At 73.8% G+C, this 55,385-nt stretch carries 50 protein-coding genes and 1 tRNA gene (2 of these 51 only partly in view); 19 read left to right on the plus strand and 32 right to left on the minus strand.

The features are described 5' to 3' along the window. A protein-coding gene (locus ACIO9K_RS03540) for an immune inhibitor A domain-containing protein (protein WP_400326738.1) crosses the window boundary here: on the plus strand, positions 1-181 show its 3' portion. The gene continues 2,177 nt to the left of window position 1, outside the view; only the last 181 of its 2,358 coding nucleotides appear in the window; its start codon lies off the left edge, out of view; it ends in the stop codon at positions 179-181. 99 nt (positions 182-280) lie between these two features. Here ACIO9K_RS03540 and ACIO9K_RS03545 read toward each other — a convergent pair whose 3' ends face one another. Continuing rightward, positions 281-1,474 carry a threonine aldolase family protein gene (locus tag ACIO9K_RS03545; protein ID WP_400326741.1) on the minus strand — a complete coding sequence of 398 codons (1,194 nt, stop codon included), beginning with the start codon at positions 1,472-1,474 and terminating at the stop codon, positions 281-283. A 373-nt stretch (positions 1,475-1,847) separates the two neighbouring features. On the opposite strand from ACIO9K_RS03545, the gene ACIO9K_RS03550 reads away from it, so the two are divergent. Continuing rightward, positions 1,848-2,780 (plus strand): M23 family metallopeptidase, encoded by a 933-nt coding sequence (locus tag ACIO9K_RS03550; protein ID WP_400326744.1) that lies wholly within the window; start codon positions 1,848-1,850, stop codon positions 2,778-2,780. Positions 2,781-2,816: 36 nt separating this feature from the next. Here the strand turns inward: ACIO9K_RS03550 and ACIO9K_RS03555 are convergent, their stop codons facing one another. Further along, positions 2,817-3,452 carry a TetR/AcrR family transcriptional regulator gene (locus tag ACIO9K_RS03555; protein ID WP_400326747.1) on the minus strand — a complete coding sequence of 212 codons (636 nt, stop codon included), beginning with the start codon at positions 3,450-3,452 and terminating at the stop codon, positions 2,817-2,819. Positions 3,453-3,671: 219 nt separating this feature from the next. On the opposite strand from ACIO9K_RS03555, the gene ACIO9K_RS03560 reads away from it, so the two are divergent. Next, a complete protein-coding gene (locus tag ACIO9K_RS03560) occupies positions 3,672-5,273 on the plus strand; it encodes an MDR family MFS transporter (protein WP_363617784.1) in 1,602 nt (533 codons plus the stop codon). Positions 5,274-5,344: 71 nt separating this feature from the next. On the opposite strand, the gene ACIO9K_RS03565 is transcribed toward ACIO9K_RS03560, so the two are convergent. Next, positions 5,345-6,292, minus strand: a complete 948-nt coding sequence (locus tag ACIO9K_RS03565; protein ID WP_400326750.1) for an A/G-specific adenine glycosylase — start codon at positions 6,290-6,292, stop codon at positions 5,345-5,347. Between the two features lie 194 nt (positions 6,293-6,486). Here ACIO9K_RS03565 and ACIO9K_RS03570 point away from each other — a divergent pair, with 194 nt between their 5' ends. After that, on the plus strand, positions 6,487-7,377 hold the full coding sequence (locus ACIO9K_RS03570; protein ID WP_400326753.1) for a hypothetical protein: 891 nt from the start codon (positions 6,487-6,489) through the stop codon (positions 7,375-7,377). Positions 7,378-7,568: 191 nt separating this feature from the next. Here ACIO9K_RS03570 and disA read toward each other — a convergent pair whose 3' ends face one another. Next, positions 7,569-8,627, minus strand: coding sequence for a DNA integrity scanning diadenylate cyclase DisA (gene disA, locus ACIO9K_RS03575; RefSeq protein WP_063351299.1), 1,059 nt, complete (start codon positions 8,625-8,627; stop codon positions 7,569-7,571). 201 nt (positions 8,628-8,828) lie between these two features. Then, positions 8,829-10,328 carry a DNA repair protein RadA gene (gene radA / locus ACIO9K_RS03580; RefSeq protein WP_363617780.1) on the minus strand — a complete coding sequence of 500 codons (1,500 nt, stop codon included), beginning with the start codon at positions 10,326-10,328 and terminating at the stop codon, positions 8,829-8,831. Positions 10,329-10,478: 150 nt separating this feature from the next. On the opposite strand from radA, the gene ACIO9K_RS03585 reads away from it, so the two are divergent. Beyond that, positions 10,479-12,350 (plus strand): hypothetical protein, encoded by a 1,872-nt coding sequence (locus ACIO9K_RS03585; protein WP_400326756.1) that lies wholly within the window; start codon positions 10,479-10,481, stop codon positions 12,348-12,350. 45 nt (positions 12,351-12,395) lie between these two features. Here ACIO9K_RS03585 and ACIO9K_RS03590 read toward each other — a convergent pair whose 3' ends face one another. The 4 genes from ACIO9K_RS03590 to ACIO9K_RS03605 all read right to left on the minus strand — a co-directional run bounded on the left by ACIO9K_RS03590 (position 12,396) and on the right by ACIO9K_RS03605 (position 18,212). After that, positions 12,396-13,730, minus strand: a complete 1,335-nt coding sequence (locus tag ACIO9K_RS03590) for a DUF1254 domain-containing protein (RefSeq protein WP_363582171.1) — start codon at positions 13,728-13,730, stop codon at positions 12,396-12,398. A gap of 83 nt (positions 13,731-13,813) precedes the next feature. After that, a complete protein-coding gene (locus ACIO9K_RS03595) occupies positions 13,814-15,163 on the minus strand; it encodes a DUF1254 domain-containing protein (protein ID WP_363617776.1) in 1,350 nt (449 codons plus the stop codon). A 306-nt stretch (positions 15,164-15,469) separates the two neighbouring features. Then, complete coding sequence (locus tag ACIO9K_RS03600) at positions 15,470-16,519, minus strand: family 2 encapsulin nanocompartment cargo protein polyprenyl transferase (protein WP_363617774.1); 1,050 nt, start codon at positions 16,517-16,519, stop codon at positions 15,470-15,472. Positions 16,520-16,790: 271 nt separating this feature from the next. Continuing rightward, positions 16,791-18,212: a family 2B encapsulin nanocompartment shell protein gene (locus ACIO9K_RS03605; RefSeq protein WP_400326761.1), complete on the minus strand. Its 1,422-nt coding sequence runs from the start codon at positions 18,210-18,212 to the stop codon at positions 16,791-16,793. A 378-nt stretch (positions 18,213-18,590) separates the two neighbouring features. Between ACIO9K_RS03605 and ACIO9K_RS03610 the strand changes: the two genes are divergently transcribed. After that, positions 18,591-19,679 carry an ATP-grasp domain-containing protein gene (locus ACIO9K_RS03610; protein ID WP_400326763.1) on the plus strand — a complete coding sequence of 363 codons (1,089 nt, stop codon included), beginning with the start codon at positions 18,591-18,593 and terminating at the stop codon, positions 19,677-19,679. Between the two features lie 83 nt (positions 19,680-19,762). On the opposite strand, the gene ACIO9K_RS03615 is transcribed toward ACIO9K_RS03610, so the two are convergent. From ACIO9K_RS03615 to ACIO9K_RS03625, 3 genes are all read right to left on the minus strand, one after another. Beyond that, on the minus strand, positions 19,763-20,308 hold the full coding sequence (locus ACIO9K_RS03615; protein ID WP_363617768.1) for a methylated-DNA--[protein]-cysteine S-methyltransferase: 546 nt from the start codon (positions 20,306-20,308) through the stop codon (positions 19,763-19,765). Between the two features lie 162 nt (positions 20,309-20,470). Then, positions 20,471-20,704 carry a hypothetical protein gene (locus ACIO9K_RS03620; protein WP_363582182.1) on the minus strand — a complete coding sequence of 78 codons (234 nt, stop codon included), beginning with the start codon at positions 20,702-20,704 and terminating at the stop codon, positions 20,471-20,473. Between the two features lie 211 nt (positions 20,705-20,915). Further along, positions 20,916-22,244 (minus strand): MFS transporter, encoded by a 1,329-nt coding sequence (locus ACIO9K_RS03625; protein WP_400326766.1) that lies wholly within the window; start codon positions 22,242-22,244, stop codon positions 20,916-20,918. A 202-nt stretch (positions 22,245-22,446) separates the two neighbouring features. On the opposite strand from ACIO9K_RS03625, the gene ACIO9K_RS03630 reads away from it, so the two are divergent. The 3 genes from ACIO9K_RS03630 to ACIO9K_RS03640 are packed head-to-tail and all read left to right on the plus strand — an operon-like array spanning position 22,447 to position 27,087. Then, positions 22,447-23,319 (plus strand): hypothetical protein, encoded by an 873-nt coding sequence (locus ACIO9K_RS03630; protein WP_400326769.1) that lies wholly within the window; start codon positions 22,447-22,449, stop codon positions 23,317-23,319. Continuing rightward, positions 23,316-26,450 (plus strand): trypsin-like peptidase domain-containing protein, encoded by a 3,135-nt coding sequence (locus ACIO9K_RS03635; RefSeq protein ID WP_400326772.1) that lies wholly within the window; start codon positions 23,316-23,318, stop codon positions 26,448-26,450. Before ACIO9K_RS03630 ends, ACIO9K_RS03635 begins: the two co-directional genes overlap by 4 nt. A gap of 43 nt (positions 26,451-26,493) precedes the next feature. Next, positions 26,494-27,087, plus strand: coding sequence for an NUDIX hydrolase (locus ACIO9K_RS03640; RefSeq protein WP_400326775.1), 594 nt, complete (start codon positions 26,494-26,496; stop codon positions 27,085-27,087). On the opposite strand, the gene ACIO9K_RS03645 is transcribed toward ACIO9K_RS03640, so the two are convergent. Next, positions 27,077-28,300, minus strand: coding sequence for a hypothetical protein (locus ACIO9K_RS03645; RefSeq protein WP_400326778.1), 1,224 nt, complete (start codon positions 28,298-28,300; stop codon positions 27,077-27,079). The two genes, ACIO9K_RS03640 and ACIO9K_RS03645, sit on opposite strands and share 11 nt — an antisense overlap. Before the next feature lie 124 nt (positions 28,301-28,424). On the opposite strand from ACIO9K_RS03645, the gene ACIO9K_RS03650 reads away from it, so the two are divergent. Next, the gene (locus ACIO9K_RS03650; RefSeq protein ID WP_400326781.1) at positions 28,425-28,838 is read left to right on the plus strand and encodes a CU044_2847 family protein; all 414 of its coding nucleotides are present in this window, start codon (positions 28,425-28,427) and stop codon (positions 28,836-28,838) included. A gap of 96 nt (positions 28,839-28,934) precedes the next feature. Here the strand turns inward: ACIO9K_RS03650 and ACIO9K_RS03655 are convergent. Continuing rightward, a tRNA-Thr gene (locus ACIO9K_RS03655) sits at positions 28,935-29,011 on the minus strand. Between the two features lie 283 nt (positions 29,012-29,294). Between ACIO9K_RS03655 and ACIO9K_RS03660 the strand changes: the two genes are divergently transcribed. The 3 genes from ACIO9K_RS03660 (at position 29,295) to ACIO9K_RS03670 (ending at position 31,931) form a co-directional block, all read left to right on the plus strand. After that, positions 29,295-30,386 carry a sn-glycerol-3-phosphate ABC transporter ATP-binding protein UgpC gene (locus ACIO9K_RS03660; protein ID WP_363582337.1) on the plus strand — a complete coding sequence of 364 codons (1,092 nt, stop codon included), beginning with the start codon at positions 29,295-29,297 and terminating at the stop codon, positions 30,384-30,386. Between the two features lie 195 nt (positions 30,387-30,581). Beyond that, positions 30,582-31,031: a hypothetical protein gene (locus ACIO9K_RS03665; RefSeq protein WP_363582339.1), complete on the plus strand. Its 450-nt coding sequence runs from the start codon at positions 30,582-30,584 to the stop codon at positions 31,029-31,031. A gap of 108 nt (positions 31,032-31,139) precedes the next feature. Then, positions 31,140-31,931 carry a nucleotidyltransferase family protein gene (locus ACIO9K_RS03670; protein ID WP_363617738.1) on the plus strand — a complete coding sequence of 264 codons (792 nt, stop codon included), beginning with the start codon at positions 31,140-31,142 and terminating at the stop codon, positions 31,929-31,931. Between the two features lie 119 nt (positions 31,932-32,050). Here the strand turns inward: ACIO9K_RS03670 and ACIO9K_RS03675 are convergent, their stop codons facing one another. From ACIO9K_RS03675 to ACIO9K_RS03705, 7 genes are all read right to left on the minus strand, one after another. Next, a complete protein-coding gene (locus ACIO9K_RS03675; protein ID WP_363617736.1) occupies positions 32,051-33,649 on the minus strand; it encodes a DoxX family membrane protein in 1,599 nt (532 codons plus the stop codon). Positions 33,650-33,901: 252 nt separating this feature from the next. Beyond that, on the minus strand, positions 33,902-34,894 hold the full coding sequence (rlmB, locus tag ACIO9K_RS03680; RefSeq protein WP_350878370.1) for a 23S rRNA (guanosine(2251)-2'-O)-methyltransferase RlmB: 993 nt from the start codon (positions 34,892-34,894) through the stop codon (positions 33,902-33,904). Between the two features lie 135 nt (positions 34,895-35,029). After that, a complete protein-coding gene (gene cysS / locus ACIO9K_RS03685) occupies positions 35,030-36,439 on the minus strand; it encodes a cysteine--tRNA ligase (protein ID WP_363582347.1) in 1,410 nt (469 codons plus the stop codon). A 94-nt stretch (positions 36,440-36,533) separates the two neighbouring features. Continuing rightward, complete coding sequence (locus ACIO9K_RS03690) at positions 36,534-36,926, minus strand: PPOX class F420-dependent oxidoreductase (protein WP_063348796.1); 393 nt, start codon at positions 36,924-36,926, stop codon at positions 36,534-36,536. 146 nt (positions 36,927-37,072) lie between these two features. Further along, entirely contained in the window at positions 37,073-37,594 is a 522-nt protein-coding gene (ispF, locus tag ACIO9K_RS03695) for a 2-C-methyl-D-erythritol 2,4-cyclodiphosphate synthase (RefSeq protein ID WP_363617734.1), read from the minus strand. Further along, a complete protein-coding gene (gene ispD, locus ACIO9K_RS03700; protein ID WP_363582488.1) occupies positions 37,584-38,339 on the minus strand; it encodes a 2-C-methyl-D-erythritol 4-phosphate cytidylyltransferase in 756 nt (251 codons plus the stop codon). Before ispD ends, ispF begins: the two co-directional genes overlap by 11 nt. Before the next feature lie 282 nt (positions 38,340-38,621). Then, the gene (locus tag ACIO9K_RS03705) at positions 38,622-39,104 is read right to left on the minus strand and encodes a CarD family transcriptional regulator (protein ID WP_030244332.1); all 483 of its coding nucleotides are present in this window, start codon (positions 39,102-39,104) and stop codon (positions 38,622-38,624) included. Positions 39,105-39,532: 428 nt separating this feature from the next. Between ACIO9K_RS03705 and ACIO9K_RS03710 the strand changes: the two genes are divergently transcribed. Further along, the gene (locus ACIO9K_RS03710; protein ID WP_363617732.1) at positions 39,533-40,201 is read left to right on the plus strand and encodes a DUF461 domain-containing protein; all 669 of its coding nucleotides are present in this window, start codon (positions 39,533-39,535) and stop codon (positions 40,199-40,201) included. A gap of 109 nt (positions 40,202-40,310) precedes the next feature. On the opposite strand, the gene ACIO9K_RS03715 is transcribed toward ACIO9K_RS03710, so the two are convergent. Then, positions 40,311-41,006 carry a response regulator transcription factor gene (locus tag ACIO9K_RS03715; RefSeq protein WP_030061050.1) on the minus strand — a complete coding sequence of 232 codons (696 nt, stop codon included), beginning with the start codon at positions 41,004-41,006 and terminating at the stop codon, positions 40,311-40,313. A gap of 2 nt (positions 41,007-41,008) precedes the next feature. Next, the gene (locus ACIO9K_RS03720) at positions 41,009-42,430 is read right to left on the minus strand and encodes an ATP-binding protein (RefSeq protein WP_363617730.1); all 1,422 of its coding nucleotides are present in this window, start codon (positions 42,428-42,430) and stop codon (positions 41,009-41,011) included. A gap of 307 nt (positions 42,431-42,737) precedes the next feature. On the opposite strand from ACIO9K_RS03720, the gene phoU reads away from it, so the two are divergent. Together phoU and ACIO9K_RS03730 are read left to right on the plus strand one after the other, a co-directional pair. Further along, the gene (gene phoU, locus ACIO9K_RS03725; RefSeq protein ID WP_350878362.1) at positions 42,738-43,418 is read left to right on the plus strand and encodes a phosphate signaling complex protein PhoU; all 681 of its coding nucleotides are present in this window, start codon (positions 42,738-42,740) and stop codon (positions 43,416-43,418) included. A gap of 284 nt (positions 43,419-43,702) precedes the next feature. Then, positions 43,703-43,882, plus strand: a complete 180-nt coding sequence (locus ACIO9K_RS03730; RefSeq protein WP_063348791.1) for a hypothetical protein — start codon at positions 43,703-43,705, stop codon at positions 43,880-43,882. A gap of 114 nt (positions 43,883-43,996) precedes the next feature. On the opposite strand, the gene ACIO9K_RS03735 is transcribed toward ACIO9K_RS03730, so the two are convergent. Both ACIO9K_RS03735 and ACIO9K_RS03740 read right to left on the minus strand, forming a co-directional pair. After that, positions 43,997-44,587: a lytic polysaccharide monooxygenase gene (locus ACIO9K_RS03735; RefSeq protein ID WP_400326793.1), complete on the minus strand. Its 591-nt coding sequence runs from the start codon at positions 44,585-44,587 to the stop codon at positions 43,997-43,999. A 282-nt stretch (positions 44,588-44,869) separates the two neighbouring features. Next, entirely contained in the window at positions 44,870-45,628 is a 759-nt protein-coding gene (locus ACIO9K_RS03740; protein WP_063348789.1) for a phosphoglyceromutase, read from the minus strand. Between the two features lie 149 nt (positions 45,629-45,777). On the opposite strand from ACIO9K_RS03740, the gene ACIO9K_RS03745 reads away from it, so the two are divergent. Then, the gene (locus tag ACIO9K_RS03745; RefSeq protein ID WP_400326797.1) at positions 45,778-47,151 is read left to right on the plus strand and encodes an MDR family MFS transporter; all 1,374 of its coding nucleotides are present in this window, start codon (positions 45,778-45,780) and stop codon (positions 47,149-47,151) included. Positions 47,152-47,173: 22 nt separating this feature from the next. On the opposite strand, the gene ACIO9K_RS03750 is transcribed toward ACIO9K_RS03745, so the two are convergent. Both ACIO9K_RS03750 and mshA read right to left on the minus strand, forming a co-directional pair. Further along, complete coding sequence (locus tag ACIO9K_RS03750) at positions 47,174-47,686, minus strand: YbjN domain-containing protein (RefSeq protein WP_363582360.1); 513 nt, start codon at positions 47,684-47,686, stop codon at positions 47,174-47,176. A 109-nt stretch (positions 47,687-47,795) separates the two neighbouring features. After that, positions 47,796-49,166 carry a D-inositol-3-phosphate glycosyltransferase gene (mshA, locus tag ACIO9K_RS03755; RefSeq protein WP_400327496.1) on the minus strand — a complete coding sequence of 457 codons (1,371 nt, stop codon included), beginning with the start codon at positions 49,164-49,166 and terminating at the stop codon, positions 47,796-47,798. A gap of 218 nt (positions 49,167-49,384) precedes the next feature. Here mshA and ACIO9K_RS03760 point away from each other — a divergent pair, with 218 nt between their 5' ends. Both ACIO9K_RS03760 and ACIO9K_RS03765 read left to right on the plus strand, forming a co-directional pair. Then, a complete protein-coding gene (locus tag ACIO9K_RS03760) occupies positions 49,385-50,215 on the plus strand; it encodes a hypothetical protein (protein ID WP_063348785.1) in 831 nt (276 codons plus the stop codon). Between the two features lie 454 nt (positions 50,216-50,669). Further along, positions 50,670-52,166 (plus strand): SpoIIE family protein phosphatase, encoded by a 1,497-nt coding sequence (locus ACIO9K_RS03765; RefSeq protein WP_363582366.1) that lies wholly within the window; start codon positions 50,670-50,672, stop codon positions 52,164-52,166. Positions 52,167-52,255: 89 nt separating this feature from the next. On the opposite strand, the gene ACIO9K_RS03770 is transcribed toward ACIO9K_RS03765, so the two are convergent. From ACIO9K_RS03770 to ACIO9K_RS03790, 5 genes are all read right to left on the minus strand, one after another. Beyond that, positions 52,256-52,606: a DUF2516 family protein gene (locus ACIO9K_RS03770; protein WP_063348783.1), complete on the minus strand. Its 351-nt coding sequence runs from the start codon at positions 52,604-52,606 to the stop codon at positions 52,256-52,258. Between the two features lie 122 nt (positions 52,607-52,728). After that, positions 52,729-53,307 carry a hypothetical protein gene (locus ACIO9K_RS03775; protein ID WP_400326802.1) on the minus strand — a complete coding sequence of 193 codons (579 nt, stop codon included), beginning with the start codon at positions 53,305-53,307 and terminating at the stop codon, positions 52,729-52,731. A 2-nt stretch (positions 53,308-53,309) separates the two neighbouring features. Then, positions 53,310-53,774 carry a helix-turn-helix domain-containing protein gene (locus tag ACIO9K_RS03780; RefSeq protein ID WP_400326805.1) on the minus strand — a complete coding sequence of 155 codons (465 nt, stop codon included), beginning with the start codon at positions 53,772-53,774 and terminating at the stop codon, positions 53,310-53,312. Between the two features lie 69 nt (positions 53,775-53,843). After that, a complete protein-coding gene (locus ACIO9K_RS03785) occupies positions 53,844-54,959 on the minus strand; it encodes a MerR family transcriptional regulator (protein WP_400326808.1) in 1,116 nt (371 codons plus the stop codon). Positions 54,960-54,993: 34 nt separating this feature from the next. Next, positions 54,994-55,385 carry the 3' end of an RNA polymerase sigma-70 factor gene (locus tag ACIO9K_RS03790; protein WP_400327498.1) on the minus strand. The gene runs 448 nt beyond the window's last position, so 392 of the gene's 840 nt are visible here — the last part of the coding sequence; the start codon falls outside the window, past its right edge; its stop codon occupies positions 54,994-54,996.

Genomic DNA, 55,385 nt, shown 5'->3' on the forward strand with positions numbered 1-55,385 from the left:
CGAGACGATCGTCCCGAAGGCCAAGGGTGTCGACGAGTTCTCGGACCTGAAGTCGTGGTGGTCCAAGGACAACCCGTACAGCGGCGTGGACGTCCCGAAGACCGGTACCAGCATCGAGGTCGAGAACGAGTCCTCGAACTACCTGGAGACCTGGATCCGGGTCCGCCCGGTCGACAACTGATCGGTCGAGCAGTAGCGATCAGCCTGTGACCAGGCGGTTCTGACCCACCACGTCCGGCCCGTCCCCGCATCGCGCGGGGGCGGGCCGGACGCTTTCCGGTCAGGCCCCGCCGCGGCTCCCGCCGGCCCCGGCGCCCCGGGCCGGCAGCCGGTCCAGGAAGGCGGCGGCCGCCTCGGCGACGTCCGCCGCCGTCCAGTCGAGCGCGGACGCCGACACCGTGACCTCGGTCATCGCCAGGCCCGGCAGGTCCCGCTCGCGCCAGCCGCCGAACAGGGCGACCCCGGTCTCCTCGGCCAGCCCCAGCCCGGCCTCGTCCAACTCCCCGGCCGCGTACGGCAGCCAGAGCTGGAACTGGTGGGTGTGCGGCGGGGCCGGGTGCACCCGGGCGCCGGGGACCGCCGCGAAGGCGGCGTCCAGCGCCTCGGCGACCACCTTGGCGTGCGTCACGTACCGCTCCAGCAGCGGGAGCCGGGCGTCCAGCCCGGCCAGCGCGGCGAGAGCCGCCGGCCACTGCTGGTAGAGCTGGCCGCCGTACCGGTGCCGCCAGGCCCTGGCGGTGCGGACGAAGCCCCGCGAACCGGCCAGCGCGGCGCCGCTGATGCCGCCGAGCGTCTTGTAGAAGGACACGTAGACCGAGTCGGCCAGCGCGACGATCTCCGGCAGCGGGTGCCCGAGGTGGAACACCGACTCCCAGATCCGGGCACCGTCCAGGTGCAGGGCCGCGCCGCACTCCTCCCGGACGACCCCGGCCAGCGCCGCCAGCTCCGCCCAGTCGGGCAGCACGAAGCCGGCCTCGCGCAGCGGCAGCTCCAGGCTGAGCGCGGCGTACGGCTCGTCGAAGGAGCGCAGTTCCTCGACGGTGGGCTGGCGCGGGGCCATGGTCGGCCAGACGCTGCGCAGGCCGGTCAGCACGCCGAGCGCGTGCCGCTCGTGCTGGTCGGTGTGGGCCAGCGGGTGGGTCGCGACGGTGCGCAGCCCGGCCGCCTCGGCGTGGATCCGCAGGGCGACCTGCTGGGCCATGGTGCCGGTGGGGAAGAAGGCCGCGTCCTCGGTGCCGAGCAGGTCGGCGACCGTGCGTTCGAGGGTGCGGACCACGCCGTCGCCGTACTGGTCCGGGCGGTTGTCCAGGTCGTGGCCGCCGCCCTCCCCCGCGAGGGCGGCGAGGCGTTCGCGCATGCTCTGCGGCCGGTCGCCGGACAGGATCCGCTCGCAGCCGCGCAGGGCGGCGAAGCGGCGGTCCGGCAGGCTCGGGCGGTCATTGCCGTCGAGGTCTTCGCTCCTGTTGCCATACATGCGTCGATGGTCCCCCAGCGGGCCCGCCAGGTCAGCGGGGCGGACGGCGGAAAGGGGTGCGCGGCCGACCCAAACCCCGGACGGGCATGGCGCTGGTCACACCGGCCGGGCTCCCGTCGGGCGCGGTACGACCGGCGGTAGTAGTCCGGCCGCGGACGCGGGCGACGCACCGCAGGCCGGTGGTAGACGATCGGATCTCATGATCATTACTCCGTCAGCTTGAATCTCCGGCGCAACGCTGACTACACGCCGTAGTACGTCACGCCGTTTGGGACTCCGCTCGGTGACCGTTACACCTGAGTGGTCCCCCGCTCAGCACGCGCCCGAACGGGCACTTCGTGCTGCCCTCGTCCACCGTGAGGTACGGCTACCGATGTCCTCTGTCCCGCCCGTGGGGCCGGTCCTGCGCCGGCTCGCCGCCCGAACGGCGGCCCAGGCGGCGGCCTGGCAGCCCCGGCTCGGCCATGCCGCCCGCACCCATGCCGCGCCGCTGCTCGCGCTCGCCGCGCCCCGGCACCCGCTGCCCGGCGGGCACCCGCAGGCCGAACGGGAGCGCGCGGTGGTCGCCGCCGGGGCGGCCGCGGTGCTGCTCGCCGGCGCACTGCTGGTGGCCGCGCCCGGCAGCGCCTCGGCGCAGACCGTCCGGCCCACCACGCCCGGCAGCTCGGCCTTCACCGCGCCGCAGGCCGCCGTGCCCAGCCCGGGGCTGGTCCAGGTGGCCGGGCCGAGCCCGTACCGGCTGCCGAACGACGGCGACTCGGCGCAGGAGTTCGTGGCGGTGGCCGCCAACCTGCTGCCGGTGGAGCCGCCGGTCGCCGACGCGCCGGCCGAGGCCGCCGCGCCGGAGCCCGAGGCCGCGCCCGCACCGGAGCCCGCTCCGGCCCCGGCTCCGGCTCCGGAGTGGTCGGCCCCGGTGCCGGACGCGCCGACCAGCAACCCGTACGGGGTGGCCAACTCCGAGTACGCCGCCGGGTACCACACCGGGGTGGACTTCGCGGTCGACCCGGGCACGCCGCTGCTGGCGGTCGGGAACGCGACCGTGGTGTCGGCCGGCTGGGACGGCTCGTACGGCAAGGAGGTCGTGCTGCGGCTGGAGGACGGGCACTACGCGCAGTACGCGCACCTGTCCTCGCTCGGGGTCTCGCCGGGGGAGCGGGTGTCGGCGGGCGAGCAGATCGGGCGGTCCGGGAGCACCGGCAACTCGACCGGGCCCCACCTGCACTTCGAGATCCGCACCAGCAACCGCTACGGCGCGGTGGTGAACCCGATCGCGTACCTCGCGGGGCACGGCGTCACCGCGTTCTGAGCCCGGCCCCAGCCACCGGTCCGCCCGCCCGTCCGCTCAGGAGTGGGCGGGGGCCGGGTGGCCGATCCGGCCGCCGATCTCCAGCGCGACCTCCCGGGCCGCCCCGATCGCCTCATCCAGGGTGGCCGCCGGCGGCGAGGACTCGCCCCACACGTTGTCGCCGTGGTCGCAGTCCGCGGCGTCCTGCTTGAGCAGGAACATCGCCGAGTGGACGGTGAACAGCGACATCGTGGCGCGCAGCCGCTCCCGGAAGTCGGCGTCCGGCCCGTGCACCAGCTGGATCATCGTGATCATGCGGTCCTTGAACGCCAGCCCGGCCGCGGACTCGCGCAGCGCGGGCTGGTTCTCGTGGAAGAAGCGCAGCAGCGGCGCCCGCTCGGCCATCCCGTCGGCGAAGCGGCGGATCAGCTCGTCGCGCATCTCCGGGCTCCAGGACTGCTGCCGGCCCCACGCGATGGTCTCGTCGATCGGCGCGGCCATCCGCTCCACGATGCCCAGGACGATGTCGTCCTTGGTCTTGAAGTGGTAGTAGAGCGCGGCCTTGGTGACACCGAGGCGGTCGGCGATCTCGCGCAGCGAGGTCTGCTCGTAGCCCTGCTCGGAGAAGAGCTCCAGGGACACCTCGATGATGCGGGACCGCGTGTCGCTGCGGGGGCTGTGCGGAGTGCCCATGGCCTGCCTCATGAGTGCGTCGGTGACTGCTGCGGACCCCGGTGGCGTCCGCCCCGGGCCCATTCTCCCTGCCCAGGCAGCCGGGCGGGAAACTGGCTTGACGACCGGCTAGTAAACAACTTACCGTGCCGACGGTCCACAAACTAGCCGGGCGTCAAGTAAGTGAATCACTGCGCGGCCTCCGCCCGTCCGAAACACCCCTCCGGGAGACACCACCTCATGTCACAGTCCAAGACCACCGGCCCGGTACCGGAGGAGAAGTCAGCCGAGGAGGAGCAGCCGCGGTCACCCCGCGAGATCCGCCTCGTCATGGTCGGCCTGGTCGTCACCATGCTGCTGGCCATGCTCGACAACCTGATCGTCGGCACCGCGATGCCGACCATCGTCGGCGACCTCGGCGGCGCCGAGCACCGGTCCTGGGTGGTCACCGCCTACACCCTGACCACCGCCGCCTCCACCCCGATCTGGGGCAAGCTCGGCGACATGTACGGCCGCAAGGGCAGCTTCCTCACCTCGATCGTGATCTTCCTGGTGGGCTCGGCTCTGTCCGGTCTGTCGCAGAACATGACCGAGCTGATCGGCTTCCGCGCCGTGCAGGGCCTGGGCGCCGGCGGTCTGATGGTCGGCGTCATGTCGATCATGGGCGCGCTCGTCCCGCCGCGCGACCGCGGCAAGTACCAGGGCATGTTCGCCGCGGTGATGGCCCTCGCCACCGTCGGTGGCCCGCTGGTCGGCGGCTTCATCACCGACCACCTGAGCTGGCACTGGACCTTCTACATCAACCTGCCGCTCGGCGTGGTCGCGCTCGCCGTGGTCATCGTCACCCTGAAGCTGCCGAAGGTCCGCAACACGGCCCGGATCGACTACCTGGGCGCGATATTGCTCACCACCGGCATCACCTCGCTGGTGCTGATGACCACCTGGGGCGGCCAGCAGTACGCCTGGGGCTCCAATGAGATCCTCGGCCTGATCGCGCTCTCCGTCGCCTCGCTGATCGGCTTCTGCTACGTGGAGCAGCGCGTCGAGGAGCCGATGCTGCCGCTGGCCCTGTTCAAGAACCTGAACTTCACCCTGGTCTCGATCATCGGCTTCATCGTCGGCTTCGTGATGTTCGGCTCGACCTTCTTCCTGCCGTTCTACCAGCAGATCGTCCAGGGTGCCTCGGCGACCAACTCCGGTCTGCTGCTGATGCCGTTGATGTTCGGCATGCTGGTGGTCTCGCTGGTGGTCGGCCAGGCCGTCACCAGGACCGGGAAGTACCGGATCTACCCGATCATCGGCACCATCGTGATGACCGGTGGCATGATCCTGCTCTCCACCATGGGCGTCGGGACCAGCAGCTTCACCTCGGCCTGCTGGATGGTCGTGCTCGGCGCCGGCATGGGCTTCCTGATGCAGATCACCATGCTGGTCGCCCAGAACAGCGTCGAGCTCAAGGACATGGGCGTGGCCAGCTCCACCGCCACCCTGTTCCGCACCATCGGCGGCTCCTTCGGTGTCGCGCTGTTCGGCGCGCTGTTCAACAACCGGGTGAAGGACACCATGACCGCGCGGCTGGGCGAGCAGGCCTCGGCCGGCGGCGGGGCCAAGGACCCGGGCGAGATGAGCCCGGCCGAACTGCGCAAGCTGCCGGAGCACGTCCAGGACGCCTTCCACCACGCGGTGTCCAACGGCACTCACACCGTCTTCCTGTGGGGCGCCGGGTTGGCCGTGGTCGCGATCGCCGCCGCGGTGTTCATGCGCGAGGTGCCGCTGCGCGGCACCGGCACGGGCAAGGCGGACAAGTCCGCCGAGGCCTCGCTGGAGGCGGCGGCCGTCTGACCGCCCTCCCGCCGACACGACGGCGCCCCCGGAGGACTCCTCCGGGGGCGCCGTCCCGCGTTCGTGGCCGACTACTGGGGAAGCCGGTAGACGCCCTGCTCGACGGGCTCCACCAGGCCGTCCGCGACCAGGCCGTCCAGCGCCCGGGCCCGCTGCACCGCGTCCGGCCAGACCGCGTCCAGCCGGGCCTGCGGCACCGAGCCGTGCGACTCCCGCAGCACCGCGAGCAGCTTGCCGCGCACCTGCCGGTCCGTCCCCTCGTAGGTCTGGCCGCGCCGGGCCGGGCCCTCGTACGGCGGGCGGCCGGCCCGCTGCCAGGCGCAGTGGGCGAACAGCGGGCAGCCCCCGCACTCCGGGCCGCGCGCGGTGCAGACCAGCGCGCCCAGCTCCATCACGCCGACCGCCCAGGTGGCCGCGGTCTCGGCGTCGTCGGGCAGCAGCGCCGTCGCCGTCCGGCGCTCGGCGGCCGTGGTGGCCTGGGCCGGGTACTCGACGCCGGACACCGCGCGGGCGAACACCCGGCGGACGTTGGTGTCCAGCACCACGTGCCGCTGGCGGAAGGCGAAGGAGGCGACCGCGGCGGCCGTGTACTCCCCCACCCCGGGCAGCGAGAGCAGGGTGGCGTGGTCGTCCGGCACCTCGCCGCCGTGCTCCTCGGTGATCGCCACCGCGGCCGCGTGCAGCCGCAGCGCGCGGCGCGGGTAGCCGAGCCGGCCCCACATCCGGACCGCCTCGCCGGGCGCCTCGGCCGCGAGGTCGGCCGGGGTGGGCCAGCGGGTCAGCCACGCCTCCCAGGCGGGCAGCACCCGCTTCACCGGAGTCTGCTGGAGCATGAACTCGCTCACCATGATCGCCCAGGGCGTCGCCTCGGGCGTCCGCCAGGGGAGGTCGCGCTTGTCGGCCTCGTACCAGTCGAGGACGGTCGCGTGCAGCAGCGGCAGGGGCATCGAAAGCCGGACGGCGTCCGGCGCGGCGCCTGCCGGGGGGATGGGGGCGGGGGTGACGGTGATGGCAGCCATGGCCCTTCGATCCTCCCATGTCGACGGGCGCGACCGAAGCGGAGAAAAGAACTCCGGATATCCCTGCGGATCTCCCGGAGAACCACCGCTTCGAAGCTCCCTCGAACGGCGCAAATGGCGGATCATGTGAAGGAAGGGGCGACTGTGCGGTGTTGGTGCGTCAAGCGGCACACACAGTCTCGTAGAGTTTGGGCGTGCCCTCTCTGCGTCAACCCGTGGGACCGCTGCCGGCCTCGATCTACTGGCGTCGGCGCGTCGTCGTGCTCGTCGCCGTCGTGGCGGTCGCCGCCCTGATCGCCTGGCTGATGATCGATCAGGACGGGGGCGGTGACGGCGGCTCATCGAGCAAGGCCGCGCAGGCCGTTCCGTCCCAGAGCCAGACCCCCGCCCAGTCCATCACGCCCGGCGCGTCCCCGAGCGGCCCCGCGGCGCGCCCCGGCGGCGGCAGCGGCGGCAACGCGAGCGGCGGCCCGGTGGCCGGCTCCGGCGGCGGCGAGGTCAGCCTCAGCACCGGCGGCACCGGCGGCGGCGCCAACCCGGCTCCTGCCACCGGCGGGGGCACGGGTGGCGGTGCGGCGGCGGGCGGCGCCGCGGCCGGCGGTTCCGGCGGCTCGGGCGGCTCGGGCGGCTCGGGCGGCGGCGCCCCGGTGGTGAACACGCCCGAGGTGATGGCGCTTCCGGTCTGCGTCTCCTCGCAGGTCACCCTGGAGCTGGCCAGCGCGCAGAACTCGTACCAGCCCAAGGACAAGCCGCGGCTCTCGCTCACCGTGAAGAACGCCTCCGGCGCCAACTGCCGGGTGGACCTGGGCCGGACGGCCTCCGCGATCACCGTGACCGCCAGCAACGGCGACCGGGTCTGGTCCTCCGGCGACTGCCCGTCCGACCGCGGCAGCAGCTGGGTGCAGATCCCGGCCAACAACGGCCTGACCGAGACCTTCACCTGGGACCGCAGCCGCAGCAAGCCGCAGTGCGCCACCGCCGACCCGGCGCCCCCCGCGGCGGGCACCTACCTGGTGGTCGCCGACCTCACCGGGCTCTCCGGCGGCCAGGTCTCGGCGCGCTCCTCGATCCGCCTGGACAGCTGAGCCCCCCTCGACTCGACTCGACTCGAAGCCCCCGGCCGACGCGGCCGGGGGCTTCGGCGTCTCACGGGCCGGCCCGGGTGCGCCGGCCGGGGTGCGCCGGCCGGGGATGGCTCGGCGGGGTGCGCGACGGCCCCCGGGGCGTTCCCCGGGGGCCGTGCACGGCGGTGCGTCAGGCCGGACGTGGCGCCGGGTCAGACGTAGCGCTCCAGGATGGACGATTCGGCGAGCCGGGACAGGCCCTCGCGGACCGAGCGGGCCCGGGTCTCGCCGACGCCCTCGACCGTCTGCAGGTCGTCGATGCTGGCGGCGAGCAGCTTCTGCAGGCCGCCGAAGTGCTCGACCAGGCGCTCTATCACCGTGTTGGGCAGGCGCGGGATCTTCGCCAGCAGCCGGTAGCCGCGCGGCGAGACCGCCGAGTCCAGCGACTCCGGGGAGCCCGAGTAGCCGAGCGCCTTGGCGACCGTCTGAAGGTCCAGCAGCTCGGCGTGGGTGAGCGCCTCCAGGTCGGCCAGCACCTCGTTGACCGTCCGGCCCTTCTTGGCGGCCCGCTCCGGGAAGTAGTCCCGGGCGACCAGTTCGCGCTCCGGCTCCACGCCCGCGATCAGCTCGTCCAGCTGGAGCGAGAGCAGCCGGCCGTCGATGCCGAGCTCCAGCACGTAGCCGGCGATCTCGGTGGCGATCAGCCGGACCATCTCCAGCCGCTGGGCGACGGCGGTGACGTCCCGGACCGTCACCAGGTCCTCGATCTCCAGCGCGGACAGCGTGCCGGCCACCTCGTCCAGCCGCAGCTTGTAGCGCTCCAGGGTGGCCAGCGCCTGGTTGGCGCGGGACAGGACGGTGGTGGAGTCCTCCAGCACCCGGCGGGTGCCGTTGACGTACATCGCGATCAGCCGCATCGAGTGCGAGACCGCCACCACCGGGAAGCCGGTCTGCCGGTTGACCCGCTCCGCGGTGCGGTGGCGGGTGCCGGTCTCGTCGGTGGGGATGGTGGAGTCCGGCATCAGGTGCACGCCGGCCCGGACGATCTTGGTGATGTCCTTGTCCAGCACCACCGCGCCGTCCAGCTTGCACAACTCGCGCAGCCGGGTCGCGGTGAACTCGACGTCCAGGACGAAGCCGCCGGTGCAGATCGACTCGACCGTCTTGTCGAAACCGAGCACGATCAGGCCGCCGGTGTTGGCCCGGAGCACCCGCTCCAGGCCGTCGCGCAGCCCCGTGCCGGGTGCGATGGCACTGAGGGAGGCCCGCAGCAGGGCCTCCTCACGGGAGGCCTTGTCCGCCCCCCGGTCGCTGGCTGCCACGTGACTCCTCCGGTCGACCCCGTGCCGCGCGCCTCGCGCCGTGCGCCGGTCCGCGGTCTGTTGCTCTGTCGCTCAGTACCGCTCGGTACTGCCTTCTGGCCAATGAGACTGGGGAAAGTCTAACTGCGTGCGGCATCGACAGGGCTTGGGTCAGCGCAGTTCGTCGGAGTCGAGCGGCTCCCAGCCCTCCATCAGCTCCTCCGGGTGCGCGACGACCCGGGCCGCGCGCGGGGCCGGCGGCGCCGACGGTGCCTCAGCACGCGGCTTGGCGGCGGCCCGGCGGCGGCCCGGGATGGCCCGCAGCGCCTCGCCGATGTCGGCCACCTCAACCACCTTCATGCCCGGCGGCACCTTGCCCGGATCCGGTGGGACGAGGGCGTGCGTGAAGCCCAGCCGGTGCGCCTCGGCCAGCCGCCGCTGCACCCCCGTCACCCGCCGTACCTCGCCCGCCAGGCCGACCTCGCCGATCGCCACCAGGTTGCTGGGCAGCGGGGTGTCCGAGGAGGAGCTGGCCACCGCGAGCGCGATCGCGAGGTCGGCGGACGGCTCGCTCAGCTTCACCCCGCCCACCGTCGCGGTGTAGATGTCCTGCTTGCCGAGCTTCACCCCGCCGTGCCGCTCCACCACGGCCAGGATCATCGCGATCCGGGGCGACTCCAGGCCCGAGGTGGTGCGCCGCGGGGACGGGATCTGCGAATCCACCATCAGCGCCTGCACCTCCGCCACCAGCGGGCGCTTGCCCTCCAGGGTGACGGTGAGGCAGGTGCCCGGGACGGGCTTGTCACGCCTGGTCAGGAAGAGGCCGGACGGATCGGCCAGGCCGACGATGCCCTCGTCGTGCAGCTCGAAGCAGCCCACCTCGTCGGTGGCGCCGTAGCGGTTCTTGATCCCGCGGATGAGCCGCAGCCGGGCGTGCCGGTCCCCCTCGAAGCTGAGCACCACGTCCACCAGGTGCTCCAGCAGGCGCGGGCCCGCGATCTGGCCGTCCTTGGTGACGTGGCCGACCAGCAGCGTCGCCATGCCGCGCTCCTTGGACACCCGGATCAGCGCGCCCGCCACCTCGCGGACCTGGGCCGGACCGCCGGGGGCGCCGTCCAGCTCGGCGGAGGCGATGGTCTGCACCGAGTCCAGGATCAGCAGACCGGGGTTGACCGCGTCGATGTGCCCGAGCACCGCGCCGAGGTCGGACTCGGCGGCGAGGTAGAGGTGCTCGGAGAGCGCGTTGATCCGGTCGGCGCGCAGCCGGACCTGACCGGCCGACTCCTCGCCGGTGACGTAGAGCGTGCGGTGCCGGTCGGTGGCGGCCTTGGCCGCCACGTCCAGCAGCAGGGTGGACTTGCCGACGCCGGGCTCGCCGGCCAGCAGGACGACCGCGCCGGGGACCAGCCCGCCACCGAGCACCCTGTCCAGCTCCGGCACGCCCGTCGAGCGGGCCGTCGCGACCTGGCCGTCCACCTGGCCGATCGGACGGGCCGGCGAGCTGACCGGGCCCGCGGCCGTCGTCCGGATCGGCACCGCGCCGTACTCCTCGACCGTGCCCCAGGCGTTGCACTCCGGGCAGCGGCCGACCCACTTGGGCAGCTGGTTGCCGCACTCGGTGCAGCGGTACGCCGGGCGCGGCTTGGCGGTGGTCTTGGTACGGGCAGCCATGCGGCCCACCGTAGCGCCTGGGTCCGACAACGCCTTGCTCCACCGGAGCCGGGCCCAAACCCACACAGATGGGCGATGTTGTTACCCGAAAGAAGTACATACACGGCGAACGGCCGGGGTGCGCCGCCCACCGTCTCTACCGTCGGACGGGTGACAACGCGTACTGAAGGGCCGCCGGCCGCCGTGCTGGCGGCGTACGACCGGCAGGTGGACGGCCTGTTCACCTACTGCCTCTCGGTGCTGTGCGAGCACGACGCGGCCACCGGCGCCCTGCGCGAGGCCCGCGAGCTGGCACGGCGGCACGGCGCCCGGCTGACCGAGCCCGGGCTGGTCCGGGCCTGGCTGTTCTCGCTGGCCCGGTACTGCTGCCTGCGGCGGCTCGCGGGCGGCGCCGGACGGGACGCCACGGCGGAGCCGACCGAGGCCGAGGCGGCCCGGCGGCGGCGCGAGCTGGCCTCGCTCGCCTGGCCGGAGGCGGCCGGCACCGACCCGGAGCAGCGCGAGGCGCTGGAGCTGTCCGTCCGGCACCGGCTGACCCCGCACGAGGTGGCGGCGGTGCTGGGCCTGCCGTTCGAGCGGACCCGCGCGCTGCTCGCCGCCGCCGAGGCGGAGGTGGCCAGGACCAGGGCGGCGTTGCTGGTGCTCGGGGTGGGCAGCTGCCCGGAGCTGGACCGGCTCGGCGGGGCCGGAGCGGAGTCCTGGCGGGACTGGGTGCTCGGCCCGGCGCTGCGCCGGGAGCTGGTGCAGCACGTGGTGGACTGCCCGACCTGCCGGGGGACGGCGGGGCGGGTGGCCGGTGCGGCGACGGAGGGCGCGGCCGGGATGTCCGGGCTGCCGCTGCTGGCGGCTCCCGCTCCCGCTCCGGCACCCCCGGGCGCCGGAGCGGCCTACCTGCCGTCGGTGATCGGCCACCTGCCGTCGGCGGTCGGTGCGGTGCGGCGGGCGGGGGCGGTGCCTGCGGCCGAGTCGGGGCTGCGGTTCGACCAGGGCGGCTTCCCCCGGCACCGGGCGCCGGACGCGGGCCGGGCGCTGGCGGTGCGTCGGCGGGTCGTGACCACCGGGGTGCTCGCGGCCGTCCTGGCGGCGCCGGTGGTCGCCCTGTGGGCGGGGCACCGGAGCAGCGGGTCGGGGACGGCGGCCGCGGTGTCCACGGTGCGGGTCGAGGAGGCCGGGCGGACGGGCGGGCAGCAGCCGTCGAAGCCGTGGCCGACGGCGGGCGCACCGGCGGGCACGGGGCTGCCGGGGATGCCGGGGATGGAGCTGGCGGGTGCGGGGGCGGTGGGTGCCGGGGTGATCGGTGCAGAAACGTTGCCCCTCGCCTTTCCACGGCTGACCCTCCAGGGCCCGGCGGTCCCGGTACCGGCCCGCGGGGCGACCCCGATCGGCAGTCCGGCCCTGGTCGCCGCCCCCGCCCCCGCCGTCGGGCGGGGACCCGCGACCGGGGGCGGCCCGGGCGGAGCCGAACCGGCCCCGGCCGGACTCCTCACCGTCGAGGCCGCCGAGTACGGCAGCCGGACCATCCTCACCCTCACCGACTCCGGCACCACCGAGATCCACTGGCACGCCGTGACGGACGCCGCCTGGCTACGGCTCAGCCGCGACTCCGGCACCCTCGCACCGGGCCAGCGGATCACCGTGACCGTCACCGTGGACGAGGACCTCGCGCCCGCGGCGCACTGGACCGCCCGGATCGCGCTGCCACCCTCGCAGGCGGTCGTCACCCTGGAGGGCGGACCGCACAACCGGGGCGGCTCGGCCTCCTCCCCCGCCGCCCCGGGGGCGTCGGCGTCGGCCACGGCGGACCCGCCGCCGAGCAGTTCCCCGCAGCCGTCGGTGACGGCCACGGCGGCTCCGTCCCCGTCGGGGTCGCCGTCGGCCGGCGCTCCCTCGTCGTCGGCGTCGTCCTCGGCGTCGCCTTCGCCGTCGGCGTCGGCGTCGGCGTCCGCGCACCCGTCCTCGCCACCGCCCTCGGGCACCCCGACGGGCACCGCGACGGGCACCGCGACCCCGGCTCCGCGCTGAGCGGCCGGTGTCCCCCTCGACGTCCGCGCCCGGCGGCGACGGCGGTCAGCTCCGGTCGATCGGCGGCACCCGGTAACTGCCGTCCAGCACGGCCGGTTTCGGCTGGTAGAGCCGGATGATCGGCCGGAACTCGCCGACCGGGGCGGGCAGCCAGTTGGCCGCCTCCACCTCGTCCTCGGGCTGCTCGTGCTGGAGCGTCAGGGTGAGCGAGCCGTCCGCGCCGTACACCAGGCCCGGGGTGCGGTCGCCGATCGCGTAGCGCTCGATCGGGTTGTCCACCAGGTAGTAGTCCGGCAGCGCGTACATCGTGACGGACCAGAACGCCTCGGCGGGCGGGGGCTGGTCGAACCGCAGTGTGTAGCGGTGCGCGCCGCTGAGCGGGCGGCCGCCGGAGTCGTCGTAGGTCATCGCGAACGAGGCCTCGTAGGCGTGGTTGCCCCAGAGGCCGGCCCGGGCAGCGGCGGCCCGGCTGAGGTAGCCGGCGCGGCGGTCGGGGATGCGCCACTCGGGGTCGTCGAGGGTGCCGGGGCCCAGGTGGTCGATGTTGTAGTCGAACAGGTGGAGCGCCGAGCGCCACTCGCCGGGCGGGTGGTCCTCGGGCGGGCGGGTGGCGTCCTCGACCCGTTCGCGGCCGGCGGCCAGGCCCTTGGCCAGCGCGAGGGTCCAGTCCGCGGCGGCCGCTCGGTACGGCGAGGTGCCCTCGTCGAGCAGGCCGAGCGGGGCGAAGCGCTGCTGGTACTCGACGTCCGGACCGGCCGGCGGGAAGGCCTGCATCCAGACCCGAAGCCGCTCGAAGAAGGCCAGCCGCTCGGGCACCTCCGGATCGGGCTCGGGCAGCCCGGCGACCAGCCCGCCGGGCTCCAGCGGCTCCAGGGTGAGGGCCTTCTGGAGGGCCTTGACCCGGGGGAGGTCGTCCGGCCCGGTGCAGGCGAAACGGCCGACGACGGTCGCCACCCTGGTCGGCGCCTCGATCACCCGGGCCGGGTCGGACGGGGTGCCGTGCCAGCCGGGAGGGACGATCAGCCAGGTCTGCTCGCCGGTGCCGGTGGCGCGGCTGCCGACGTAGGCGACGTTGTCCGTCCACGCGCCGACGACCTGCAGCACGTAGTAGGCGCCCGCGGTGTCCGGGACGCGCAGCACCTGCGGGCCTTCGGAGAGGTCGAGCTGGGCGATCGAGTAGAGGGTGTCGTTGTTGACCGAGACGAAGTGGTCCTTGGGCCCGGCCAGCCGGGTGGCGTGGCTGAAGTGGTTGAACGACGCCGCCGGCAGGGTGCCCAGGCCGCCCCTGGAGAAGCGCTCGACCATGGTGAGGTCGGCGACGAGCGGGTAGCCGTAGACGTAGGCGTCGGCGGCCAGGGCCTCCAGCTCGGGGTGGTTCATCGGGGTGTCCTTCGTCCGGTCGGCGCGGTCTCTGCGGTGCGGATTTCTGCGGTGCGGATTTCTGCGCTTTTCTGCACTGCGGGTCAGCTCGGGTCGAGCGGCGGGAGGTGCCAACGGCCGTCGAGGACGGACCGGTCCGGGCCGTGGAGCCGGACGACGACCGTGAACGGGCCGTCCGGGGCGGGCAGCCAGTTGGCGGAGTGCTGGGCGTCGGCGGGCCGCTTGTGCCGGAGGTGGAGGGTGAGTCCGCCGTCCGGGTCGCGGACCAGGCCGGGGGTGCGGTCGCCGATCGCGTAGCGGTCCAGGGTGTTGTCGACCAGCAGGCGGTCCGGGAGCGCGTACATGGTGGCGGACCAGAAGTACCGGGCCGGCGGCAGGTCGTCCGGGCCGAAGCGGACGACGTAGTCGCGGTCGCTGGCGTTCGGCGGCCGGTTGCCCGCGCTGTCCGCCGCCCAACCGCCGCACCAGGTCTCCTCGGTGGGCAGCCCGTAGCAGCCGAGCCTGGCGCCGAGGGCCTGTCGGAGGAAGTCCCCGCCGATCCGCTCACGGGTGCCGAAGAGCGCGGCCGGGCTGGTGGGTTCGGATTCGGCGGCGGCGCGCTCCAGCCGTGCGCGGCCGTCCGCGATGCCGCGCTCGATCTCGGCCCGGACCTCGATCGGCAGCGTGGCGGGCTCGAACTCGCCGCGCCCGTCGACGCCGAGGTCGGTGAGGCGGCCGCGCAGGTCGACCTCGGCGGGCGGCAGCTCGACGGGCCCGCGGAGCGGGAAGAAGCCGAGCAGGAAGTCGAGGAAGCCGAGGAACTCGACGGTGTCCAGCACCTCCTCGCGCCAGACCGGCCAGACCGGCTCCGACGCGGGGGCGGGCGCCGGGGTGCCGGCGTACTCGTGCAGCGGGCGCAGCCGGTACTGCTGCTGGACGGCCTTCAGGTCGGCGACGTCCGCGGGGGTGTCGCCGGTGAGGTGGGTTCGGCCGAGGATGCCGACCAGGCGGGTGGCGGTGCGGAGCACGCCCCGGACGCCGGGCGGGGGCTCGCCCTGCCAGTCGGGGCCGGCCACCAGGTAGTCGCCGGCCTCCTGGCCGGTGCTCCGGGCACCGACGAACCCGGCGTACACGGTGTCGAGTTCGTGCAGCGGGAGGACGTAGTAGCGGTCCGTGGCCGGGACGGACACCACCCACGGCTCGGCGCGCAGGTCGAGCCAGGCCCAGGAGTGCAGTGTGTCGTTGTCGGGGGAGGCGACGTCGGTGTCGGCCGGGGTGAACGGCTGCGAGCGGTGGCGGAAGACGCCGAAGCCGCCGACGTACCCCGGGTCCGCGTCGTCCAGTGCCTGTGCGTACAGGGTGCGGTAGTTCCGCAGGATCGGGTAGCCACGGATCCAGGCCTCGGCAGCGGTCGCGCGGATCGTGGCCGGGTCCACGAGTGCCGGGTTGGCCATGCTCGTCGCTCTCCCCAGTACACGGAAGGCCGGCGGCGCAGGCGCGCACCGGAATTCTGGACATACGAGTACATAGGGGATGCTATGCGGGGCGGGGCGGGTCAGCATGTCGGGTGGCCCGACGCTTCCCGGGCGCCCGACAGCCACCGGCCACCGGCGCTGCGGCTCCGGGCCCGGAGCGGGAAGTCGGGCCGGCCGACTTCCCGCTCCCGACGAGTCCGGTCAGCCGAGTCCGGTCGGACCAGCCCGGTCGGACCAGCCCGGTCGGACCAGCCCCGTCGGACGAGACCGGTCGGACGAGACCGGTCAGTGGCTGCGGCGGGTGACCAGTTCGGCCAGCACCAGCAGTTCGTCGGCCGCCGACGGCTCCGGGACGGCCGTGGCCAGCTGCGCCATCGCCGCCGCCATCCGCTCGCAGGACTCGCCCTGCGCCCAGCCGCGGCCGCCGGCGCCTTCGACGGACGCCGCGCACTGTGCCAACTCCTCAGCGCTGAGCTGGCGTTCGAGGGCGTACAGCCCGGCGAGCCGGGCCCCCTCGGGGGTCCCGGAGCCCAGCGCCGCGACCACCGGCAGCGACTTCTTCCGGGCGACCAGGTCCGCGCCCACCGGTTTGCCGGTCACCGCCGGATCGCCCCAGATGCCGATCAGGTCGTCGATCAGCTGGAACGCCAGGCCGATCTCCCGGCCGAAGCCGTCCATCGCCTGCGCGGCCTCCTCCGACCCGCTGCCGTACAGGGCGCCCATCGCGCAGGCGGCGCCGAGCAGGGCGCCGGTCTTGGCCTCCGCCATCGCCAGGCACTCGGCGAGCGAGACGTCGCTGCGCTGCTCGAAGGCGCAGTCGATCTGCTGGCCCTCGCACAGCTCGACCACGCAGTCGGTGAGCCGGCGGACCGAACTGCGGGCGGCCGGGTGGGCGTCCTCGGCGAGCAGGCGCAGTGCCAGCGAGTGCATGGCGTCCCCGGCCAGGATGGCCTCGGTGGTGCCGAACACCCGCCAGGCGGTGGGCCGGTGGCGGCGCGTCTCGTCCCGGTCGATGACGTCGTCGTGGAGCAGCGTGAAGTTGTGCACCAGCTCGACGGCGGCGGCCGCGGCGGTGGCCTCGGCGGCCGTGCCGCCGAGCGCCTGGGCGGCGGCGAGGACCATGGCGGGCCGGATCGCCTTGCCGGAGGGGGCCTCGACGGGCGAGCCGTCCGCCTCCCACCAGCCGAAGTGGTAGCCGGCGACCTTGCGCATCGCGCCGGGCAGTGAGTCGACGGCGGCCCGCAGAACCGGGTCGACCAGGTTGCGGGCCCGGGCGAGGACGTCCGCCGCCTCGTTCCCCTCTTTGTGGTCCCGCTCCAGTGTGGAGCTCGTCATGGGTTTCTCCCCCTGTCGGCCTGCGGTGAGGCGGCCTGGTGTGAGGTGCCGGTCGTGGGTCGGCCGACCCGGTCGGCGGCCGGGCCAGTCGGCGGCCGGCCCGCTTTCCGGACGTGCCGCGGCGCACCGCCCGGCCGGGGTGTGGGTGCCCCGGCCGGGCGGCGTGGAATTCCGACCGGCTCCGGTCGGTCGGTGCCCGGCCCCGGGCCTGGGCGCGTGCCCGGATATCGCGCGCCCGGCCGGAATGACGGAGCCGCGCCCCGGACAGCGCCTAGCGCTGCGCGACGTCCACGTTCTCCAGGACGCCGACCGCGTCCGGGACGAGAATCGCGGCGGAGTAATAGGCGCTGACCAGGTAGGAAATGATGGCCTTGTCGTCGATTCCCATGAACCGCACCGAAAGGCTCGGCTGGTACTCGTCCGGAATTCCGGTCTGGTGCAGGCCGACGACGCCCTGGTTGTCCTCGCCGACGCGCAGCGCCATGATCGAGCTGGTGTGCCCGCCGACGATCGGGATCTTGTTGCACGGGAAGACCGGCACCCCGCGCCAGGCCGTGACGTGCTTGCCCTCGACCTCGACCGTGCCGGGGACGAGGCCGCGCTTGTTGCACTCGCGACCGAAGGCGGCGATGGCCTTGGGGTGGGCGAGGAACATCTTGGTGCCGCGTCGGCGGCTGAGCAGCTCGTCCATGTCGTCCGGGGTGGGCGGGCCGGAGTGGGTCTGGATCCGCTGGTCGTACGCGGCGTTCTCCAGCAGGCCGAACTCGGGGTTGTTGACGAGCTCGTGCTCCTGGCGCTCGCGCAGCGCCTCGATGGTCAGCCGGAGCTGGTGCTCGGTCTGGTTCATCGGCTGGTTGTAGAGGTCCGCGACGCGGGAGTGCACCTTGAGGATGGTCTGCGCGACGCTCAGCTCGTACTCGCGGGGCTTGAGCTCGTAGTCCACGAAGGCCCCGGGCAGCTCGTACTCGCCCCGGTGGCCGGCGGAGAGGTCGATCGCGGCCTCGCCGTGCTTGTTCTGCGCCTGCTGGAAGCCGTTCAGGTACTCGATGACCTGCAGTTGCAGGGCCTCGGAGCGGTCGTGGAGCTCCTGGAAGGCGGGCCAGGAGAGCGCCATCACGGTGCCGGAGGTGGCGGCCCGGACGGTGTACGGCCAGGTGCCCTCCTCCTGCTGGAGGGCCTCGTCGCCGAGGTGGTCGCCGTCGGCGAGGGTGCCGACCACCGTCTCCTCGCCGTACTTGCCGGTGCCGAGCCGTTCGAGCTTGCCGTGCGCGATGAGGAAGACCTCGTTGATCGTCGCACCGGCGGAGACCAGTACGTCGCCGGCGGCGAACTCCCGCTGGACGAAGCGCCCGGCCAGCTCCGTCAGGACGGCCTCGTCCTGGAAGCCGCGCAGCACCGGCACCTCGGCCAGCGTCGGCGGGACGATCCGCACCTCGGAGCCGGTCTTGACGAAGCTCACCCGACCGCGGCCGACCGAGTAGCGCAGGCGGCGGTTGACCCGGTAGGTACCGCCGGACACCTGCACCCAGGGCAGCGTCCTGAGCAGCCAGCGCGGGCTGATGCCCTGCATCTGCGGCGCGGACTTGGTGGTCGTGGCGAGGTTCCGCGCACCCGCCGTGCTCAGACTCAGCTGCTGCCGGATCTCCGGTTGCGCGCTGGGCGCGGGAACACCGGCATTGGTTTCGGTCGACATAGGGGGAGCCCTTCGCATGCCCGATGAAGTGTCGCCTTGCGCATTCATGTTGCAGCTTCATGGTGGGCCCATTCGGGTGCATGCCGCAATCACTCATTCGAGTGGTTCGGGATAACCGAACAAATAGTACGACTGGATCACTCGATCGATATCTGTTCGACAGATTATTCGAACTTATCGGGAATACCGCCTCCCATCTTCCCCCATCGGCACCCCCGCCGTCGCCACCCCTTGACGCCCGCACACACGGCGCCCCTCCCGTCCGGGCCCGGGGAGCCGGCCGCTAAGGTGCCACCTCACAGGGCCGCCAGGCCAGTTGACGAGCACGGCCGACCACGAGCCCTGACCCTTCGTCACCCCATGCCCTGGGAGGCAGTCTTGCCAGCCCCCGTCCGTGTCTGGCTCAACCGCACCTACGCCGAGAACGTCTTCTTCATCGAACAACTCCGCACCGCCCCTCGCCCGGTGGCGGTGCACGCGACCCACGCCGACCCCGACTCCCCGGTGCTCGCCGCCGCCGACCACGGCACCCTGGAACCCGCCGACCTGCCCGCCGACGCCTACGTCGGCTACGCGCTCGACTACTGCGCCCGTCACTCCATAACCGTCTTCCTCCCGCAGCTGCACCAGCTCGCCATCGCCCTCGCCCGGCCGGAGTTCGAGGCGATCGGCACCACCCTGCTCTGCCCGCCGGCCACCGCCATCGCCACCTACACCAGCAAGGCCGACGGCTACCGGGCGATCACCGCCGCCGGACTGCCCACCCCGCCCTGGTGGCGGGTGCGCACCGCCGACGAACTGCTCGACGCCGTCGACCGGATCGAGGCCGCCGGGCACACCGCCTGCCTCAAACCCACCACCGGCGCGGGCGGCGCGGGCTTCCGGGTGCTCACCCGGGAGCCGTACGGGCCGCGGCGGCTTCACGGCTGGGACCACCGGGTCCAGGTCGAGCAGGTGGCCGCCGCCCTGTCCGCCCGACCGGGCGCGGGGGGCGAGGAGGACGCGGGGGACGAGCCCGTCGACCTGCTGGTGATGCCCTACCTGGACGGGCCGGAGGTCTCGGTGGACTGCCTCGCCGACCGGGACGGCCACCCGCTCACCGTGGTCGGCCGCACCAAGGCGGGCCGCCGCCGCGGCTTCACCACCGATCCGCGGTACCTGGAGCCGGTCCGGCGCCTGGTCGGGGCGAGCCGGATGGCGTACCTGTCCAACATCCAGTTCCGCGAACTGGCCGGGCGACCGGTGGTGATCGACGTCAACACCCGGCCCGCCGCCGGGCTCCACCAGCTGCGGCTGTGCGGCCTCAACCTGCCCTGGGACGCCGTCCGGCTGGCGCTCGGCGAACGGCCGGAGCCCACCGGGGTGGATCCGGACGTGCACGGCGTCGAGTACACGCTGGTCTCCGGCATCCAGCCGGTGCTACAGCGCCGGGCGCCCGCCCCGGTCTCCCTCGTCCGGCAGCGGTAGCCCGGACGCGACGGCGGGCGGCTCGTGCGGGGCTCACCCGCGACACGCGGCTCGACGCGGCCGCACCGGCGGCAACCCCGGTGCTACAGCGGGCCGTTCCAGTCGAGCGTCGGCTCCAGCACGCCCTCCAGGGTGAGCAGCCAGCGCTTCACGTCGATCCCCACCCGGCCGCCGCCGAAGCCGCCGATCCCGTCCGCCGCCACCACCCGGTGGCAGGGCACCAGCAGGGCGACGGGATTGGCGGCCATCATCTGGCCGACCGTCCGCGCCGCCAGACCGGGCTCGGCCACGTCCTCGAACACCCCGCTGAGGGCCGCCAGTTCACCGTAGGTGATGGTCCGGCCGTACGGCACCTCCCGCCAGAGCGTGCGCAGCACGGTGCGGTGCGGGCCGGAGCTCAGGCTCCAGTCGATCGGCAGGCCCAACTCACGGCTGCGGCCCGCCAGATAGGCGCCGATCCGGTCCCGGACGGCGGCGGTCTTCGACGCGTCGGTGCACGGCGGCAGTTCGCCGTCCCGCCCGCCGTACCCGGCCGCCGCCACGCCCAGCGGCGTCACGGCGATGTGCATCGGGCCGCTGGGCAGCGGCGTCTCCACGGTCAGCCAGGACATCGACCAGGACTGCGGCACGCTCGGGCCCCCACCCTCCGCCGGACCGGCCGCCGGCCACCCCGGCGCCCGCGGGGCGCACGACGTCCGCCCGCCCCGCACGCCATCGTACGGCGGGCGGGGCGGCGCGCCTCCGGCGTCGGCGGGCACCGGAACCGTCGGCTGCGGCGGGCACCGGGGCCGTCAGCGCCGCCCCTTCAGCTCGGCCGCGAGCGCCCGGGACCAGTGCGACAGCTCGGCGCGGTCCGGCGCCCGGCCCTCGCACAGCAGGGTGAGCTGCGCGTCGTTGATCCGGTTCGGCCCCGGGATCTCCAGCAGGTACGCCAGCTCCGCCAGTACGGTGGCGAGCCGATCGGCGTCCGTGCGGTCCAGGGTGGCCGCGGACTCGTGGTGGCTGATGGTGAGCGAACCGGGCATGGTCAAACCTCCTCCGTCCACCCCCACTCCCTCCACGGTACGACCGGCCCGGCCGCGGCGCCCGCCGCGGGCGGCGGGGGTGCGGCGTCCGGACCTGGTCGCGCTCCGGAGCCGGCCGGGCGCGGTGGGCCGCACCGGGGCCGGGGGTGCGCCCCGGAGCCGTTCGGGGGCGGGTGGTCGGCGGATCCCGGGAAGGTCGGACCAGCGCGGGTCAGGGCGCGCCCTCCTGGTCGCCGTGACGCCCGTCCCCGCCCTGACGCCCGCCCTCGCCGTGCCGGCTCCCCTCCCACCGGCGGTTCCGGACCGCCGGCACCGCCAACACCACCGTACCGGCCGCAAGTTGCCAGACCGCACCGAGCAGCAGCACCTTGTCCACGCCGATCCGGTCCGCCGCCGGTCCGGCCGCCGCCAGCCCGAGCGGCCCCAGCACGAACGCGCCGAGCGCCCCGAAGGAGTTGACCCGGCCGAGCACCTCCGGCGGCACCCAGCTCTGCATCGTCGTGCTGAGCAGCGTCCCGCTGACCGCCGAGCCGACCCCCGCCACCAGCGCGCCGGCCACCACCCACGGCAGCGGCGCACCGGCCGCGAGCGCGGCGGAGGGCAGCGCCCAGGCCAGCGTGGCCACGGTGGCCACCGCGAGCGGCCGCTCGGGCCGGCGCCCGAGCATCACCAGCCCGCCCAGCACCGCGCCGACGCCGTACACCCCCATCACCAGACCCCAGGCCCGGGCGCCGCCGAGGTCCCGCTGCGCGGTGAGCGGGCCGAGCACCAGGAACGGCGCCCAGACCAGCAGGTTGAACAGGCCCATCTGGACGGTGGTGATCCAGAACCACGGCCGGGAGGCGAACTCCGACCAGCCGGCCCGCAGTTCGGCGAGCATCGACTGCTCGCCTCCGGCCGCGTTCGCCGCCCGGTCGGGCAGCCGGAGCCTGGCCAGGGCGAACGCGCCGACGCCGTACGTCACCGCGTCGACCAGCAGGACCACCGCCGGGCCCTGCGTCGCCGTCACCAGGCCGGCCGTCGCGGGCCCGGCCACCGTGGCCACCGAACGGGCCAGCCCCAGCAGGGTGTTCGCGTCGGCCAGGAGCTCCTTCCGGCGCACCAGGCCGGGCACGATCGCCCCGAGCGCCGGCAGGAACAGCCCCTCCCCGATCCCCCACACCGCCACCAGCGCGACCATCGCCCAGACCGGCGCCCGCCCGGCCGTCAGCAGCGCGGCGAACACCGCCTGGACGAGCCCGCGCAGGACGTCCGAGCCCAGCATCACCCGGCGGCTGCCGAACCGGTCCGCGATCACCCCGCCGGCCAGCAGCACCAGCACCACCGGCAGGATCCGGGCCGCCATCACCCACCCCAGGTCGGTTCCGCCGCCGCCGCCGTCGAGCACCGCGAAGGCCACCGCCACCGGCGCCATCGAGGAGCTGAGGAGGGAGGTCGAGTAGCCGACGAAGAACCACGCGAAATCGCGCTCGCCCAGCACGGCGAGCCGGTCTCCCAGCCGCCGGCGGCGGGCCGGGATCCGTTCCGCATCCACTGCCATGGGCGGCAGTCTGCCTCCGGACGGGAACGGCGTTCAAGGGTTTCCGGGGAAAAGTTGAGTCTTTTTGCCTCAACATTTCACGCTCTGCCAGCTGCCGCAGTAAACGGCCCCAAAAACGGCTGTTCACCTGCGATTTACTGCGCTTCGAAGATAGCCTTCAGGGGTCCGATCCGAGTTGATTTACTGCGGAAGAGGCCCAGCCATGGCAGAGCTCCCCCCGGTCGAGTACGCCGTCGCCGTCGAGCGCTACCTGGCCGCCTCCGGGCTCGCCGAAGGCTCCCGGCGGATCTACCGGATCGCCCTGAACACCTGGGCCTGGGCCCTCGCCGACCGCCCCGCCCCCACCGGCCCCGAACGGCGGCGCGCCCGGCCGCCCGTCCTCCCGCTCGCCCTGCTCGACCACCCGGACGCCGCCCGCCGCCTGCGCACCGCCGCCGACCGCCGCCGCGCCGACACCGACCCACGCACACTCAACCGCGAACTCTCCACTCTGCGCGCCGCCGTGGCCTGGTGGCGGGCCCAGCGCTGGCTCGACGACGACCCCACCACCGACCTGCACCCCGGCCCGCGGCCCGGACCGACCGTCACTCCCCTGGCACCCGACGACCTGCGCGCCCTCTTCACCCTCCGCGCGCCCCTGCGCGAACAGTCGCTCTGGCACCTGCTCCACGAATCCGGCGCCGCCATCGACACCGTCCTCGCCCTCGACACCGACGATCTCGACCTGCCCCGGCACCGCACCCTCCACCGGCCCGGCCGCACCCCCGTCCACTGGCGGAGCGGCACCGCCCGGCTGCTCCCCCTCCTCGTCGCCGGGCGCACCACCGGCCCGCTCTTCCTCACCGACCGCCGCGCCCCCGCCGGCACCCCCGCCCCCGACCGCTGCCCCCACACCGGCCGCGCCCGCCTCTCCTACCGCCGCGCCGCCGAACTCCTCACCGCCCACACCACCCCCTTGACCCCCGGCGCCCACGGCTGGACCCTGCGTCAGCTACGGCCCGGCGCACCTCCGTCACTGGATTCCGACGGCCGGGCACGACACCCTGGCACCCCCGATCGAAGGGACCCCGAGTGATCCCCGACAACGAGACCCGGCGGCGCCGGGAGGCCGTCAGCCGACTCGCCACGGAACAAGCGGTGCTGATCGAGACCGCGGAGAGCTCCGGCACCGGCTTCCTGGTCGCCCCCGACACCGTGCTGACCTGCGCCCACGTCGTCCGCTCCGACCCGCACCCGGCGGTGACGGTGCACGGGCGCACGCTCCGGGCCGAGGTGGTCGCCCGGGAACCGCGGCAGGACCCGGACGGCGGCATCTACGCGTACCCGGACCTCGCGGTGCTCCGGCTCCCCGAACCGCTGGACACCGCAGGCGTCTGGCTCGCCGACCAGGTGCCCCCCGGCGGCTCGGACGTGATCGTCCACGGATTCAGCGACGCGACCCTGGACGCCGGCACCCACCGGGACACCCTGTACCTCTCCGTCGTCGGCCGCTCCGGCGAAGCCGGCCACTTCGTCCGGCTCAAGAGCGACCAGGTCGTCCAGGGGTTCAGCGGCGGCCTCGTGCTCGACCCCGCCACCGGGCGGGTGTGCGGAGTGCTCAAGACCTCCCGCGACGAGACGGCCGTCCTGGGCGGCTGGATGGTCCCCGTCGACGCGGTGCGGACCTGCTTCCCCGAACTGGCCCGGCGCAACGGACTCGGCCACCGGCCCGGCACGGCCTGGTACGACCTGGCGATGGACCGGGCCGGGCGCCAGGTCCGGCTCTTCGGGGCGTACGGACACCACCGCCCCCGCCAGACGCCCCGGCCGACCCCCGCCCAGCTGCTGACGCAGGGCGCGATGCCCTTCGTGGACCGCCCGGAACTCGCCGAACTGCGGGCCTGGTGCGCCGACGGGACCCCGCTGCTGCTGCGCCTGCTCCACGCGCCGGGCGGCTCCGGCAAGACCAGGCTCGCCGCCGAGCTGTGCCGGCTGATGACCGAGGACGGCTGGCTCGCGGGCTTCGTGCAGCGCAGCAGCCTCGCGGGGGCGGGGTGGCTGGACGAGCTGACCACCGCCCTCGACGACGGTCTGGCGGTCCTCGCCGTCTTCGACTACGCCCAGGCCCGGCTGGAGGACATCCGCACCCTGGTGGACCACGTCTCGCGGTTCGGGCCCGAGCAGCCCCGGCTGCGCCTGCTGCTGCTCGCCCGCACGGCCGAGCCCTTCTGGCGGGCGCTGCAGAGCGGCGTCGACGACTGGGCACTGGCCGACGCCAGCGTCGTGGAACTCCCCAGGACGATCCCCTCCGTCCCCTCCGCCGCCACCGCCACCGCCACCGCCGGGGACGCCTCGCCCGCCGCGCTGGTCGTCTCGGCCTTCGAGGTCTTCGCCCGACGACTCGGCCACGACCGCCTGCCCGTACCGAGGAGCCTTCCGTCGCGCGCCGGGCGGGAGGACTCGCTGCTCGGCGTGCTGGCACTCGCGCTGGACGCCGTCCTCACCCTCGCCCGGGGAAGCAGCTGGTCCGGGCACGGAGATCCGCTCGAACGGCTCTGCGACCACGAGGTCCGGGTCTGGCACGCGCAGCTCACGGCGTGGCTGCCCGCGGAGCCGGCCCTGGCCGGCGAGGCCGGCCGGCTCCTGGCGGAAGGGCTCCTCCTCGTCCCGGTCCTCGCCCCCGGGCGACGCTCGGACCGGCTGATCGCCCTGCTGGAGCGAGTCCGGGCCGAGGCGTTCCCCCACCATCCGCCCCTCAACATGAACGTCGTCAACGCCCTCCTGCGCATGCTCTACCCGGCCGAGGACGGCCTGGTCGCCCCCGTCGGCCCGAGCCGGATCGGCGAGATCCTGGTCCGGCGGGTGCTGAGTACGCCGGAGAGCTCGGGGCGCTCCGAGGAGTACCTGCTCGCCCTGCTGGACCCGCCGCACCCCGCCTCGCCGCAGCAGCGGATCGCGGCGGCCACCGAGACCGTGGAGATCCTCGCCCGCGCCCGCGGCTGCACCGGGGTGGGGCGGGTCGTGGACCACCCCGCCCACCCGGCCCTGGACGCCGCACTGGCCCGGAGCATCGCCGAGCGGCCCGACGCGCTCCTGCCGGCCCTGGCCGCCAACGGCGCCGTACTGCCGCACGCCGAACCGCTGGCGGCCCTCATGCTGCCCGCCGTACGGGCGTGCGGACCGGATGTCCTCGCCGCCGTCGAGAGCCGGCTGCCCGGCTACCCCTCCAGCATGTCGCCGGTGGCGGCGCTGGTCCTGAAGCGCCTGCTGGACCAGCCGGACCCCGAATTCGGCGAGGAGGACCAGCTGCGCAGGCTGCGCCGCCTCATCAGCTACAGCCTCCGGCTCGACGAGACCGCCGCGGACGGACCGGCCCCGGACGGACCGGCCCCGGACGGACCGGCCCCGGACGGACCCGCCGTGGACGGACCCGCCCCCGGCGGACTCGGCGCGGACGGCGTCCGCCCCGGCGACTCGGCGCTGACCGCCGCCCAGCAGGCCGTCCGCCTCAGCCGGGACCTCGTCCGGCAGACCGGACGCCACCTCCCCGAGTACGCGAGGGCGCTCCACAACGTGAGCCTCCTGCTGCACCGCGCCCACCGGACCGAACCGGCGCTCGAACACGCCAGGTCGGCCGTCGCCCACTACGAGGAACTCCTCGCCGGGGCGGACGGGGACGACACCCTGCGCCAGACGTACCTCCTGGACACCGCGACGGCGCTGAGCACCCTGGCCCTGGTGCGGATGGAGGACGGCCAGGTGAGCGCCGCCCTCGACGCGGCCGCGCACGGCGTCGAGCTGTGCGAGGAGGCCGAACCGGGAGCCCGGCAGGACGACACCCTGCTGACCTGTCTCCAACTCCTCGCCCGGTGTGGGCAACTGGCCGGCCGGCCCGTCGAGGCGGTGGCGGCCGGCTACCGGGCGCTCGCGCTGCTGCGCGAGCTCGCCGACCAGCAGCCCGGCCGCTACCTGGCCAGGCTCCCGGAGGCGTTGCACCGGCAGGCGATCGGCCTCGTCCGGGCCGGACGGGACGACGAGGCGTACCGCGCGCTGCGGGAGGCCGCACAGCTGCGCGCTGCCCTTCCGCCCGGCGACCGGCAACGGCTCGCCGCACAACGGTCCTCGCTCCGGATGCTGGTCCAACTCTCCTCGGAGATAACCGAGTTCACCGACGAGCGCGCACACTGGGTGGAGCAGCTGGCGACCATGGGCAATCATGGCAGGTGAGGCCGTCGCCACCTGCGGCCCTACGACGGCAGGTAGGAGCATGATGCCCACGGACTCTCAGGACCTCGCCGCGCCCGCCCCGATCCGACGCCGCCAGGCCGTCGAGGTCTTCGGGAACCGCTTCGGCCGGCTCTACAACGACGAGGTCGTCGCCCCGGGCGGCACGGCCGGCAACTACCTCCGGTGGCAGTGGTCGCAGACCGGCGTCGTCGTGGTGGCGACCGGCCCCGACGGCATCGCGCTGGTGCCCTCCTACCGCTACCCGGTCGGCGCCGCCTCGCTGGAGTTCCCGCGCGGCGGCTGCGAGCCCGGCGAACCCCCGGAGGAGGCCGCCGCGCGCGAGCTCAGGGAGGAGACCGGCCTCATCGCCTCCACCATGGAGAGCCTCGGCCTGATCCACGCGGACACCGGCCTGATCGAGAACGGCATCCACGTCTGCCGCGCCACCGTGCTCCCCGGGGGCACCGCCACCGCCCGTCCGGAGGCCATGGAATCGGTGACCGACCCGGTCTGGGTCTCCCCCGACCTGATGGCGCGCTGGCTGCGGCAGGGCCGGATCACCTGCGGCGTCACCCTGGCCGCCTTCGCCCTCCTCCAGGCCCACCCCGACCCGCAGACCGGGATCGTCAGAGGGTGACCACCCGCTCGAAGGGATCGAGCTCGCGCAACGGCCGCGGCTGGGCCCGGCGCTGCGGGTCCGGGCCCGCCGCACCCGGGCCGTTCACCACGTGGAGCGACAGGTCGCGAACGCCGTCGGTCGCCGGGGAGACCACCTCCAGGCCGGCCCCCAGCCGACCGGCGACCGGGTCCTCGTCCAGCCCGAAGCGCATCAGCCGGACCTCGCCCCGCAAGTGCTCCCACGCCAGACCCCCGACACGGCGGAAGGTGCGCTCGAACGCCTCCAGCGTCCACGAGCTGAACTCGTCGACCGCCGAACGCAGTACCGCCGTGTCCGGCTGGATCCCCCGGCGCAGCCGCCCCAACTCCGCGACCAGGGCCACCCGGGAGGGCTGCTCGATCGCCTCGAACACCACCTCCACCGGGAGTTGGGACAGCAGCAGGTTGTCGAGCATCACCGCCGGGAACCCCGCGTACTCGACGAGTCGCCGGCTCCGGAAGACCGGGATGGTGCCCTCGCCGTCGCGCGGGCCGGCCATGCCGACGCCCAGGGCCTGCGGCAGCGCCCGCCGGTAGGACTCGCCGGCCCAGTCGTCCACCGACTGGAGCACGAGGACGAGTTCGGCGCTGCCCCCCGGGCGCGCGCTCCGGTAGCCGGCCAGCCAGTCCCGGAGTTGCTTGTAGAGCAGCGGATCCTGCTCGGAGACCCAGGCGCGCGCGGCTTCGAGGGCCTCCCGCGCGCTCCCGGCGAAGTCCCGCTCGGCGGCCTCGATCCGCGTCAGGACACCGGACTTGAACGCGGCGGCGACAGCCGACCCGTCGTACGGCACCGTGTGCGCGGACGACACCCCGGTCAGCCGCTCCACGTAGGGGACGTCGGGCGCGTTCTCCACGCCCTCGGCCCGGTGGCCGTCGCTGATCCGGTGCAGGGTCCCACCCGCCCGCAGCGCGACCCGCAGCCGGCCTGCCTCCAGGAGGGCGCCGAAGTCCGAGAGCGCCGCCGTACCCGGGGACCAGCGGACCTTCCGCGCCTCCTCGACGTCGACGAGCGCTCGGAAGTACCTGTTGTTGAGGCCCTGCGAGTCGCCGATCAGCAGGGTGTCGGCGAAGAGGACATGCAGCAGGACCCGCGACCGCAGGTCCGAGGCCCGGTCGATCGGCGCCGCCGCGTGCGGCTCCACATCGGAGAGGTAGATGCGTTCGGTACCCGCCGCCCGCTGTCCCATATCCATGGCCTGCCACCCCTCGGCGCCCGATACAGTTCCCCTCGCGAAGAAGAAGGATAGGCCCACGGCCCGGGCCGGTCACCGGTTTTCCGGCAATTCGACCCCGGCAACGGCACCCCTTGGAGGAGAAATGTCGGAGCTTGTCCAAGTAGTGACGCCCGAGGGGACATTCTGGGCCCGCATCGAGGAGCAGCGCGGGCCCAGGGACGTCGCCCTGCGCCGCCCCAGCTACCAGCTGGACGACCTCGCGAGCACCCTCCAGACCGTGGTCGGCAACGTGCGATCCGGCCTGCGGGCGGCCGCCCCCGACGAATTCACGCTCGAATTCGGAATCGAGCTCTCCGTCAAGACGGGAGTCCTCGTGAGCGCGGTGACGGGAGTCGACGGAAAGGCCAGCCTGAAGGTGACGGCGACCTGGCGGAAAAGCGGCGAGACCGCCCTTTCCGGCCCGCCGAACGAACCGGAGGAATCGGAGGATTCCGATGACTCGAACGAACCCGCCGAATCCGGCGAACCGGGCGAATCCGCACCCGAACCCACCTGATCGACCGCCACGCACCACCCCACGGCCTGCGACACGCCCCGGCAACGACGAAGGGCCAGCTCCGCCGGATCACTCCGGTGAGCTGGCCCTTCCGCGTGGAGCCCCCTGTCGGGTTCGAACCGACGACCCCCGCTTTACAAGAGCGGTGCTCTGGCCAGCTGAGCTAAGGAGGCACGGTGACCGTCCGCGAGGGATCACGGCGGCACCGGGGGCAGTCTACCGGGCCCGGCAGGTGGGGTGGGGGGATATCCGGGGGTTGGCGGGCTGGGTGGGCGTGATGGAACCGATGCCGAAATCGGGCGGGCTGGGGGCTGACAAGCGGCGGAGGCGCAGGTAGCGTCGCCCGGAGTCGGTTCGTGAGGTGGTTCAGACCACTGGGCGGGCTGACGGAGGCGAACGAACGCCCCTTTACTCGGATCGTCCGGCACGTTCCTGCCGGTGAAGGAGAGAACAACCATGGCTTCTGTCACATACGACCAGGCGACCCGTGTCTACCCCGGGGCGGACAAGCCCTCGGTGGACGCGCTGGACCTGGAGATCGCGGACGGCGAGTTCCTCGTGCTGGTCGGCCCCTCGGGCTGCGGCAAGTCGACCAGCCTGCGCATGCTGGCCGGTCTGGAGGACGTCAACAGCGGCTCCATCCGGATCGGTGACCGGGACGTCACGCACCTGCCGCCGAAGGACCGGGACATCGCCATGGTGTTCCAGAACTACGCGCTGTACCCGCACATGACCGTCGCCGAGAACATGGGCTTCGCGCTCAAGATCGCCGGCGTGAACAAGGCGGAGATCCGCACCAAGGTCGAGGAGGCCGCGAAGATCCTCGACCTGACGGAGTACCTGGACCGCAAGCCGAAGGCGCTGTCGGGTGGTCAGCGGCAGCGTGTCGCGATGGGCCGCGCGATCGTGCGCCAGCCGCAGGTCTTCCTGATGGACGAGCCGCTGTCGAACCTGGACGCGAAGCTGCGCGTCTCGACCCGTACCCAGATCGCCGGCCTCCAGCGCCGCCTGGGCATCACGACGGTGTACGTCACCCACGACCAGACCGAGGCGCTCACCATGGGCGACCGGGTCGCGGTGCTCAAGGGCGGCGTGCTCCAGCAGGTCGACACCCCGCGCAACATGTACGACCGGCCCTCCAACCTGTTCGTGGCCGGCTTCATCGGCTCGCCCGCGATGAACCTGGTCGAGGTCCCGCTGGTGGACGGCGGCGTGAAGTTCGGCGGCTCGGTGGTCAACGTCTCGCGCGACGACCTGGCCGGCGCCGGCACCGACAAGTCGGTGACGGTCGGCATCCGCCCGGAGCACTTCGAGATCGTCCCGGCGGGCGGCATCGAGGGTGTCGCGGTGACGGTGAACGTCGTCGAGGAGCTCGGCTCCGACGGCTTCGTGTACGGCACCACCAAGATCGGCGGCGAGGACAAGGAGCTGGTCGTCCGCGTGCACGGCCGGCAGATCCCGGCCCGTGGCGAGACGATCCACGTCGTGCCGATCGCCAACGAGACCCACGTGTTCTCGACCAGCTCGGGCGCCCGTCTGAGCAGCTGAGCACGGCGCGCCCTGCCGGTCGGTCGACCGGCAGGGCAAGCCGGCACGACGGAGCCCGTCGGACCATTCCTGGTCCGGCGGGCTCCGTCCGTACACCCCCGCGTCAACACGGTGGGGGGACGAACCCGGACACGGTGTCACTCGATGGTGTCACGGAGGGCGATCCGACCCGTACCCACCGCTACTCTCCTGAGGGTGAAGCAGCTTGTACGCCGTATCGGCCAGACCGTCGCCCTGACCCTGCCGGTCGTCCTGGTGACCACCGGCACCCTCGCCGTGACCCGGGTGCCATGGGCCCCGCCGACCAACCTCGACCAGCAGGTCGTGGCGGCGTCCAGTGGTGACGGCACCGGGATCGGGCGTTCCGCCACCGCCACCGCGGGCACGTCCCCGGACGGGCTCGCCCCGCAGGAGTCGCTGCGGGTGGTGCTGCTGGACGAGCTGCGGGCCAAGAACCCGTCCGCCGCGCTGGACCTGCTGGAGCGCTCGATGCGCGAACAGCCGTCGCTGACGCCGTACTGCACCTCGCTCGCCGGAGAGCTGGGCAAGGCGGCGGTGCGCAAGTACCAGGGCGACGTCCAGCGGGCCCGGTCCTTCGCCCGCCCGGTCTGCGACGGGTCGTTCGCGGCGGGCATCGCCGGCTGACCCCCTCGGCCGCGGGCCGACGAGGCCGTCGGGCCCACCGGCAGCCGCGGGCCGACGGCGCCCGCGGCCTCGGGTTCCCACCCCCTGTGGGCGCCCTATTCTTCAGGCATGACCGCTGACTCCGGCCCCACCGCCGACCTCGCGTCCCCGCCGACCCACCCGTCCCGGCCGACCACGACGCCCGTCACCCAGGCCGTGATCCTGGCCGGCGGCCAGGGCTCGCGGCTGCGGCCCTACACGGACGACCGCCCGAAGCCGCTGGTCGAGATCCCCGGGACGGGCACGCCGATCCTCGGCCACCAGCTGGCCTGGCTGGCCTCCGAGGGCGTCACCGACGCGGTGGTCTCCTGCGGGCACCTCGCCGCCGTGCTGGAGGAGTGGCTCGACAAGGCGGATCTGCCGCTGCGCGTGCGCACGGTGGTCGAGGAGGAGCCGCTCGGACGCGGCGGCGGCCTCAAGTACGCGGCCAAGGCGCTGCCCCGCCCGGACGAGCCCTGGTACGCCACCAACGGCGACATCTGGACCCGGTTCAGCCTGCGCGACATGGCCGCCTTCCACCACGAGCGGGACGCCGTCGCGACGCTCGCGCTGGCCCGGCCGCGGATCCCGTGGGGGGCGGTGGAGACCGACCAGTTCGGCAACGTGCTGGACTTCATCGAGGCGCCGCCCTCGCCGTTCCTGATCAACGCCGGGCTGTACGTGTTCAGCCCGGAGTTCGCCGAGCTGCTGCCGGACGTGGGCGACCACGAGCGCACCACGTTCCCGCAGCTGGCGCGCAGCAAGCGGCTGGCGGGCTACCAGCTGCCGCAGGGCGTGTACTGGCGCGCCATCGACACCGCGAAGGACCTCACCGAGGCGGCCAAGGAGCTCGCCTCCGGGGCCGGCCGCACACCGCAGTAACCGCCGCCCCCGGGCCCCCCAGCACCCGCGCCCCAGCACCTCAGACCTCAGCCCTCTGCGCACGACGATCGGCCGGGTGCTCCGCCAAGGAGCACCCGGCCGATCGCGTCCACGGGCCGTCAGGTGGACGTGGGCGCCCCCGGGTGGGAGGAGCGGGCGCCGCCGGACAGGTCGGCGAGCGGGCCGCTGCCCAGCACCCCGCCGAGCAGCCCGGGGCTCGCCCCCGAGCTCGGGCTGGGCTTGGACGCCGCCCCCGAGCCGGCGGGGGCCGGGGTGCTGCGCTGGGCGGGCGAGGAACCGGCCGACGGCGCGGCGGCGGACGGCGCGGCGGGGGTCGGGGTCGTGCCGGCCCCGGTCTCCGCCTTGGTGGAGTGCCCCTTGCCGCTCGGCGTCGGGCTGCCTGGGCGGGTTGCCGGGGCGGAGGAGGGCGGGGTGGTCGGGCTCGGCGTGGGGGTGGCCGGGCGCGGGGCGGGCGAGGGCGAGGTGGACGAGCCCTGGCCGCCCGGGGTGCCGGTCGGGGCGCCGCTGGGCCAGACCGGCGTGCCGTAGTCGGTGGCCGGACGGGCCGGTGCCTGGTGCGTCCGGGCCCCGGTCCGCACCGCCGCGCCGAGCATCGAGCCGAGCAGCAGGGTCGCCCCGACCACGACCGTGGTGACCACCGTGCCGCGGCGCAGCACCCGGCGGCGCAGCGCGGCGGGCGCGTCGGCGCCGTAGCGCCGCCAGGCCTCCAGGTTGAGCCGCCCGTCCAGGGAGGCGAACGGCGCTCCGGCGATCAGCAGCGGGCTCCAGGCCGCCAGGAAGATCAGGTCGGGGGTGTCGTAGACCGGCACGGCCCGCCAGCTGACGGTGAACAGCAGCGCGGCGGAGAGGAGCATCGCCGCCCCGGCCGCGAGCCGCTGCCAGAGGCCGAGGAGGGTCAGCACGCCGACCACGACCTGGGTGAACGACACCACCAGGCCGGCACCGACCGGGTGCGCCATGGCGAAGGCCAGCAGCGGTTCGGCGACCTTCCAGGGGTGCAGCGAGGCGAGCCAGCGCATCATCGAGCCGCGCTCGCCGCCGTCGAAGTAGACCGGGTCGCAGAGCTTGCTGAACCCGGCGTAGACGGACAGCGAGCCGAGGACGGCGCGCAGCGGCAGCAGGACCAGGCCGAGGTCGACCCGGCGGCCGGGGTACCAGGGCTGCTTGCCCTCGGCTGCCGTCGCGGAGACCTCGGGGAGCTCGCCGCTCGGGGTCCAGCCCTGCGGTGCGCCGACCGGGCCGATGCCCGCGTCGGTGGCGGTGCCGGCACCCTCCCGGGGCTGGCGCGGGACGGTCCGGGCGCCCGAGTAGGACGGGATCACCCGAGTGTCCGACACGCCCGGGCCGCCGCCGTCGGGTCCGGAGCCGGTGAGCCGGACGGCGTCCAGCAGCTGGGTGGCCGCGAGGTCCCCGGGGGGCGCCTGCCCGGTCCAGGTGACGGCGGTGACCCGGCCCTTGCGGCGCGGCGCACCGCCCCCGGCGGCCCCCGCGAGCGCCGGGACGGCGGAGGCGGGCACCACGACCTGCGGGGTGACCAGCGGACGGCGGATCAGGCCCTGGTTGGCGTACGGGTCGCCGAACGCGGCGCCGGTGGACAGCAGTCCGGCCGGGGCCTCGATCAGCGGCGCCACCGGGGCGCCGAGCCGGAGCCGGAAGCTCGCCTGGGTGATGCTGAGGCGCGCGGGGTCGGACGGCACCTTGACCGTGTCAAGGCCGGGGCCCGCGTCTATCCCGGTGCTGCCGCCGCCGAACAGGGGGCGCCGAGGTGTTCTGGTGTCCACGCCCGTCTAACCGGGTGACCACCGCTTAGGACACTCTCCCGAGTGGATGTCCGGCGCATACTTGAAATGATCATGAGAAAAGCGATCGGGCCTGGTCGGGCCCGATCGCTTTTCACTCGGATTGCGGAGAATTCAGAAGTTCCCCTGCGCCCCGCACACCGGCTGTGCTCAGCGCTTGGCGCGCAGTCGCGCGGCCTCGTAGAGCACGATGCCCGCCGCGACACCGGCGTTCAGCGACTCGGTCAGCCCGGACATCGGGATCCGCACCCGCATGTCGCAGGTCTCCGAGACCAGCCGGGACAGACCCTTGCCCTCGCTGCCCGCGACGATCACCACCGGGCCGGTCAGCAGCTCCAGGTCGCCCAGCTCCGCCTCGCCGTCGGCGGCCAGGCCGACCACCATGAGACCGGCCTTCTGGTAGGCCTCCAGGGTGCGGGTGAGGTTGGTGGCCCGGGCGACGGGCAGACGGGCGGCGGCGCCGGAGGAGGTCTTCCAGGCGCCGGCGGTCATACCGGCCGCGCGGCGCTCGGGGATGACCACGCCGTGCGCGCCGAAGGCGGCGGCGGAGCGGACCACGGCGCCGAGGTTGCGCGAGTCGGTGACGCCGTCCAGCGCGATGATCAGCGCGTCCTGGCCCGAGTCGGAGGCCTCGACCAGCAGGTCGTCGGGGTGCGCGTACTCGTACGGCGGCACCTGGAGCACGAGGCCCTGGTGGTTGAGCCCGCCGGTCATCTGGTCCAGCTGCGGGCGCGGGGCCTCCATCAGCGGGATGCCGCGGTCGTTGGCGGCCTGGAAGGCCTCGCGGACGCGGTCGTCGGTGTCGACGAACTGCTGGACGTACAGCGCGGTGGCCGGGACGCCGCCCTGAAGGGCCTCGACGACCGAGTTGCGGCCGAAGACGAGCTCGGCGCTGCCCGCGCCGCCCCGGCCGCCGCGACCGGCGCCGCCGGCGCGGCGCATGCCGGCGCGGGCCTTGGCGTCCCGCTCGCGCTTGACCGCGGCGTTGGCGGCGCGCTGCTTCGGGTGGCCCTTGCGCTCCGCTCCGGGCGGGGTCGGGCCCTTGCCCTGGAGCGCCTTCCGGCTGTGGCCGCCGGTACCGACAGACGCGCCCTTCTTCGACCCGGGGTTGCGGCGGTTCCTGCGCTGGCTGTTGCCGGCCATGGCTGTACTTCCTGTCTGTCCGGCATGCCCGGCCGCCCCGTTCTGTCCGGCGGCGGCCGACTGCATGCGCTACGTCATGCGGGAGGGCCGCACCGGTCCGGTACGGCCCACCCTCACCCCGATCGTCAGATGGGGTTACTGGCTGTTGATCGTCCAGCGCGGGCCGGACGGGGTGTCCTCGATCACCAGCCCGGCCAGGCCGAGCTGGTCGCGGATGGCGTCCGCGGTGGCGAAGTCCTTGCGCTGACGCGCCGCCTGCCGCTGGTCCAGGACCAGGCGGACCAGCGAGTCGACCACACCGTGCATGCTCTTCATTGTCCCAGGCTCGCCGCGCTCCGACCCGGCCCACTGCGGGGCGAGCGGGTCGAGACCCAGCACTCCGAGCATCGCACGGACCTCGGCCAGACGCGCCACCGCGTTCTCCTTGTCGTCCGCGTTCAGGGCGCTGTTGCCCTGGCGGACGGCGGTGTGCACGACGGCGAGCGCCTGCGGAACGCCCAGGTCGTCGTCCATCGCCTCGGCGAAGGCCGGCGGCACCTCGGGGGCGGCGTCGACCGCCCCGCAGCGCTCGACGGTGCGCTGGATGAAGCCCTCGATCCGGCCGAACCCGGCCTCGGCCTCGCGCAGGGCGTCCTCGCTGTACTCGATCATCGAGCGGTAGTGCGGGGTGCCGAGGTAGTAGCGGAGCACGATCGGACGCCAGCGCTGGACCATCTCGGAGACCAGCACCGAGTTGCCCAGCGACTTGCTCATCTTCTCGCCGGCCATGGTGACCCAGGCGTTGTGCACCCAGAAGCTGGCGAAGGCGTCGCCGTAGGCCTTGGACTGGGCGATCTCGTTCTCGTGGTGCGGGAAGATCAGGTCCAGCCCGCCGCCGTGGATGTCGAAGGCCGGGCCGAGGTACTTGTGGACCATCGCCGAGCACTCCAGGTGCCAGCCCGGCCGGCCGCGGCCCCACGGGGTCTCCCAGCTCGGCTCGCCCGGCTTGGCGGCCTTCCACATCGCGAAGTCGCGCTGGTCCCGCTTGCCGGTCTCGCCCTCGCCCTCGGGCTGGCGCAGGTCGGCCAGCTTCTGGTTGGAGAGCGCGAGGTAGTCCGGGTACGACTTCACGTCGAAGTAGACGTTGCCGTCGGCCGCGTAGGCGTGGCCCTTCTCGATGAGCCCCCGCATCATCTCGACCATCTCGGGGATGTGCCCGGTGGCCCGCGGCTCGACGGTCGGCGGCAGGCAGCCGAGCGCGGTGTAACCGTCGTTGAACGCCCGCTCGTTCTCGTAGGCGATCTGCCACCACGGGATGCCGAACTCGCGCTCCTTGGCGATCACCTTGTCGTCGATGTCGGTGACGTTCCGGGCGAAGGTGACCTGGTAGCCGCGGTAGGCGAACCACCGCTGCATGATGTCGAAGTTGAGACCGGACCGGATGTGCCCGATATGAGGCGCCGACTGGACGGTAGCGCCGCACAGGTAGATCGAGACACAACCCGGTACAAGCGGGACGAAGTCGCGTACCTGGCGGGTGCTGGTGTCGTACAGGCGAATGCTCACAGCGTCAAGCGTAGTGGGCAGGAGGGGGTGCCCCGCGACATTCCCCGGGAATGATATGCCCCACTCCCGGGGAACCACAGGCCGCGCGGGCCGGTCAGATGTTGCCGACCACCTTGCGCGGGCTGAGCCGGACGACCACCCGGACGTCGTCCGGGCCGTCGAACCCGTACTCCTCGCCGCGGTACTTGCGGGACAGTTCGTTGATCAGCTCCCGGCCGCCCTCGGTGGTCATCGTCGCCGAGCCGCGCACCTCGACGTACTCGTACGGGTTCTCCGGCGGGTTGACCACGAGCGAGATGCGCGGGTCCCGCACCAGATTGAGGTGCTTGCGGCGGCCCTGGACGGTGGAGAACAGGATGTCGTCGCCGTCCCGCGTGACCCAGACGACCGAGGACTGGGGGCTGCCGTCGGGCTGGATCGTGGACACCACGGCGAAACTCTTGCGGTCGAGCAATTCCTTGGCGGGGCCAGAGAGTTCGACGCCCATCGAGAACCTCTTCTCATCGTCGGCGGTACGGCCCGAGGGGAAGCCCCGCCCGGGCCCGGAACCGCACACTACCGACCGATCCACCGCCACGCCGGGTGAACACTCGTCAGGGCCCGCCTATTCCGGCCCTGCTGACCGCGCCCGGCTCAACGCCGTTCGTACACCAGGGCCGTGGCGATCGCGGCCAGCCCCTCGGCCCGGCCGGTCAGGCCCAGGCCGTCCGTGGTGGTGCCGGACACCGACACCGGCGCACCGGCCGCGGCCGACAGCGCGGCCTGCGCCTCGGCCCGCCGCTTGCCGATCTTCGGCCGGACGCCGACCACCTGGACCGCGATGTTGCCGATCTCGAAGCCCTCCGCGCGCACCAGCCGGGCCGCCTCACCGAGCAGCTTCACCCCGGAGGCGCCGGCCCACTCCGGCCGGTCGGTGCCGAAGTGCGCGCCCAGGTCGCCGATCCCGGCGGCCGAGAACAGCGCGTCGCAGGCCGCGTGCGCGGCGACGTCGGCGTCCGAGTGCCCGGAGAGCCCGACCCCGGCGTCCGGCCACTCCAGTCCGGCCACCCAGAGCGGGCGGCCGGCCTCGAAGGCGTGCACGTCGGTGCCGATGCCCACGCGCGGCAGCACGGGGGCCGGGGCCTGGTCGGCGGGCGTCAGCGGGTCAGTAGGCATCGGCGGCCCTCCGGCGGGCGAGTACGGCCTCGGCGAGCACGAGGTCCAGTGGACGGGTGACCTTGAACGCCTCCTCGTGGCCGGGCACCACGACGACCTGGCCGCCGTAGCGCTCCACCAGGCCCGCGTCGTCGGTGACCGGCGGCGCGCCGTCGGCGCCCGCGGCCTCCTCGGCCAGCGCCTTGGCGTGCACCCCTACCAGAGTGGCCCGGTCGAAGCCCTGCGGGGTCTGGACCGCGCGCAGGGTGGCCCGGTCGGGCGTGTCGAGCACCGGCTCGGGGCGGCCCGGGCTCGGCTCGACCCGCTTCACCGTGTCGGCCAGCGGCACCGCGGGCACCACCGCCCCGGCCCCGGCCCGGACGGCGGCCGCCACCGCGTCCACCACCTCGACCGGGACGAGCGGGCGGGCCGCGTCGTGCACCAGGACGATCTCCACCTCGGCCGGGATCGCGGCCAGGCCGAGCCGGACCGACTCCTGGCGGGTGGCGCCGCCGGCGACCACCCGGATGTCCTTGCCGTCCAGCCCGTGGCTGTCCAGCAGGGCGACCACCTCGGCCACCCCGTCGGCGGGCGCGGCGACCACGACCAGGCCGACCGCCCGACTGCGGGCCAGCGCCCGCACGGCGTGCACCAGGAGCGGCACGCCGCCCAGTTCCCGCAGGGCCTTCGGGGCACCGGGTCCCAGCCGCTCACCGCGTCCGGCGGCGGGCACCACTGCTGCTGCGACTGCTGCTGAGGCGTTCAGGTTTCACTCCTTCGGAGAAGTGGGTATGGCCTTGGCGTGCCCGGCGGGCGCTAACGGGCCCCTTCCGAAGAATTACGGTCCAACCGTCCGCCGCACAATCCCGCAGAATCGGTCTTGCAGGACGGAAAACGGTCTTGCCGGGCCTGGACCGGCTCGGGGCGGGGGCGTCGTCCGGACACGCCTCAGCGCCCGAAGTGCCACTGCACCACCCCGGGACGCTTCGTCCTGGGAGCGGCGCGCCGACACCGGGCGCTGTGAGCGGTGGGCGGCAGCCCGACTGCGCTACGAGGCCAGCACCTCGTCGAGCAGCGTCTCCGCCTTGTCCTCGTTGGTGTTCTCCGCCAGCGCGAGCTCGCTGACGAGGATCTGGCGCGCCTTCGCGAGCATCCGCTTCTCGCCGGCCGAGAGGCCGCGCTCGCGCTCACGGCGCCAGAGGTCGCGCACAACCTCGGCGACCTTGATAACGTCACCAGAGGCGAGCTTCTCCAGGTTCGCCTTGTAGCGACGGGACCAGTTGGTCGGCTCTTCGGTGTACGGTGCGCGCAGCACCTCGAAGACCCGGTCCAGACCCTCCTGGCCGACTACATCGCGCACGCCGACGAACTCCGCGTTCTCAGCGGGCACGCGGAGCGTCAGGTCTCCCTGCTGCACCTTGAGCACCAGGTAGGTCTTGTCCACACCTTTGATCTGGCGAATTTCGATGGCCTCGATCAGCGCGGCCCCGTGATGGGGGTAGACCACCGTGTCGCCAACCTTGAACGTCATGTGACAGGACCCCTTCCGTGGCTTTCCAGAATAACACGCTTTTCAGCGCACCCGAAGGGCGTTTTCGCAGGTCAGGGCCGGTCTCGGGGCTTGACAAGGACCCCCATGACGTGCTGCGACCGGTGTTCGAGGGAGGCTTCCCGCAGGTCGGAGGCGGTTCCGGCGTTCGGCGAAACCTTGCGCAACACCCTGGAAACCATGATTGGATCTTGGGTTTTCACCGTTTATCGGGCCGTATCCGCATCGTTATTCGATCTTGGTCGAAGCTTGTCCCGAGAGTGACCCGGACACGCCACAAGTGCGGCCGGACGGCCGCCCCGCGAACCCCGGGAGTGCGACACGGGGACCACCCCGTGAGGAGCGCATAAGTGAGGTCGATAATCTGAGGCCTGACCTATCGACACGTTGACTTAGGAGAAGCCGCCGCCGTGAGCCGCAGCCTTCGACGCGGCAGCATCGCCGCCATCGCCGCCATCGCCATCGCCTCGCTGTCGTCCTGCGCCGCCGGCAACACGCCGGACACGCTGCAGGTCAAGCCCGACAACGCGGCGGCAACCCTCGGAACGAACCTTCGGCTGAACAACATCGTGGTCGTCACCGGGGACGAGTCCTCGGGCGAGCACAACGGTCCCGCCAACGTGACCGTCAACATCGCCAACACGGGCAGCACCCCGGCGGAGCTGCAGTCCGTCACCGTCGGCAACGGTGCCACCGCCGCGTTCTCCGACGCCGCGGGCGCCCCGCTGTCCACCATCGTCGTCCCGGCCGGCGGCGCCGTGGCGATCGGTGGCGAGGGCAACCCGTCCGCCAAGGTCGCCTCGGTCGGCGTCCAGGTCGGCGGCTTCGTCCCCACCTCGTTCACCTTCAAGGACGGCCAGAAGGTCGACGCCCAGGCCGGCGTGAGCCCGAACAAGGGCCTCTACAAGGGCTTCGGCCCGACGTCGGCCCCGGCGGCCGTGCCCACCAAGGGCGCCACCGCCGCCGCGACCACCCCGGCCGCCGGCACCACCACCCCGGCCGCCCCGGCCACCACCGGTGCGGCCACGCCGTCCGGTGCCGCCACCCCGGGTGCCACCCAGTCCGCCGGCGCCCACTGACGCACCACATGGTGTCCGGCGGGCCCTCCCGGGCCTGCCGGACACCAACGCGAAGGCCCCCTCCGGCGACTGCCGGCGGGGGCCTTCCGCGTCTGTCCGCGCCCGCGGTTTACGGCTCGAACTTGTAGCCCAGGCCGCGGACCGTGACCAGGTAGCGCGGGGCGCCCGGGTCCGGCTCGATCTTGGCCCGCAGGCGCTTCACGTGGACGTCCAGGGTCTTGGTGTCGCCGACGTAGTCCGCGCCCCACACCCGGTCGATCAGCTGCATGCGGGTGAGCACCCGGCCCGCGTTGCGCAGCAGCATCTCCAGCAGGTCGAACTCCTTCAGCGGGAGGTCGACCTTGGCGCCGTCCACGGTCACCACGTGCCGGTCGACGTCCATCCGGACCGGGCCCGCCTCCAGGGCGCCCGGGCCGCCGCCGTTCTCGCCGGCACCGCCGTCCTCGCCGCGGCGGCGCAGCACCGCCCGGATCCGGGCGACCAGCTCACGGGTGGAGTAGGGCTTGGTGACGTAGTCGTCCGCACCTATTTCCAGACCGACCACCTTGTCGATCTCGCTGTCCTTGGCGGTGACCATGATCACCGGCACGTTGGAGCGCACCCGCAGCTGACGGCAGACCTCGGTGCCCGGCAGGCCCGGCAGCATCAGGTCGAGCAGGACGAGGTCGGCGCCGTTGCGCTCGAACTGCTCCAGGGCGTCGGGGCCGGTGGCGGCGACGGCCACCTCGAAGCCCTCCTTGCGGAGCATGTACGACAGGGCGTCGCTGAACGACTCCTCGTCCTCGACCACCAGTACTCGGGTCACGATCAGGCCTCCGGGGCAAGCTGGGGGGTTGCGTCTGACAGGGGGTGTTCCCGCTCCCCCGTGGGGAGCGGACGGTCCGTGCGGCCTGTGGTGGCCGTCCGGTCCGTGGTGAGGGTTCTGGTGGGCGAGGCGGCGGCGCCACGGCCGCCGGTGGCACCGCGGGTGCCGAGGTCGCCGGTGTCGTCGAGGTCGTCGCCGTCCTCGGCCTCGGGCGCCTGCCCGGCGGGCAGGCGGATGGTGAAGGTCGAACCCTGGCCCTCGACGCTCCACACCGAGACCGTGCCGCCGTGCGAGGCGGCGACGTGCTTGACGATGGACAGGCCGAGGCCGGTTCCGCCGGTCGCCCGGGAGCGGGCCGGATCGACCCGGTAGAAGCGCTCGAAGACGCGCTCGCGGTCCTTCTCCGAGATGCCGATGCCCTGGTCGGTGACCGAGATCTCGATCAGCTCGCCGTCCGCCTCCCCGAGCGCCGCGGCGCTGGAGATCCGGCGGGTGGCGATCGCCACCCGGGTACGGGGAGGACTGTAGTTGACGGCGTTCTCGACCAGGTTGCCGAGCGCCGCGGCGAGCTGGCCGCGGTTGCCGTGCAGGTAGAGCCCGGCGATGCCGCCGGCCGTGATCAGGATCTGCTTGGCGGCGGCCTGCTGGCGGCAGCGGTCGATCGCCTCGGCGATCAGCTCGTCCACCGCGACGGGCTCCGGATCCACCATCAGCCGGTCGTCCTGCACCCGGGAGAGGTCGATGATCTCCTGGACCAGGCTGGCCAGCCTGGTCGCCTCGATCTGCATCCGGCCGGCGAAGCGCTGCACCGCCTCCGGGTCGTCGGACGCGTCGGCGACCGCCTCGGAGAGCAGCGACAGGGCGCCCACCGGGGTCTTCAGCTCGTGGCTGACGTTGGCCACGAAGTCCCGGCGGACCGCCTCCACCCGGCGGCGCTCGGTCTGGTCCTCGACCAGCACCAGCACCAGCCGGGAGCCCAGCGGGGCGACCCGGACGGAGACCGCGAGCGGCTCGCCCGCACGGGCCACGCCGGGGCGGGGCACCTCCAGCTCGACCTGGCGGATCTCGCCGTCCCGGCGGGTGGCGCGCGCCAGCGAGAGCATCTGGTCCACGGCGACCGCGCCGCCGCGCACCAGCCCCATCGCGTACGCCGCGGAGCTGGCCTTGACCACCTCGTCGCCCTCGCCCAGCACGATCGCGCAGGAGCGGAGGACGGAGAGGACGGTGTCCACCCCCGGCGGCAGCGGGGGCTCCGGGGTGCCGGCGCCCAAGCCCTGGTGCCGACCGTGGTGTCTGCTGCTGGTGCCGCCGTACCTGCCCCTGGCCTGCTCGCGCTCGCTCCAACGGAAGGCGATGGAGGCCGTGAGGCCGACGCCGAGCCCGGCTATGGCGCAGGCAGCGGCGGCGGCCACGTTCACGTCCATGTGGCCAGCGTAAGCGCACGGCCAGGCCACTCCCCAAGGGCCCGATCAAGGCATCGGCCACGCGTTGCCGAGAATTCACCTTCACGTGGCCGCTGATTCACCACACCGGCCGTGCATCGTCGCCCGGACGGCCCAGAGTTGGCCATGCAGCCCGTGTGGGAGTGGGCGGCGGGCCGAACCACCGGCCGCCGTCTCAGGTGTGCGCGTACGATTCGCGCCACCAGCAGCGGTCACCCGGACGACAAGACGATCGTCGGACGGGCCGGCCGGTCGGCACCGCCACCGACACAGCTACTGAGGAGAGAGCATGCGCGACGCGTACCACGAGGAACTCGATGCGATCGGCGACAGCCTGGTCGAGATGGCCCGACTGGTCGGCTCGGCCCTGGGCCGGGCCACCACCGCACTCCTGGACGCGGACCTGGCGCTGGCGGAGAGCGTGATCGCCGCCGACGAGAAGATCAACGACCTCCACCACGAGCTGGAGAACCGCGCGATCGACCTGCTCGCCCGCCAGCAGCCGGTCGCCACCGACCTGCGCATCGTCGTCACCTCGCTGCGGATGAGCTCCGACCTGGAGCGCTGCGGCGACCTCGCCCGGCACGTCGCCAAGGTCGCGCGGATGCGCTACCCCGACTCCGCCGTGCCCGGCGACCTGCACTCCACCGTCCTGGAGATGGGCCAGCTCGCCCAGCGCCTGGTGGCCAAGACCGGCCTGGTGATCGCCACCAAGGACGTCGACAAGGCCCTGGAGCTGGAGCAGGACGACGACGCCATCGACTCCCTGCACCGCGAGCTGCTGTCGCACCTGATCGACGACCGCTGGCACCACGGCATCGAGACCGCCGTCGACATCACCCTGGTCGGCCGCTACTACGAGCGCTTCGCGGACCACGCGGTGTCGGTCGCCAAGCGCGTGGTGTACCTGGTGACGGGCGAGCACGTGGCCGAGTTCGTGGCCGCCTCGGAGGCCGCGGCGGCGGAGTGACCTCGTGCGGGTGCGGTGCGGCCGCCTCGGGGCTCGGGGCCTCAGGGCTCGGCGTCTCGGGGCTCAAGCTCGGGGCTCAAGCTCGGGGCTCAAGCTCGGGGCTCGGGGCTTCAAGGGGCGGCCGCTCCCCCCGCGGGGTGAGTAAACCTGCGACAGGGGTGGTGGGGGCGCACGACGCCCCGTACATCCCACCACTGCGCGCCTGTTGACGCTCCCTCCGATCGGCGGCTTCACTCGACGTTGGGGGCACAGGACTGTGCCCGTCACTAGGAGGGAACAGCTCGATGAAGGCCAACCCCACCCGACCGGCACGCGCCCACGAAACCGTCGAGCCGCCCACCCCGAAGCTCCTGCCCGTCCTCGCGGCCGGCTGCGGCTGCGGCCCCGGCTGCGGCTGCGGCTGCCAGTCCGGCGCGCCCTGCCAGTGCGGCGGCGCGGACGGCGGCTGCTGCGGCGGCCACTGAGCGGTCCGCCGCCGAGGAGTTCCCGAGGTGCACGGCCTTCCGTCGGCCGTGCACCTCGTTGCGCGTCCTGGTGCCGCGCGTCCGCGGCACGGCGTCACCGTGCCGCCCCGGGCGTCAGAACTGGACGTCGGTGCAGGAGTAGAAGGCGTTCCCGGTGTCAGCGATCGTCCAGACCGCGACCACGACCTGGTGGCCGGTGCGCCCGCTCGGGACGGTCGCGGTGTGGCTGAGCGTGCTGGGCACCTGCTTCCCGCCGTACGGGGCGATCAGGAAGGGCGTCAGGTCCAGGCTGTCCCGGGTGACCGGCTGGCTCGCGTCGTAGCCCGGCTTGGTCAGGTAGTAGCGGAAGTCGGTGGTCGCGTGCCGGGCGGTGAACGTCCAGGTGAAGGTGAGCTGTTGCCCCGCCGTCACCGCGGTGGTCGGCCAGGCGCCGCCGTGCGGGTCGTCCAGCTCGGCGAAGCGGGAGTTGCCGCCGGCGCAGATGGTGCCGTCGGCGGGCCCGGCGCTCGGGAAGCCCTTGGGGCCCTCGACGCTCTGCGGCTCCCACTGGATGTCGCCGCAGTCCCACGACACCCCGCCCGCTCCGCAGAGCGCGGCCCTGCTGGGCGGCGTCGAGATGTACCCGTGGGACTGCGCCGGGACGGCGAGGGTGAGCGGCACCGCGAGGGCGGCGACCACCGCCCCGACGATGTGACGTGTGCGCATGATGCTCCTCCGTGGGGGTGGATGGAGAGTGCGCCGGGACGCAGACGCGCGCGCGTGGGGGTGCGGCGGCCGGGACGGGGAGATCCTTGGCATGCCTGCGGCAGTCCGGCGCCCTCACCGTAGGAGCGGACTCCGCCACCCGTCAATGGTCTGAACCACTATTGGGACGAGCCCGGATCCGGCCGCCGAATCCGGACTCAACTCGACTTCCGCACAGGCCGGTTGAACGACGAAGGCCCCGCCCCCGGCGAACCGGGAGGCGGGGCCGTTTCGCCAGGCGGGTTACTTCTTGCCCTGGTTCTTGACCGCCTCGATGGCCGCGGCGGCGGCGTCGGCGTCGAGGTAGCGGCCGCCCTTGGTGACGGGCTTGAAGTCGGCGTCGAGCTCGTACACGAGCGGGATGCCGGTCGGGATGTTCAGGCCCGCGATGGCCTCGTCGGAGATGCCGTCGAGGTGCTTGACCAGCGCGCGCAGGCTGTTGCCGTGGGCGGTGACCAGGACGGTCTTGCCGGCGGCGAGGTCCGGGACGATGGCGTCGTACCAGTACGGGAGCATCCGGTCGACGACGTCCTTCAGGCACTCGGTGCGCGGACGCAGCTCGCTCGGGATGTCCGCGTAGCGGGCGTCACCGGCCTGCGAGTACTCGGCGTCATCGGCCAGCACCGGCGGCGGGGTGTCGTACGAGCGGCGCCACAGCTGGAACTGCTCCTCGCCGAACTCGGCCAGGGTCTGGGCCTTGTCCTTGCCCTGGAGCGCACCGTAGTGTCGCTCGTTCAGGCGCCAGCTGCGACTGACCGGGATCCAGTGGCGGTCGGCCTTGTCCAGGGCGATCTGCGAGGTGCGGATCGCACGGCGGAGCAGCGAGGTGTGCAGCACGTCCGGGAACAGGCCCTCGGCGGCCAGGAGCTCGCCACCGCGCGCGGCCTCCTTCTCGCCCTTCTCGTTGAGGTCGACGTCGACCCAACCGGTGAACAGGTTCTTCTGGTTCCACTGGCTCTCGCCGTGGCGGAGCAGGATGAGTCGGTACGTCGTGTCAGCCATGGCCCCCAGCTTAGTGGAGGCAGGAAAAGCGCTGGTCCGGACCTACGGCAGATGTGTAATGTGTGCACCGCCTATCTGGCACTTACATACGTCGGCTGACCGGACCTGCCCGTGCCGCTCGGCGGACGCCTGCCCCGGGAGCCCCCCACATGCCCGTCGCCCTGTTCACCAACCCCCGGATCCGAAAGCTGATACAGGAGACGGTGGGCGGGCTGCCACGGGAGTTCTGGTGGCTCTGGGTGAGCACGCTGGTGAACAAGCTGGGCGCTTTCGTGCTCACCTTCCTCGCGCTCTACCTGACCACCAACCGGGGGTACTCGGCCTCCTACGCGGGCCTGGTGGCCTCCCTCTACGGCCTCGGCTCGGCGGTCGCCGCGATCGGCGCCGGCGTGCTGACCGACCGGATCGGCCGGCGCCCGACCCTGGTCGCCGCCCAGCTCGGCACCGCACTGTTCACCGCCGTACTCGGCTTCACGGACGGCCAGGTGGCGATCGCCACGGTGGCCTTCCTGGTCGGCCTCTGCAACAACGCCACCCGGCCCGCGACCTCGGCGATCATCGCCGACCTCGTCCCGGCCGAGGACCGGGTCCGCGCGTACTCGCTGAACTACTGGGCGATCAACATCGGCTTCGGCCTCTCCGCCGCCGTGGCCGGCCTGATCGCCACCCACGGCTACCTCACGCTCTTCCTGCTCGACGCGCTCTCCACGCTGGTGTGCGCGGTGGTGATCTTCATCCGGATCCCCGAGACCAAGCCGCAGGACTCGCCGCAGCACGGGAAGGGGACGGACGAACCGACGGTCGGCCTCGGCGCGGTGTTCCGGGACGGGCGGTTCATGGCCGTCGTCGGGCTCAACCTGCTGCTCGCCCTGATCCTCCAGCAGGGCAGCACCACCCTGGCCGTCGACATGGGTGCCGCGGGCATCAGCTCCACCGAGTACGGGCTGGTCATCGGCCTGAACGGGCTGCTGATCGTGGTGCTCCAGATCCCGCTCACCCGGTGGATGGAGGCCCGCTCCCGGACCGCCATGCTGATAGCCAGCTGCCTGATCACGGGCTGGGGCTTCGGGCTGGCGGCGCTGGCCGGGTCGTCCGCGTGGCTGTTCGCCCTCTCGGTGGCGGTCTGGACGGTCGGCGAGGTCCTGAACGCGCCGACCATCATGGGACTGGTCGCCGAACTGGCGCCGACCCACGCGCGCGGCCGCTACCAGGGCGTCTACTCGCTCTCCTGGTCGCTCGCCTCGTTCCTCGGCCCGGCGATCGGCGGTCTGCTGCTGCAGCACGCCGGCTCCGCGGTGCTCTGGATCGTGTGCGGGGTCTGCGGCACGGTCGCGGCGGCCGGGCACGTGGTGCTCGGGCGGCGCACGGACGCGACGGCGGGCCGCGCCGGGGCGGTGCCGGAGGTCGCGGTGACGGAGGTGCCGGTGACGGAGGTCCCGGTGACGGAGGTGCCGGGGGCCGAGGTGCCGGGGCCCGAGGTGACGGAGCCCGCCGCGGAGAAGAAGGCTCCGGCGGGCATCTGAGGGCGCCGGCCCCGCTGCCGGGTCAGTCGGCCGCCGGGGCGGCCAGGTGGGCGAAGGCGGCCAGGTTGCGGGTGGACTCCCCGCGCTTGGTCCGCCACTCCCACTCGCGCCGGATCGCCGAGGCGAAGCCCAGCTCCAGCAGGGTGTTGAACGGCTCGTCGGCGTTCTCCAGCACCGTCCCGAGCAGCCGGTCCACGGCGTCCGGGGTGAGCGCCTCCAGGGGCAGGCGGCCGGCCAGGTAGACGTCGCCGAGCGGGTCGATCGCGTACGCGACGCCGTACAGCCGGGTGTTGCGCTCCAGCAGCCAGCGGTAGACGGCCTCGTGGTTCTCGTCCGGTCGGCGGATCACGAAGGCGTTCACCGACAGGGTGTGGTCGCCGACCCGCAGCGCGCAGGCGGTGCTCAGCTTGCGGGTGCCCGGGAGCGTCACCACCAGCGTGTACGGGTCGGTGGCGGCGGGCTCCCAGGCCGCTCCGGCGTCGTCCAGGGCGGTGCGCAGGAGGGTCAGGGCCTCGTCCTTGGTGCGGATTGCCATGGGGGTGACGTTACTCGGCGGTACCGGGGGCGCGCACCAGCGGTGCGTGCCCCCGGCCGCCGCAGTCGGGCCGCAGTCGGCTCGTGGTCAGGAAGCGGTCCGGCCGCGGTCAGGCCAGCCGCCGCCGGGCGGCGGCCAAGCGGCCGGCCGGGCGGGCCAGGCTGCCGGCGTACACCTCGGCGGTGCTGGCCGCGGCGGTGTCCCAGCCGAAGCCGGCCGCGTGCCGGGCCGCCGCCGCGCCGCGCCGGGCGACCAGGCCCCGGTCGGTGACGTACGGCTCCAGCGCGTGCGCCCAGGCCGCCGGGTCGTGGCCGTGCACCAGCGTGCCCGTCTCGCCGTCCCGCACCGCGACCGGCAGGCCGCCGACCGAGGCCGCCACCACCGGGGTGCCGCAGGCCTGCGCCTCCAGCGCGACCAGCCCGAAGGACTCGCTGTACGAGGGCATCACCAGCGCCGTCGCCGCGTGGTACCACTGCGCGAGCTCGGCCTGGCCGACCGGCGGGTGGAACCGCACCACGTCGCCGATGCCCAGCTGGGCGGCGAGCTTGTGCAGGCTCTCCGGCCGGGCCAGTCCGGTGCCGGACGGACCGCCGACCACCGGCACCAGCAGGTGCTCGCGCAGCCCCGGGCGGCGCGCCAGCAGCTCGGCGACCGCCCGCAGCAGCACGTCCGGGGCCTTCAGCGGCTGGATCCGGCCCGCGAAGAGCAGCACCGCGGCGTCCTGCGGCAGGCCCAGCCGGGCCCGGGCGGCGGCCCGCGCCGACGCCCCGCCGGGGCGGAAGACGTCCAGGTTGACGCCGGGGTGGACGACGGCCAGCTGGTCCGGCCGGGCGGCGTAGTGCAGCGCCAGCTCGGCGGCCTCCTCGGTGGTGTTGGCGATCAGCCGGTCGGCCGCCTCGACCACCTGGGTCTCGCCGATCACCCGGGCCGCGGGCTCGGGCGTGTCACCCTCGGCCAGCGCGGCGTTCTTCACCTTCGCCATGGTGTGCATGGTGTGCACCAGCGGCACCCCCCAGCGCTGCGCGGCCAGCCAGCCGACCTGCCCGGAGAGCCAGTAGTGCGAGTGCACCAGGTCGTAGTGGCCGGGGCGGTGGCCCGCCTCCGTCCGCAGCACCCCGTGGGTGAAGGCGCACAGCTGGGCGGGCAGGTCCTCCTTCAGCAGGCCCTCGTACGGGCCGGCGGTGACGTGCCGGACCAGCACGCCGGGGGCCAGCTCGACGGTGGGGGCGTCGTCCGAGCAGATCGCCCGGGTGAACACCTCGACCTCGATGTTGAGCGCGGCCAGGCGCTTGGCCAGCTCGACGATGTAGACGTTCATCCCGCCGGCGTCCCCCGTGCCGGGCTGGTGCAGCGGCGAGGTGTGGACACTCAGCATCGCTATCCGGCGCGGGCGGCGGCGGCCCGGGACGAGCGACTGGAGCCGGCCCCGCGCGGGCGCGGCGGGCTGGGCACGGCGTACCGAACGGACGGGGTGCTGGATCACCTGGCTGAAGCCTCCTCTGTGCGGCCCGTCTCGACGGCCCGCGCACGGGCCGCCCGCTGTCCGGTGTGCGCTGCCCCGTCCCGGGCACACATCACCACCAGACTGCCAACCACCCGGCCCGCGTCCGGCATTCCCGGTCCGGCGGACGAGATGCCGGACGGGGTGACGCCCCAGGTCACAGCGGTGCCGACGCGGACCCGACTACCCTTCCAGGCATGGCTGCCTCCTTCGACTCCGCGACCGCACCCGCCCGTGGGCGGACCGGACGGCCGGTGGGGACGGTCACCCGGGGCACCACCAACACCAATCGGCTGCGGCGGATGGACCGCTGGATCGCCCACACCCTCGGCCGCACGCTGCGCGCCGGTGGCCGCCCGCCGGTGGCGGTCGACCTCGGCTACGGCGCCGCGCCGTGGACGGCCGTCGAACTGGCCGGGCGGCTGCGCACGGTGCGCCCGGACGTCCGGGTGGTCGGGATCGAGATCGAGCCGGAGCGGGTCGCGGCCGCGCTGCCGTACGCCGAACCGCCACTGCTGACCTTCCGGCGCGGCGGCTTCGAGGTCCCGCTGGACGGCGGCGCGCCGGCCCAACTGATCCGGGCCGCCAACGTGCTGCGGCAGTACGACGAGTCGGCGGTGGCCGGGGTCTGGGAGCGGCTCTGCGCCCGGCTGGCCCCGGACGGGCTGCTGGTGGAGGGCACCTGCGACGAGATCGGACGGCGGCACGTCTGGGTCGCGCTCGGCCCGGAGGGGCCCCGGACGGTGACCTTCGCGGCCCGGCTGGGCGGCCTCGGCCAGCCCTCCGACCTGGCCGAACGGCTGCCGAAGGCGCTGATCCACCACAACGTGCCGGGCCGACCGGTGCACGCCTTCCTGGCCGACTTCGACCGGGCCTGGGCGGCGGCCGCGCCGTACGGGGCGTTCGGGGCGCGGCAGCGCTGGGTGGCGGCCTGCACGGCGCTGGCGGGCGACTGGCCGCTGGTGGACGCGCGCGGGCGGTGGCGGCAGGGTGAGGTCACGGTGCCCTGGAGCGCGCTCGCGCCGTAGCGGGTCGCGCGGCCGGAGCCGCCGGCCCGGCACGGACCGGGGCCGGTGCGGGTGAGCGACTCGCCGCATTCACTCGAACGAGTTATCGAATACCACTGGCGTGTTGACGCCCCATCACGTCACGATGGACGCCGCCGGACGACCCGCCCGTGCGCCGTCGCCGCCCGGCGCCACGGCGTCCACCTGCGGCCCCCGACGTCACCCTCGACCAGGGTGATCCGCGTCACCCTCGCCCGCCCCCTTCCTTCCCCGCCGACGCGGGGATCCCAGCCGTCGTCCGAGTCAGATCACCGCACCGCCACCGGCGTGGCAAAAACCACAACGGCGCCGGTCCGCCAGAGAAATCCCCGGAGATCACGTTATGGTCGCGAGAAGTTCCCCGGCGCACGGTGCCAGGCGGGCACTGCGGACGGGCGTTGACCGTTACGCACTCGGGGAAAGGGAGGAACCACCGATGCCCGCAACGGGAGACGGGCGGGCACCTGGTGCCACGAGCCTGTCGGGCGCCCAGGCCGGCGCCCCCGTTGACCATGCCCGCAACCGCCCGGCCCTGACCGGCCCGACGCCGGCCGGCCCGGTGACGGCCGCTCCCCCGATACCGCACCCCCGGCACCAGACCGGACACACCTCGGCCCCCGCCGACGCCCCCGCCGCGGTGGCCGCCAGCAGCACCGCTCCGCTCAAACTGCTGGTGATCGAGGACGACGCCTCCGACGCCCAGCTGATCAAGGCGGCGGTCGCCGACAGCGGCACCTCGATCGAGATCCACTGGGCCCGCGGGCTGGAACAGGCCACCGAACTGCTCGCCGTGTCCCCGTCCGGCACCCGGCGCGGGCGCTCCCGCGGCAGCGAGTTCAGCTGCGTGCTGCTCGACCTCGCCGCCCCCGCCGACCTGCCGCACCCGTCCGACGACTCCGACGGCCTCGAAGGCCTGCACGAACTGCTCCGCCGCGCCCCGCACACCGCGGTCGTGGTGCTCACCGACGCGGCCGGCGCCGAACTGGGCGCGGCCGCCGTCGCCGCGGGCGCCCAGGACTTCCTGATCAAGCACGCGACGGACGGCCCGCTGCTGGGCCGCGCCCTGCGCTACGCCGTCGAGCGCAAGCGCGCCGACGAGTCGCAGCGCCGCCTCGTCGAGGCCGAACTGCGCGGCCAGGAGAACGCCCGGCTCCAACGCCACCTGCTGCCCACCCCGCTGCTCGACGGCGCGGGCCTCTCCTTCACCCGGCGCTACCGCCCGGGCCGCCGCCGCGCCCTGCTCGGCGGCGACTTCTACGACGCCGTCCGCACCGACGACGGCACCGTCCACGTCGTGATCGGCGACGTCTGCGGCCACGGCCCGGACGAGGCCGCGCTCGGCGTCGCCCTCCGGATAGCGTGGCGCACCCTCGTCTTCGCGGGCCTCACCGGCGAGGCCCTGCTGACCACCCTCCAGCACGTGCTGGAACACGAGCGGCGCAGCGACGAGATCTTCGCGACGCTCTGCATGCTCGTCATCGAGCCGGGCGGCGCCAGCGGCGGCCTCGACTCGCTCGGCGCCGGCGAGCCTGCCCGGCTCTACCTCGCCGGGCACCCGGCGCCGCTGCTGCTCGGCCGCGACCACCAGCCGGTCACCCTGCCCGCCGACCTCGCCGGTCCGGCGCTCGGCCTGCTGCCGTGCCACGACGGGCAGGCCGCGTGGCCCGCCCACCAGCTCGAACTCCAGCCCGGCTGGCGGCTGTTGCTCTACACCGACGGGCTGATCGAGGGCCGGGTCGGGGCCGGCTCCCGCCGCCTCGGCCAGGACGGGCTGGCCGACCTCATCGGCGACCACCAGTCCGCCGGGCTCACCCGGGGCCGGCTCGTCGACAGCGCCATCGCCGAGGTCGAGGAGCTGAACGGCGGCGCGCTGACGGACGACGTCGCGGTGCTGCTGCTGGAACGCAACCCGGTGCAGCTGATCCTCGGCTGAGCCGGCCGGAGCCGGGTACGGCGAGGCCCGGGCAGGTGAACTCCCCGCCCGGGCCTCGCCGTTGCCTGGTCGTCGCCCGATCGTTCGGCCTACCAGGGGCCGTACGGACCGGTGTTGCTGCGGCCGCCACGGCCGCCACCACCGGTCAGCTCCCGGATCGCCGGACGCACGTCCACCATGTAGACGATCGACGCGACCAGCCCGGCGAGCGTCCCGATGCCGGTGAAGAAGTTCACCCCGAACAGCAGGTCCCAGCCGAAGGCGATCGCCAGGATCGCCAGCCAGAACGGCTTGGTCTTCTTGTCCGCCGCCCGGTAGGCGTCCTCACGGCGGGTGACCGCGTCGCCCAGGGCGAACAGCTTGAAGCCCAGGATGGCGACGGACAGCCACCAGATCGGGTTCAGATAGGCCAAGTCCAGAATCTGGGCCACTCCGCCCATCACGCTCTCCTCTGTCTCTCGCCTCCGGCGCTCCGGCCACCGCCCATCCTGGCACGGTCGACCGTCCGCTCTCCTGTCAACGTCCTGCGGTCACCGGATGTGCCCGTCCGGCGGCCCTACCCTCACTCCGCGCGGTCGGTGGCCTTCCGGGCGCGGGCGGCCTTCTTCGGGGCGGGCCGGGCGTCGGCGGCCGGGGTGTCGGCGGTCGGGGTGTCGGCGGTCGGGGTGTCGGTCTCGTCCTCGACCAGTTCGGCCTCGACCGGCTCGGACGCCCGGGCGAGCTCCGATTCCCCGGCCGGCTGCCCCGGCTCGGCGGGCGCGCCCGGGCGGGCCCGATCCACCACGACCTTGCCGCGCTCGGCCAGCTCGTCGTACGTCTCCTTGGCCTTCACCGCCAGCTCGACCGCGCGGCCGACCTGCTGGAGGGCGAAGCCCTGCGCCCGCTCCTGGAGGGTCCGCAGGTCGACGGGGAGCGTCGTGACGGTCTCGGTGACCTTGGCCTGCGCCTCGGCCAGCTTCGTCTGCGCCTCCTGGAACCGGGCGGTGGCCTTCTCCTGCGCGCCCTTGCGGTCCGCGGTGAGCGCCTCCACCCGGCCCGGCACCTCGCGCAGCTTCTCGTACGCGAGATCCCCGGCGCCGGCGATGGCGTACAGCGGGGTCGGGTCGCTCAGGGTTTTCTTGATCTCGTCGGTGATCGGCATGCTTACCGGTCCTCCCGGTGGATGTTCTGGGTGACTGAGCCGTCGGTCGTCGGGCCGGAGGCTGGTGGAACGCCGGTGCCGGTGCCGGCCGCGGGCGACCGCTCGGCCACCGCGCCCCGCTGGGCGGCGTTCTCCTTCAGGAAGGCGTCGTAGACCGCGAGCAACGCCTGCTTCTGCTGCTCGTTGACCAGCGGATCGGCCAGGATCGAGGCCCGCAGCTCCAGGCCCTCACCACGCCGCTCCTCCAGGATCCCGGCCTGGACGTACAGCGTCTCCGCCGAGATCCGCAGCGCCTTCGCGATCTGCTGCAGGATCTCCGCGCTCGGCTTGCGCAACCCGCGCTCGATCTGGCTGAGGTACGGGTTCGACACGCCTGCGGCCTCCGCCAGCTGGCGCAGGGAGTACTGCGCGTTCCGGCGCTGCTCGCGGATGTACTCGCCCAGCGAGCCGACGTTCAGTGAGGCCATGCCAGCAGACTGCAACATCCTGCTTGCAGATGCAAGCAGGATGCTAACAACAGCAAACGGTGGGCGGGCTCAGCCGAGGTCGGGGACGCGGACCGGCATCAGGAGCGAGAAGGTGCCCTCCCGGCCCGGCGTGCGGATCGCCAAGGGGGCGATCGGGCCGCCGAGTTCGAGCACGAGTTGCTCGGGCCGGCCGACCCGCAGGGCGTCCAGCAGGAAGTCGCGGTTGACCGCCACCCTCAGGTCTCCGGACGCGGATTCGGGGCCGGGCTCGGCACCGGCCACCGCCAGGCGGCCGTCCGCCGTGAGGGTGAGGACGGTGACCGCGCAGTCCGCGCCGTTCGGGCCGGAGGGCAGGGTGCGGGTGGCGCCGGTCTCGACGGCGCCGCGCAGTTCGGCGGCGGACAGGTCGATCCGGTGCTCCGGTTCGAGCCGGGTCAGCACCCGGTGGTCGGGGTAGTCGAAGTCCAGGGCGGCGCCCTCGATCCGGTGGCCGCCGGTCTCGGCCCGGACCAGGCCGCCGCCGAGGGTCACCGCGACCTCGGCCGCGCCCGCGCCCGCGCCGAGCAGCGCGCGCAGGGCGTCGACCAGGGCCGTGGGGACGATCGTGCCGCCGTCCGGCCGGGCGGGCGCCGTGGTGGCGGGCACCTCGGCGAGCGCCATCCGGTAGCGGTCGGTGGCGACCAGGCGCAGCACCGGGCCGTCCGGTTCGAACAGCACCCCGGCGAGCGCCGGGGTTCCGGGGTCGCCGCCGACGGCGAAGCGGACCGCGTCCAGTGCGGCGGCCAGTTCCTCGGCGGGGACGGTGAAGCGGACTTCGGCGGGGGTGGTGCTCATCGGTTGCTCCCTCTGGTCGATCATCACGCGGATCAGGGAGAGCTCGCGGCGGGCGTCGGCGAGGCCGTCCTCCAGCCGGCGCAGGTGCGCGTCGAGCACCCGCGCGGCCGCGCCCGAGCAGGGCGCCGCGCCGAGCACGGCGCGGATGCCGGCCAGCGGCAGGCCGACCCGGCGCAGCCGGGCCAGCAGGCGGGCGTCGGCGAGTTGCCCGGGCCGGTACCAGCGGTAGCCCGTCTGCGGGTCGACCCAGGCGGGGGTGAGCACCTCGGCGCCGTCGTAGTAGCGCAGGGTGCCGACGCCCAGGCCGCTGGCGCGGGCCAGCTCGCCGATGCTGTGCAGCTCGCTCTCCATGCCGGTGACTCTGCGGGCTCGACCAGGTCGAGGGTCAAGCCCGGCGGGCGAGGTGGGCGAGCTTCGACGGGTTGCGGACGATGCGCAGCTCGGCGATCCGGGGCCGACCGTCGGGCCCCTCGGCGAAGTCGAACACCGAGACGGCGTCGATCGCGCCGTCCTGGGTGACCAGCAGCCCGGGCTGGCCGTTGACCAGGACCGGCCGGAGCTCGACGCCCTCGCCCAGCTGGCCGAGCACCCCGAGCAGGAAGCGGGCGACGTTGCCGGCGCCGGTGACCGGGCGCAGCGCGGCACGGACCACGCCGCCGCCGTCGGTCCAGGAGGTGACGTCGGGGGCGAGCAGGTCCAGCATCCGGTTGAGGTCGCCGCCGACGCAGGCCGCGAGGAACTCGTCGGTGGCGCGGCGGCGCAGCTCCGGCGGGGCGT

Origin of the sequence: Kitasatospora sp. NPDC087271 (assembly GCF_044744605.1) — a bacterium.
Classification (GTDB): Bacteria; Actinomycetota; Actinomycetes; order Streptomycetales; family Streptomycetaceae; genus Kitasatospora.

Excerpts from the sequence above, each read along its gene's own strand:
- ACIO9K_RS03765 (WP_363582366.1), top strand. The coding sequence starts at position 50,670 with ATGCCCGCAACGGGAGACGGGCGGGCACCTGGTGCCACGAGCCTGTCG.
- ACIO9K_RS03565 (WP_400326750.1), bottom strand. The coding sequence starts at position 6,292 with ATGGCTGCCATCACCGTCACCCCCGCCCCCATCCCCCCGGCAGGCGCC.
- ACIO9K_RS03595 (WP_363617776.1), bottom strand. The coding sequence starts at position 15,163 with ATGGCCAACCCGGCACTCGTGGACCCGGCCACGATCCGCGCGACCGCT.
- ACIO9K_RS03735 (WP_400326793.1), bottom strand. The coding sequence starts at position 44,587 with ATGCGCACACGTCACATCGTCGGGGCGGTGGTCGCCGCCCTCGCGGTG.
- ACIO9K_RS03670 (WP_363617738.1), top strand. The coding sequence starts at position 31,140 with ATGACCGCTGACTCCGGCCCCACCGCCGACCTCGCGTCCCCGCCGACC.
- ACIO9K_RS03690 (WP_063348796.1), bottom strand. The coding sequence starts at position 36,926 with ATGGGCGTCGAACTCTCTGGCCCCGCCAAGGAATTGCTCGACCGCAAG.
- ACIO9K_RS03630 (WP_400326769.1), top strand. The coding sequence starts at position 22,447 with ATGGCAGAGCTCCCCCCGGTCGAGTACGCCGTCGCCGTCGAGCGCTAC.
- ACIO9K_RS03780 (WP_400326805.1), bottom strand. The coding sequence starts at position 53,774 with ATGGCCTCACTGAACGTCGGCTCGCTGGGCGAGTACATCCGCGAGCAG.
- ACIO9K_RS03560 (WP_363617784.1), top strand. The coding sequence starts at position 3,672 with ATGTCACAGTCCAAGACCACCGGCCCGGTACCGGAGGAGAAGTCAGCC.
- ACIO9K_RS03705 (WP_030244332.1), bottom strand. The coding sequence starts at position 39,104 with ATGACGTTCAAGGTTGGCGACACGGTGGTCTACCCCCATCACGGGGCC.
- ACIO9K_RS03555 (WP_400326747.1), bottom strand. The coding sequence starts at position 3,452 with ATGGGCACTCCGCACAGCCCCCGCAGCGACACGCGGTCCCGCATCATC.
- ACIO9K_RS03745 (WP_400326797.1), top strand. The coding sequence starts at position 45,778 with ATGCCCGTCGCCCTGTTCACCAACCCCCGGATCCGAAAGCTGATACAG.
- ACIO9K_RS03730 (WP_063348791.1), top strand. The coding sequence starts at position 43,703 with ATGAAGGCCAACCCCACCCGACCGGCACGCGCCCACGAAACCGTCGAG.
- ACIO9K_RS03760 (WP_063348785.1), top strand. The coding sequence starts at position 49,385 with ATGGCTGCCTCCTTCGACTCCGCGACCGCACCCGCCCGTGGGCGGACC.
- ACIO9K_RS03770 (WP_063348783.1), bottom strand. The coding sequence starts at position 52,606 with ATGGGCGGAGTGGCCCAGATTCTGGACTTGGCCTATCTGAACCCGATC.
- ispF (WP_363617734.1), bottom strand. The coding sequence starts at position 37,594 with ATGCCTACTGACCCGCTGACGCCCGCCGACCAGGCCCCGGCCCCCGTG.
- ACIO9K_RS03775 (WP_400326802.1), bottom strand. The coding sequence starts at position 53,307 with ATGCCGATCACCGACGAGATCAAGAAAACCCTGAGCGACCCGACCCCG.
- ACIO9K_RS03605 (WP_400326761.1), bottom strand. The coding sequence starts at position 18,212 with ATGTCGACCGAAACCAATGCCGGTGTTCCCGCGCCCAGCGCGCAACCG.
- ACIO9K_RS03620 (WP_363582182.1), bottom strand. The coding sequence starts at position 20,704 with ATGCCCGGTTCGCTCACCATCAGCCACCACGAGTCCGCGGCCACCCTG.
- phoU (WP_350878362.1), top strand. The coding sequence starts at position 42,738 with ATGCGCGACGCGTACCACGAGGAACTCGATGCGATCGGCGACAGCCTG.
- ACIO9K_RS03550 (WP_400326744.1), top strand. The coding sequence starts at position 1,848 with ATGTCCTCTGTCCCGCCCGTGGGGCCGGTCCTGCGCCGGCTCGCCGCC.
- ACIO9K_RS03720 (WP_363617730.1), bottom strand. The coding sequence starts at position 42,430 with ATGGACGTGAACGTGGCCGCCGCCGCTGCCTGCGCCATAGCCGGGCTC.
- ACIO9K_RS03600 (WP_363617774.1), bottom strand. The coding sequence starts at position 16,519 with ATGACGAGCTCCACACTGGAGCGGGACCACAAAGAGGGGAACGAGGCG.
- ACIO9K_RS03740 (WP_063348789.1), bottom strand. The coding sequence starts at position 45,628 with ATGGCTGACACGACGTACCGACTCATCCTGCTCCGCCACGGCGAGAGC.
- ACIO9K_RS03640 (WP_400326775.1), top strand. The coding sequence starts at position 26,494 with ATGCCCACGGACTCTCAGGACCTCGCCGCGCCCGCCCCGATCCGACGC.
- rlmB (WP_350878370.1), bottom strand. The coding sequence starts at position 34,894 with ATGGCCGGCAACAGCCAGCGCAGGAACCGCCGCAACCCCGGGTCGAAG.
- ACIO9K_RS03650 (WP_400326781.1), top strand. The coding sequence starts at position 28,425 with ATGTCGGAGCTTGTCCAAGTAGTGACGCCCGAGGGGACATTCTGGGCC.
- ACIO9K_RS03625 (WP_400326766.1), bottom strand. The coding sequence starts at position 22,244 with ATGGCAGTGGATGCGGAACGGATCCCGGCCCGCCGCCGGCGGCTGGGA.
- ACIO9K_RS03645 (WP_400326778.1), bottom strand. The coding sequence starts at position 28,300 with ATGGATATGGGACAGCGGGCGGCGGGTACCGAACGCATCTACCTCTCC.
- radA (WP_363617780.1), bottom strand. The coding sequence starts at position 10,328 with ATGGCTGCCCGTACCAAGACCACCGCCAAGCCGCGCCCGGCGTACCGC.
- ACIO9K_RS03750 (WP_363582360.1), bottom strand. The coding sequence starts at position 47,686 with ATGGCAATCCGCACCAAGGACGAGGCCCTGACCCTCCTGCGCACCGCC.
- ACIO9K_RS03590 (WP_363582171.1), bottom strand. The coding sequence starts at position 13,730 with ATGAACCACCCCGAGCTGGAGGCCCTGGCCGCCGACGCCTACGTCTAC.
- ACIO9K_RS03545 (WP_400326741.1), bottom strand. The coding sequence starts at position 1,474 with ATGTATGGCAACAGGAGCGAAGACCTCGACGGCAATGACCGCCCGAGC.
- ACIO9K_RS03785 (WP_400326808.1), bottom strand. The coding sequence starts at position 54,959 with ATGGAGAGCGAGCTGCACAGCATCGGCGAGCTGGCCCGCGCCAGCGGC.
- ACIO9K_RS03660 (WP_363582337.1), top strand. The coding sequence starts at position 29,295 with ATGGCTTCTGTCACATACGACCAGGCGACCCGTGTCTACCCCGGGGCG.